The sequence below is a fragment of the Microbispora sp. NPDC049125 genome (assembly GCF_040802045.1).
In the GTDB taxonomy this organism is placed as follows: Bacteria; Actinomycetota; Actinomycetes; order Streptosporangiales; family Streptosporangiaceae; genus Microbispora.
Genome location: NZ_JBEZDW010000024.1, coordinates 1 through 56,212, shown reverse-complemented (window position 1 = coordinate 56,212; position 56,212 = coordinate 1). Strand labels below are relative to the sequence as shown.

Below are 56,212 nucleotides of genomic sequence, written 5' to 3'. Positions count from 1 at the left end.
ACTTCCTCGCGGCGCTGCGGGTCATCCGCGACGTCGTACGGCCTTGTGCGACCGTCGGTGCGGAACATGCCGGGCGGGTCGAGACGCACTGACTATGACGGGACGGCATTCCGTGGCCTGCGGGGTGGCGGAAACGATCGTTTTCTGGTGGGATCCGTATTCCGTAGGAAACAGTCATTCGTCCCACAACGCCCCGTCCCGCCCCCTGATGTCTGGAGCGCCCGTGCGTTTCCCCCCGCGAGCACTCGCCGTGCTCGCCGCCGCCGCCCTGACGGTGCCCGCAGTCGCCTCCTCCCCTGCCGCCGCGTCGGTGAACGGGCAGAAGACCGCGTCCACCACCGGGCAGATGGCCGCCCCCACGAAGGCCCCGCAGCAGGTACGCCCGAAGAGCGTGCCGAAGGACGCGATCGAGGTCACGGTCAAGAAGGTCGTCGACGGTGACGCCGTCGACGTCGTCACCTCGAAGGGCACGACCGTACGCGTCGGACTGCTGGAGGCGGACGCGCCCGAGGCCGGGGCGTGCTGGCACGACACCGCGATGGCGCGCCTGAAGGCGCTCCTCCCGGCCGACAAGCCCTTCTACGTGCAGCCCGGCAAGGAACAGGTCGTCGAGGCCGGCCGCGTCATGGTGTACGGATGGTCCGCCAAGGGCTCCTACGTGAACGGCGACCTGGTGCGCAACGGGTACGCACAGGCGGTCGCGTACTACCCGGAGCACGCGTACACGGCCTGGCAGTTCTCCGAGCAGGCCAAGGCGCAGGCCGAGCGCAGAGGCATGTGGTCGGGCCCGTGCTGGGCGGCCGACACCTACGACAAGCGCGGCAGCCTGGACACCCCGCCTGGGACGACCGGCGCGCTGGAGTCACCCGCCCCCGTCGAGCCGGCGGACCCGTCGGCGGCGCCGTCCGGCACCTCCGAGCCGTACGAGACCGCCCCCGCGGCGACACCGACCCCCACCCCTACACCCACTCCGACACCCACACCCACCGCGACGGGTGACGACCCCAGGTACGACACGTGTGCGGAGGCCAACGACAACGGCTACGGCCCGTACCGTCAGGGCGTCGACCCGGAGTACGACTGGTACACCGACGCGGACAACGACGGCATCGTCTGCGAGACCTGACACTCCCGCCCCGGCTTCGCCGCGGTACGACCGGCGCCGGGCCGCTCAGGGGCTCAAGCTCAGGGGCTCAAGCTCAGGGGGCCCGGCGCGAAGAGGCCGGACGTTGGGGGCACAGGCTAAGGAGCGCAGGAGCCCGGGCTCAGCGCGCGGGCTCCTTGGCGGGCACGACGAGCTCGCCCCGGAGCTTGGCCATCCCCCGGGAGACCGAGCTCTTGACCGTGCCCACGCTGATCCCGAGCGTCCTGGCGATCTCCGGTTCGGTCATGTCCTCGTAGTAGCGCAGCACGATGGCGGTCCGCTGCCGTAGCGGGAGCCGCAGGAGCGCCTGCTCCAGCTCCTCGTGGCGGTACATCGGATCGTGGTGGACGGGCAGGTCCGGAAGCTCCTCGGACGGGTACTCGTCCAGCTTGCGCCGCCGCCACCAGGAGATGTTGATGTTCACCATGGTCCGCCGCACGTAGCTGTCGAGCGACGACCGGTCCTTGATGCGGTCCCACGCCAGGTAGGTCGTGGCCAGGGCCGACTGCAGAAGATCCTCGGCGTCGCTGGGATTGCCGGTCAGCTGGTTCGCGACGCGGAGCAGAGCCGCGCCCCTGGACAGGACGTACGTGCGGAACTCCTCATGGTTCACGAGCATCCGATCACCAATCCGGCCTGAGAGGCATCTCGTGCCAGAATGGCAGCCTCGTTCCGGAATCCGGCCGAACTGTAATCCAGGTTTCGCGCCGTCTACGGCAAAGACCCCGCAAGCCCGCCACCAGGCCATGAGCCGTACAAAATGAGCGTCCAGCAATGGTTTGCACGAACTGGGAGATAACGCCTTACGCCCCGGTGGGGGAATGTTGCTCCCGCGCATCACTCTTACCGGAATTACACCCCTTCGCGCGTAAGCGGCATGTGAGGCTGAGTCTGTGGGAGAGGCGATGCCGTACCGGACTGTGGACCGCAGGCGGATGCTGGCGGCGGCGGCGCTGGGCCGCGAGCTTGAGCCGCCGAAGCTGACCCCGGGTGACGGTGTCACGCTGACCGCCCTCAGCGGCCGGCTGCTGGACATCAGCCCTCATCTGATCATCATCGAGGACGACGCGGGTGTGGAAAGGCGTCTCGTCATCGCGCCATGGGCGACCGCGTGGCGCGGGACGGGCATGCCGCCGGCCGACCTGCCCCTCGGGGCGAGGGTCGTGATCAGGGCCGTGCGGTCGGGCGCGGTGGCCGAGCGGATCTGGGCGGACGCCACCCGGATCACCGGGACCATCCGCGAAGTGGGGGGCAAACGCGATCTGACGGTCGAGGTGGACGGCGGGCCGCATCGCAGGACGCGCACCGTCGTCATCCCCTACCGCTATTCGGGCCGCATCCGGGTGCGGCATCCCCAGCTTGAGCCGGGCTACCTGTTCGACGCGATCGGTTTGCTCGACCACGGGACGCCGCTCGCGCACATCCCGGCGACCTCGCAGCCGCCGTACCGCGCGTCGGCCGTGCCCCCGCCGCCTCCGGCGTACCGGGGGATGCAGTCGAAGATCTCCGGGACCGCCGTTTGGGCGGATCTCGACGAGCCCGGCGTCGCGTATCCGATGCTGGAGACGGCCGACACCGGATGCGGCGACGCGGGTGTGTCCTGCACCGGCCTGCCGTACCTCGCGCTCGGCTCGATGCTGTACGTCCGCAACGTCTGCGACGGCAGGTCGTGCGCGCTGCCCGTCGTCGCCTGCGGATGCGTGGCCGGGCGTTTCTGCGACCGATGTCTGGAATGTGGCACCTCACCTCGCGGGAGAATCGTGGAGCTGGCCCCGACCACCTATGTCGAACTGGGCGGAGACCTGACCAAGGGCTGTTTCAACGCCCGCGTCGGATTGGGGTGACTCAGTGCTTTCGACAATCGCGGTGGCCGTGCTGCCGATCCTCGTGACGATGCTGGCCCTGGGCGCCGGCGCCAAGCTGACAACGGCGGGCTCCGACGCGACACCCGGCGGGCTGGGCCGGCTCGGGCCGGCGGTGCTGGTGCCGGATCGATTCCACAAGCAGGCGATGATCGTCTGCGGGCTGGCCGAGCTGGGGCTGGGTGTCGGGCTGCTGACGATCGACCACCCCGCCGCGCGATGGCTGCCTGCGGCGTTCTTCACGGTCGCGACGTACGTGCTGTGGGACCTGCGCCGGCGGCGGCCCGACGTGGGATGCGGCTGCTTCGGCGACGTCAGCGCCACCCCGGTCGGCAGGCGGTCGATGGCACGGGCGGCGCTGCTGGCCACCATGGCCGCCACCGTCGCGACGGCCGAGGTCACCGGCGCCGATCTGCTGACGGGCCTGTCGTGGAGGACGGCGGCCTGGCTCGGGGGTGGGATCGCCCTGCTGCTCGCCCTGTCACCCGAGATCGAGGAGTCCGTGGCCCGGCTGCGATACCGCGCCCCGTGCGAGCAGCGCACGCTTCCCCCGGAACGGGCTCTGGCACGCCTGCGGTCGAGCACGGCCTGGCGGGCCCACGCCCCCATGCTGGAGTCGGAAGAACCCGCCGACATGTGGCGGGAGCTGTGCTGGCGGTTCTTCGTCTTCCCCGCGCGGGAGGGGGCGGACGCCGTCTTCGCCGTGTATCTCAGCGGCCGGCGGCCGGCCGTCCGGGTCGCGGTGGTGAGCCAGGACGGCCGGCCGCTGACCTCTCTGCCGGAATCTATGCCTGTATCGGCTGGACACTAGACAGGCTTAGATTCCGGCATGGAGGCGACCGGACTTCAACTCTCTACGGCTCTCTAGCTTCCCCTCTAGAAAGCCGTAGAGAGGTCAATGGGGGAGCTTCCTACAGCGGCTGAGCACGCAGGAACCTCCCGAAATGGGGGACGGTGAACCCGATCACACCGCGCTCGGCGCTGTAGATCAGACCCTTCTTGATGAGGCTGTCACGGGCCGGGGACAGGCTGGAGGGCTTGCGGCCGAGCGCGTCGGCGACCTCGGCCGTGGGCACCGGATCATCCCCGAGCTGGGCCATCGCGTGCATGTAGTCGCGCTCGGCCGGGGTGGCCCGCTCATAGCGGCTGCCGAAGAAGCCGACGGCCAGCTCCTCCTCGGCCTCGGGCGCCGACACCTTGATGTCGTCGGCGGTGATCGGGCTGTGAGGTGCGAGATCCCAGGCGACCTTGCCGTACGCCTGGACGAAGTAGGGGTAGCCGTCCGCCGCGTCGTAGAGGGCGTCGAGCGCGTCGGAGGTGAACTCCACGCCCTCCCGCTCGGCGGGGACGATGAGCGCGAGGTCGGCGGCGTCCCGGTCGAGCCGGTCGATCCGGGCGTAACGGAACAGCCGTTCGGAGTAGCTCTTGCTGGCCGACAGGACGCTCGGCAGGTGCGGCAGGCCCGCGCCGACCACGATCAGCGGCCCGCCGCTCTGGGAGAGCTCGTGGCAGGCCGCGCACAGCGCCGAGATATCGGGGGCCTGCACGTCCTGCATCTCGTCGATGAACAGGGCGATGCCGACGCCGAGGTCGGTGGCGACGCCGGCGGCGTCGACGAACAGCTCGGTCAGGTCGATCTCCAGGTCGCCCGAGTCGGCGCGGCCGCGCGCCGCGGGGACGTCGATGCCGGGCGACCAGTGGGAGGTGCCCTTGGCGGCGGCCGGGTCGCGCATCGCGAACGCCTTGAGCACGCCGAGGAACTCCTCGATCCGCTCGGGCGCCCGATGGCGGGGCGCGAGCTCCCTGATGGCCATGTGCAGGGCGGCGGCGACCGGACGGCGGATCGACTGGTCGGGCCGGGCCTCGATCTTGCCGGTCCCCCACAGCCGCTGCATCGCCATCGACTTGAAGGTGTTGAGCAGGACGGTCTTGCCGACGCCGCGCAGGCCGGTCAGGACCATGCTGCGCTCGGGCCGGCCACGGGCCACCCGCTCCAGCACGATCTCGAACTGCTGCAGCTCACGGTCGCGACCGGCGAGCTCGGGGGGGCGCTGGCCCGCACCGGGGGCGTAGGGATTGCGCACGGGGTCCACGCTCTCGGACTTTATGACGGGATATAGCGGCCGTCGTAGATTTCCGTAGAAACCCCTACGGCGTGTCGCTCTCGCGCGGAGCGGGACGCATCGAGCAGGGGCGTCCGTCGCCGGCACAGCCATGGCACACCCCTTACCTCCCACGACGAGACCGAACCCGTGTTCGATCCGATGGCCAAGACTGTAGCGCGACATCGAACAGGTGCGCGAGGCTTTCCGGTGAAAACCTCGACCAACGCCGACTAGTGAGGGAGATATCCCCAGGTCAGGGCGGCTATGGCGACGACTATGAGGACCGAGAGGTAGGCCAGCACGAGCCGGGTGTCGCGGAGCAGGCACTTGCTCTTCGTGAGCCCCGCCCGGCGGGCCCGCCAGTAGCCCGCCAGGCCCAACGCCGCGAATCCGAGCACCGCCCACGCGCCCAGCAGCCAGGTCAGCAACGCCACCGTCGCGTACACGCACAGGCGGAGCGGGTCGTACGGCTGTGCACCCGCGCCCGTGCCGCCCTGAGGATCTTCGCCGTCCTCACGGACACCGCTTTGATGGGCACCGCTTTGCGCGCTTTCAGGGGGGTCGGCCCGTCCTCGCCGGGCGGCGAGGGCCTGCTCGTAGGCGACCCCGGTGGGGCGCTCCGCCGTCATATGAGCACCGCCGTCATCTGAGCTGTGACCACCGCCGTCATGTGAGCTCCACCAGCGGGAGCCGTACGCCGGGATCGGCCGAGGCGACCGCGGACAGGCGCTGCCGCGCCAGCGCCGGCCAGGCCTGGACAGCGCAGAACGGCGCGCACTGGTCCTGCTCGGCGCGTGTGCCGACGTGGACACAGCACTGGATGAGGCGTTCCTCCAGCATCGTCGACATGTCCATGAACGGTTTGACGGTGATGCGGACCACCCGCTCTCCCAGCATCCGGCGCAGCCTCCGCCTGCGTCCGGGCAGCGCCGAGGAGGCGAGGGAGAGCAGCGTGGAGAGGCCGAGGTCGCAGTTCTCACAGATGTCGCGCCACAGCGCGCCGATCTCTGGGTGCGACAGCGACGACTGCTCCGACAGCAGGCCGAGGAGCGACTCCTGTACGGCCGCGCGAAGCTGCCGGGGGATCTCCGAGTCGGCGATCCGGTTGGCCACCAGGCCGAGGTTCTCCTTGAGCCGGTCATGGCCGATCAGGGCCGTCAGCGACCGCCACTGGTCGGCGTCGTCGCGGATCATGTAGCCGACCGAGCAGCAGTGGGGATGCGAGCACGGCAGCGCGGTCAGGTCCCGCCAGGTGACGAGCCCGCCGGTCTGCGGGCCGAGCCGTTTGAGCACGCCGGTGTGGGTGAGCCGGTCCATGGGGTCGATGGCGCCGGACCGGCCCGAACCGAACTGCGGCTGGATGGACACGCCGCCGACGTAGGGAGTGTCCAGCGCCACACGCACGACGTCACCGATCTCGGCGTCGTTCACCCCGAGGGCCGCGGTCATGACGAGCGTGGTGAAGATCTCCCGCTCCGACAGCCGCCGGAGCGCCTCGGCCTTGATCCGCCTCAGGTCGCCGCCTCGGTGGTGGCGGGACGCCTCGGCGGAGACCCCGTCGTACTGGAGGTAGACCTCGACCCGCTCACGGTGCTCGGTCAGCAGGTCGAGCAGCGCGTCGTCCTTCGCGATCAGTACGCCGTTCGTATTGATCAGGATGCGGGTGACGGGTCTGGCCACGAGCTCGGCGAGCAGCTCGGGCAGGGCCGGGTGCAGGGTGGGCTCGCCCCCGCTCAGCATGAGGACGTCCAGCTTGCCGTTCTCGCGGGAGAGCCGCCGGTCGACGTTGGCCAGCACCTCTCCGACGGGCACCACGCCGCGCAGGTCGGGGGACGACTCGGTGAAGCAGGTGGGGCAGCGCAGGTTGCAGGCCTCGACGACGTCTTCGAGCAGGATGCACGTGTGCTGGGTCTGCATCTCCGGCAGCCCTCGCAGGTACGCCGAGGGGATGGGCTCGAAGTTGCCCGCGACGTCGGGCAGGTGGGCCTTCGTGGGGGCCGTCCACTCCTCCAGGTAGGCGAGGATCTCCGGGTCCTCGTCGTAGAGGGTCCTGACCATGCCGTGGGTGCGGCAGCCCCGCTCCAGGTAGACCCGGCCGTCCCGTTCGGCGAGCCAGCCGGACAGGCGCGGGACCTCCGCCAGGGGGCGGCCGGGCAGCTCGTCGTGGCAGCGGGGACAGAACGCGTTGACGTAGCGCAGGATGCGGTCTCCGCGTAGGGGCATGCCAGTGGTCACAGGTTGCCCGCCGCGTACAGCTCCGGATTGATACCGGTGCAGTATCCGATGGAGACGATCGACATGAGCGCCCAGCCGATCATCAGGCCGAGGCCGAGGCCCTTGCTCCACGGCCTGCGCATCATGATGAGCGCGGCTCCTCCGCCGAGCGCCAGGGCGGCCAGGAGAACGGCACCCACGCCGATGACCACCTCCCCGCCGTCCCGGGCGGCGCCGGCGAGCTGGAGGGTGACGACGGCCGCGGCGATGTTGACGGCGATGAAGATCCCGATGCCGGCGAACGTCATCCCGACCACGGTGCCGCCGGAGCTCTGGCGGGGCGGGGGAGGCGGCTGCCAGCCGCCCTGTGAGCTCCACGGCCCCTGGTAAGGAGGCCCGCCCGGTCCACCTGGCGCGCCTGGTCCGCCCGGCCGACCTGGACCGCCTGGTGGGGCCGGATAACCGGGATGGCCCGGCCCGCCCAGCGGATTGACCGGCCCGGTGGGCGGGCCCGGATAGCCGGAATGGGCCGGCCCACTTGGCGGCTGATCAGGGCCGCCGGAACCACCCGGACCGCCGGGCCGCTGCTCCTCGGGACCACCGGGGCCGCCGGTGCCGTTCGGCGGATGGTTGTGAGGACCGCCGGGCTCCTGCTCCTCGGAGCCGCCGGGGGGCTCGGACGGTGTGCTCATGCCATCTCCTCACGGAACGGCGCGGGGCCGTTCTCACACGAAGGACCGCGCCGGGGGGACGCGGCGCAGGTCCGCGATCCAGCGAGTACAGCGACACGGGGCCGCCACGCGCTCAGCAGACCTGCTGAGGCGGACCCGGCGACGCGGGCGGGGCGCGCGCTCACGAGGTCTCCTGAGGCGGGACGAGCGGGGTGGAGACTGCGCCTTCCCGCTGCTCGGGGCGGCTGTGGCCGGCCCGGATACCCGGCAGTCTGTCGTAGAAGCCGTTGCGATAGCCGTACCGCAGCCTGAAGGCGACGAGCACCAGCCCAGGGATGAGGAACCACTGGGGACGGGTCAGGTCGAGCCAGACCGTCTCGTTGGCACGGGCGAACTCCACGAGAAACCGGAACATCGCGTACGCCGCCACGTAGAGCGTGAACAGCTCGCCTGGCCTGCCGACCCGTCCCCGGGCCCACACCAGCGCCGCGAAGGCGGCGAGCTGGAAGACGATCTCGTAGAGGAACGAGGGATGCATCGCCTGCCCGGTCAGGCAGCCGGGGCACTCCGGCACCGTGGCGGGCGCGTGAACGCCCCACGGCAGAGTGGTAGGCCGCCCGGGGGCCTCGGTGAGGAAACAGCCGATCCGGCCGACGGCCATGCCCAGGGCGACGGCCGGGGCGAACAGGTCGCCGGTCCTCTCCTTGTATCCGATGAGCCGCTTGGCGATCAGCACGCCCGCGTACGCACCGGTCAGGCCGCCGAGGATGCTGCGCGAGCCGAACATCCACGCGTCGAGGAGGCTGGGGTTGAGCGTGAGATCGAGATGCTCGGCCCATCCCGACAGGCGCATGCCGATCGCGCCGCCGACAAGCGCGCCGGTGACGGCGACGAGCGACTCCTCCCGCAGCGCGCCCCTGCGCCGTGCCTCCAGGACGAACACCACACTCGCGAGGATCACCCCGAGACCCACGAAAAGACTGTGGGTCGGCACCACCAACGCGCCGAAGCGCATCTCGGGAATCACGAGGGCCACCATAGCGGCGCCCTCCGACGTTTCCGAGCCCCGATCCGTCCGGGCTTCCGCGGCCGTTTCCGGCGTGTGGGCGGACTTTCTCCGCCACCTTCATCACCGATCGATATCCCCAGACCTGATCGAATGGGCGTCGCGCGGTCGGGGCACGGGTACTGTGCGCCTATGGCTTCCTTATGGAACCCCAGGTCAGCGGTGGTCGCCGTCGCTTTCGCCGGGCTGACGGCCTGTGGCGTCGGCACAACCGCCGAGCCCGTGGCGGCAACCTCTCCGGCCCTCCCGGCCCCACCGTCCGCGTCACCGCCTTCGGTGCCGCCTTCGGTGCCGCCTTCGGTGACGGCGTCGCCCGTCCCGGAGTCACCCGCGCCGCCGTCACCGGTCACGCCGCCGGTGAGCGCCACACCCGCTCCGAGCGGGCCTCCGGAATTCACGGCCAAGGTCGCCGAGGTGTCCCGCGACGAGGTACGGCACTCGTGGCGTCCGGGCTGCCCGGTCCCGCTGAGCGATCTACGAAAGATCACCATGACGTACTGGGGGTTCGACGGGAAGGCGCACACCGGCGAGCTGGTCGTCAACCGCTCCGCGGTGAAGGACCTGACGTCCGTCTTCCGCAAGCTGTACGACCAGCGCTATCCCATCCGCCGCATGGAGCCTGTGGACGTCTACAAGGGCAGCGACTTCGACTCCATCGACGCCGACAACACCTCGGCGTTCAACTGCCGCAACGCGACGGGATCCGGAAGCTGGTCGCAGCACGCGTACGGCCTCGCGGTCGACGTCAATCCCCGTGAGAACCCGTACGTCTATCCCAACGGCTCGCACGCCCACAAGAACGCGGGGGCGTTCGTGGACCGGCCGCTGAAGAAGCCGGGCGTGATCAACGAGGGCGACCGGGTGGTACGGACCTTCGCCGGCGTCGGCTGGGGCTGGGGCGGGTCCTGGTCGGGCGAGAAGGACTACCAGCACTTCTCCAGCAACGGCCGCTGAGTCCGTCCGGCTCCCCGGCGCGGCGCCACCCTCGCACGGCCTCAAAGGCCCCCACAGCACGACCCCAAGGCTCCGAATGGCATGGCCCCAAGGCCCCCCGGCGTGGCACGGCCCCAAGGCCCCGAATGGCGCGACCGCATCGCAGGGCGAGACCACCCACGCGGCCCGGCATGACCCGGAGGCCCGGCACAACCCCAGAGCCGCGAGTCCGCGGGCCTGGAGGGAGCCGCGTACGGCGACGTCAGCGGACGCGGGTGTAGGTCAGCTCGAAGTCGAGGCGCCATGACGTCCCGTCCGTCGAGACCTCCCAACGCCCGTCGATGGTGTCACCGTCGGCGCTCACGGTGCCGGTGAAGCGCTGATTCCATCCGGGCGCGTCCCGCCATATGGTCCACACACCGCCGGCGAACGTCATCCGATATACCCGGTGCACGCCGCGGACGTCGGCGTACAGCATGGTGAACTCCTCGGCGGCGTCATCCAATCCGATCAGGGCGATGGTCGGGAACGGCGCGTTGTCCCGCCACGCCTGCGGCGCCGTGGCCGGGATGCCGTCGATGTCGGTGATCTGGCGCAGGAACGCGCCGTCCTCCCGCCAGGCGAACTCGCTCCACGCCGTGCCGAGGCCGTCGACTTTCGGCTGCACCGTCCATCGGCCGACGAGCGCGTCCAGCCGCACGAGCGCGGGGTGCCTGCCGTCCATGTCACATGTCCCTTCTCGCCGGGGTTCTCGGCCCGATGCCGGAGGTGAACGAACATCGCCGACGCGGGAGAAAGAGCAACGCCCGCTCCTCCGGCCGAAGGAAGCGGGCGTCTCCTGAGATATGACATCTCCTGATTCTCCTGTCTAAAGGCGAATCACGAGTGAGGGCTCAAACGTTAACGGGCGTTTGGTCACAGGCCGAAAAGGAACGCTTACCAGTTCATAACGATCGGCCATCGACCCTGTCACACGGTAGCCGTCAGGCGCCGCCCACCGATCAACTGCATGTCCATGACGGCGTGACAGGAGACGCATGCCTGGCTGGCTCCACTCAGATCCACTTCCTCACCTATGGCTTCCGGACAGGTACGAGGTGCGCTCCCTCCGGCCCGGTCCGGACGGTGCCGCGGTCGACCGCTACCACTTCACCGAGGCGGCGTACGAGGCCGCGACGCGCCTGAGGGACGCCGGGCTGGCCACCCAGATCCAGGTGATCCGGCTGGCCGACGGGGTCACCCTGTTCGACCTGCTCGCCGGGGTGGAGGCGCCCGCCGAGGAGTGGTGATCCCCAGGGACTGCCGGGATTCGTACGAACGCGGACGGGGGAACAGGACCCCGGCCGCCACGGAACCGGGACGACCCCCAGGCGTGAGGCAAGATAAGGTCCATGGCTGCTAAGGACGGCGACGGCTGGGCCCTGTGCGCCCAGGGACACCGGCATTGGGGTCTGTACGGCGCCACCGGCCTGCTCGCCGTCCATCACACCCGCGACGGCATGCCGTACATCCTGCTCCAGGAGCGTGCCTCGTGGAGTCACCACGGCGGGACGTGGGGGCTGCCGGGCGGCGCACGCGACAGCCACGAGGACGCGATCACCGGCGCGCTGCGCGAAGCGCGCGAGGAGGCGGACCTGACCGCCGATCTGGTCAGGATCCAGGGGCTGTACGTCGACGACCACGGAGGCTGGTCGTTCCACACGGTGATCGCCGAGGCCGAATGCCTCCTGGAAGCGGCCCCCGCGAACGGCGAGAGCACCGATCTGCGCTGGGTGGCGGCAGACGAGGTGACCGCGAAGAAGCTGCATCCGGGATTCGCCCACACGTGGCCGGCGATCCGGCCGGCGCTCAGCCCGCTCGTCGTCGTCCTCGACATGGCCAACATCATCGGCGCGCGGGCGGAGCACGGCTGGTGGAGGGACCGCGCGGGGGCCGCCGGCCGGTTGCTCGACGAGCTGCTCCCGCTGGCGGGAGCGGGCCTGGGTCATCCACCTGAGGGCGTGCCCGCGCTGGCCCGCTGGTTCCCGCGGATCATCGCGGTGCTGGAGGGGGCGGCGGCGCGGAACTCCGCGCCGGGGCCGAGAGGCGCGGGGATCACGGTCGCGCCGGCCGAGGGCTCCGGCGACGACGCGATCGTGGACGCCGTCCGCGGCACGAGACCCTGGGAGAAGGTGCTCGTGGTCACCGCCGACCGTGAGCTGCGGGAGCGGGTCAAGGCGCTCGGCGCGCTGGTCGCCGGTCCCCGCTGGCTCCTCGGCCAGCTCTGACCCCGGCATGCGGCTTCCAGCCTGCCTCTCGGGCGGCCACGTGGGAGCGACGACGCCGGCATCACGACCGGCGACCGGTCTCCACAGCGGCCGGCGCGGCTCCTGGATAACCACTCGACGCGTGTTCGCGACCCGGGTTATGGTCCGGGCATGACCTGGCGACATTGATGCTCACCTGAATCAGGGCTGGCGGCCCGGCTCTACACCTACGCGTTCTTCGAGGACTTCGTCGTCCTCTACCCGCTGTACGCGGTGCTCTTCGCCGAGACGGGGCTGTCTCCCGGCGAGATCTCGTCGCTGTTCGTGATCTGGTCGGTCACGTCCTTCGTGCTGGAGATCCCTTCGGGCCTGTGGGCCGACGTCTTCTCCCGTCGCCGGCTCCTTGTGATCGCGCCCCTCATGACCGGCGCGGGCTTCGCCCTGTGGACGTTCCTGCCCTCGTATCCGGCGTTCGCGCTGGGCTTCGTGCTGTGGGGGGCGGGCGGCGCGCTGCGCTCGGGCACGCTCCAGGCCCTCGTGTACGAAGAGCTCGGCCGCCTGGGAGCCGCGGACTCCTACGCGCGCCTCATCGGACGCTCGGCGGCCGTCGCGGCGACGGCGATCATGCTCGCGACGGCGCTGGCCGCTCCGGTGCTGTCCGTGGGCGGCCCGGCCGCGGCGGGCCTGGCCAGCGTCCTGGCCACCGTGCTCACAGCCGCCGTCGGCCTGTCGTTCCCCGAGTCGCGCGGCGAGACGGAGCGCGAGGACGAGACCTACCTCGGGGTGCTCCGCGGCGGCCTCGCGGAGGTGCGGCGGGCCGCACCCGTCCGCCGTTCGCTGCTGATGCTGTCGGTGGTATCAGGACTGAGCGCGATGGACGAGTACGTCCCGTTGCTCGCGGGGACGACCGGCGTCTCGGCAGCGGCCGTTCCCCTGCTCGTGCTGATGGTCACGGCGGGCGTCACCGCCGGCGGCTGGCTCGCCGGGAGGGCGCAGGGAGCCATGGCCCCCGGGCTGGCCGTCGCCGCCGTCTGCATGGCGGTCGGAGCGGCCGGGGCGGCCGGACGGCATCCGGCGGCGTTCGTCCTCGTCGCCGTGGCCTTCGGGATCCTCCAGTGGGCGATCGCCGCCATGGAGGCACGGCTGCAGGATCAGATCGACGACCGTTCCCGGGCCACCGTCACCTCCATGGCAGGCCTCGGGACCGAGACGGTGGCGGTGGCCGTCTTCGCCTTGTACGCCTTCGGGTCGATCTGGGCTGACTCGTGGGTGCTGTTCTGCGTGACGGCCGTGCCGTACCTGGCGATCGCCCTCCTCGCACGCCGGCAGCCTCCGGGCGGCGCTTCCACACCGGGAGACACCGGCACCTAGATCGGCACCCCGCTGCCCCCGCCACACCGTCGGCTTGACCCTCACGTTGCGTGAGGCTGGAAGGTGGGGTGCATGAGTGATCACTACGACGCGTTCGAGATCAGTCCCGTGCCCGCTCCCGGCCCGGATGCGGTTCCGCCGGAGCCGTTCCGTGGCATCTATGGGATGCCCGCGTTCGCGACGATCCCGACGAGCGACATGGCGGCGTCGGTGGACTTCTGGACTCGCGGACTCGGGTTCTTCGAGCTGTTCGGCGTCCCCGGCAGGCTGGTGCATCTGCGCCGGTGGGCGTTCCAGGACGTGCTCCTCGTCTCGGCGGCGAGCGTCCCGGAGCAGACACCGGCGATCAGCCTCAGTTTCGCGTGTGTGCTCAGCCAGGTCGACGGCCTTGTCGAGGCCTGTCGTGCGCTGCGCCCGAACTCGGTCGACGGCCCACGGGACACTCCCTGGAACACCCGCGATGTGGCGGTGATCACCCCCGAGAACGCACGGATCGTTTTCACCGCGGCGAAGCCCTTCGATCCGGCCAGTCAGGAGGCGCGCGACCTTGAAGCCATCGGGATCACTCCAGCAGGCGCCGGTCGCGGCGACAATGGGGAGCGTGCCTGATGTCACTGACGCCGACGGACTGACCGTCGGTCAGGTCTCGACTCGTCTGGGCGTGACGGTCCGCACGCTGCACCACTGGCATGACATCGGTCTGGCGCGACCGTCGTTGCGCACAGCTGCCGGATACCGGCTCTACACCACCGGCGATCTGGAACGCCTGCACCGCATCGTCGTCTACCGGGAGATCGGTCTCGGCCTGGACAGCATTCGGGCGATCTTGGACGACTCGACCGCGGACGTGCCCGGCGCGTTGCGCGAGCAGCGCGCCCAGGTCGCCGAACGGATCGACCGCCTCCGGCAGCTCAGCTCCGGACTGGACCGGATGATCGACGCCCACGAGCGCGGCCTGCTGCTGACCATCGAGCAGCAGGCCGCGATCTTCGGCCCCCGATGGAACCCGGACTGGGCCGATCAAGCCCGTCGGCGCTACGGGGACACGACGCAATGGCAGCAGTACGCCGAACGCTCGGCCTCCCGCGGTCCGGAGGAATGGCAGGCCGTCGCCGACGCCGTCGCCGGTCTCGACCGCGCCCTCGGGGACGCGATGGACGCCGGCGTCACACCTGGCAGCCCGGAGGCGAATCAGCTCGTCGAGCGGCATCGCGAGGTTTTCGCCTCGTACTTCCCCCTCACCAGGCAGATGCAGGTCTGTCTCGGCCGCATGTATGAGGGCGATCCGGATTTCGCCGCCCACTACGACGGCATCCACGCCGGCCTCGCCTCGTGGTTTCGCCGGATCGTCGACGCCAGCGCGCGCGCCCACGGCATCGACCCCGACACCGCGACCTGGCAGTAGCCGCAGGACCGGGCATGCCTAGAACGGGCCCGTCGTGGGACGCGGAGGCCGGCTGCCCTCCCGCCGTACGGGGAGGGTGTAGGTCTCACCGCGCATGAGGTAGTGGACGAGGTGGGACAACCCCACTCGCCGTACGTGGTGCTGGAAGTCGGTCAGCGGCGACCTGAACGCCTCGTAGTCGTCGTAGTGCACCGGAAGCGCCGCTTCCGGCCTGATCAGCTTGAGCCATTCGGCCCCCTGCATGCCGTCCATCGTGACCATCACGCCGAGGACGCGCGTGCCGCCGAGGTGGGCGATCCCCACGTCGATGTCCGGGAAGCGCTTCGGGATCTCCCTCAGGCAGGGGTCGAGGATGGTGTCGCCGCTGATGTGGACGCGCAGGTCGACCCGGCCCTCCCTGGCGAAGTCCAGCACGCTGCCCATGACCGGCGGCAGCATCCGCTGCGCGGGACCGGGCGCGTGCCGTCCCGGCGTCGAGGTGATCGTGAGCTCGTTGTCGCCCCGGCCGACGTGGTGGCTCTCCCACGACTCGAGGCCGATGGCGTTCCCGAAGCCCTGACGCCGGAGACGCTGTGCCGCGTGCCGGGTGGTGACGATCGGGAGCTCCTTGTCCAGGCCCCTGCGCGCGATCCGGTCCCAGTGATCGCCGTGCATGTGCGACAGGACGACGAGGTCCACCGGGGGCAGGTCAGAGATCTCCAGGGCCGGCTCCGTACGGCGGCGCGTGCTCAGCCCCCAGCCCAGGTACGCGCGCTGGCCGCGGTGGAGGAAGTTGGGATCGGTCAGCAGCGTGAAGCCGTGACAGCGGATGATCAGGGTCGCGTTGCCGACGAAGAACACGCTCGCGTCGGTTGGATCGGACATTTCAACCACTCCTCTCCCCATGGTCGAACCACATCACCGGACATGTCGGAGGCTCTGGGGGAAACGGAGTCAGAAGTCCGCATCGGGCATCATCGAGAACCCGAGCTGGGAGTAGAGCTCCAGCTGATCGTAGTACTCGCGGTGAACGATGATCTTTCCGCCCCGCACCGCGCAGGTGCCGCATCCTCGCACGGTGATACGGCGGCCGGTCTCGTGGAGCACACCCCCGTCCGGCAGTGGGAACGGCCCGGTATGGGTGCCCGTCGCCGTCCACTCGGTGAAAACGGGGTCGCCGGTGAGGACCCTCTGCCAGACCGTCATGCAGAAATCGGGAAAGCCCTTGAAGTAGCTCTCGTAGTACCCCGCGATCCCCTGGGGCCCCTCGGCGACGCCCATGGGGCTGACGAGGACGGCGTCATCGCTGTAATAGCGCAGGGCCCGGTCCAGGTCGTGCCGGTTGAGCGCGTCCAGCAACTCGTCCGCTCGCTGCCGGCTACCGAACATGTGCGACCACCCCCTAGCACACATGCTCAACGTACCGCGAGCATGGCAAAGGTTTCCTTCAAGGCATTTCGAGGGCCCGTGCAGTGTGAGTCCCCTGTGAGATCGGGCGGGGAGCAGGGGTGCGGGGCGGCCCCGGCGCAGGTGGGAGCCGGCCGGCTCACAGGAGGCTCACAGATCTTCTGCGGGGCCCCGCAGGCGTCCGGGCCACGCTTCCTCCCATGATTGAGTTGCGGCAGCTGACCAAGCGCTACGGCGATGTGACCGCGGTGGACGGCCTGAGCTTCGACGTCAGGCCAGGCGTGGTGACCGGCTTTCTGGGGCCGAACGGCGCGGGCAAGACGACCACGATGCGGGTGATGCTCGGCCTCGACGCGCCGACGAGCGGTACGGCGACGGTGGGCGGGCGCAGGTACGCCGACCTGCCGTTTCCGCTGACGGAGGTCGGGGCGCTGCTCGACCCCCACGCGGTGCATCCCCGCCGCCGCGCCTTCGACCACCTGCTCTTCCTCGCCCAGAGCAACGGCATCGGCCGGGGACGTATCGAGGAGGTGCTCGGGCTGGCCGGCCTCGCGGACGTCGCGGGAAGGCGGCCCGGCGAGTTCTCCCTCGGGATGAAGCAGCGGCTGGGCATCGCCACGGCCCTGCTGGGCGACCCTCCCGTGGTGATCTTCGACGAGCCGGTGAACGGGCTCGACCCGGAGGGCATCGTGTGGATCCGCACGCTGATGCGCGGCCTGGCCGCCGAAGGGCGGACCGTGCTGGTGTCCAGCCATCTGATGAGCGAGATGGCGCTGACCGCCGACCACCTGCTCGTGATCGGCCGCGGCCGGCTGATCGCCGACGTCGGGTTCGAGGCGTTCATGCGGTCGCGCCCCTCCCGTGGCGTGCTGGTCCGCACGCCTGACGCGCCGGAGCTCGCCGTACGGCTGGCCGACGCGGGAGCGGCCGTACGGCAGGACGGCGACGGCGCCCTGGTCGTCACGGGGATGGCGAGCGCCGAGATCGGGAAGGTCGCGATGGTCCACGGCGTGGTCCTGCACGAGCTGACGCCTCACCGCGTCTCGCTGGAGGAGGCGTACCTGGACCTCACCCGCGACAGCGTGGAGTTCGGCCAGGCAGCCCACTTCGCACACGCACGGGAATCCGTACGCACCGGGAGATCCGCGGGCCGGGGCGAACCCGCGCGTACACGGGATGGAGTGGACGCGTGACCGCGGGCGCGGCCGGCGACGGCCGCACCGGCGGCGGGCCCGGGACGGCGACCCCGCCCCGGAGCGCGGCCCGGGACGGGCACCCGAACGGGACCGGGAGCAGCGTGATGGGCGTCGTGCGTTCGGAATGGACGAAGTTCCGCAGCATCCGGGCCACCGTGCTGCTGATCGCCGGCGCACTCGCTGTGAGCGGCTTCTACAGTCTCCTGTTCAGCACGGCGGCCGCACGTGACTACGCGGCGGCCACGGCGGCCGACCGGGCGGCCTTCGACCCCGCGGTGCCGGCCTTTCGCGGCCTGTTCCTCGTGCAACTGCTCGTCAGCGCGGTGGGCGTGCTGACGGTGACCTCCGAGTACGCCTCGGGAACCATGCGGCCCAGCACCACTGCCGTGCCTCGCCGGGGGCGGCTGCTGGCCGGCAAGAGCGTCGTCGCCGCCCTCGTCCTGCTGCCCTCGGGGACGGTGATCGCGCTCGTCTCGTTCCTGGTCAGCCAGGCGGTGCTCGCCGCACAGGACACGCCGAGCATGGCGCTGTCCGACGCGGGCGTGCCCGGGGCGATCGCCGGCGCGGGCCTGTTCCTCACGCTCATCGGCCTGTACGGCGTCGCCCTGGGATTCCTGCTCAGGAGGACGGCCGGGGCCGTCTCCCTCGGGTCGTTCCTCCTGCTCACGCCGGGCATGGCGAGTCTGTTCCCCGAGGGGCTGGCCCGATGGATGGTGAAGTACTGGCCGGACGCCGCCGGAGCCCAGATCTTCGCGATTCACCCGCAGGCCGAGGGGCTCGCGCCGGTCGCCGGCCTTGGCGTCCTCGTCGCGACGGTGACGGCGCTGCTCTGGGCCGCTCTCGCCGTCTTCCGCGGCCGGGACGTCTGATGACACGGGAGGCCGTTCGCGGCGCAGGCGCGGCAGTCCTCGCCGTCGCCGCGATGGCTCTGGTCGCGGCCCTCGGCCTGGCTCTGCTGGGGGTGGCCTCGCCCGGGGCGATCGCGGCCGTCACGGCCGGGGCCGCGTCCGGCGGGCACATCGATCTGGCGGTCACGGGCACACTGCCGTTCGGCCTGAGGGGCGGGCTCACGGCGACGCCGCTGGGAGTGACGGCCACGGGCCTCGCCGTGCTCGTGGCCTGCCTCGCCTGGCCCGCGCGCGTCCCCTTCGCGGCCGGTGGCGGCCTGAAGCTTCCGCCGGCCGCCGTCGCGGTACGCACGGGGGGCTGCGGCGCTCACCTCCTTGGGCCTGCTCGCCGCGGTGGCCGCCGCTGCGCGGGGGACGTTCTCCATGGAGCTCGGAGGCCGGTTGGGGGGCGAGGCGCAGGTGCGTTTCACCACCGATCAGGCGTCCGTCCTGCTCGGCGGGCTCGCCTGGATCCTCGTCCTCCTGCTCCTTCGCGTCCTCGGCGCGGCGGTCGCACGGTGGGTGCCGATACGGCCTGCCGTACGGGCGACGGGAGCGGTGGGCCTGGCGATCGTGGTGGCGGTCCTGGTGCTCGGGGTGGCGGTGTCGGCGGCGCGCGGCCAGTGGTGGATCGCGGGAGCGGCCCTCCTCGGCGCGCCCAACGTGGTGACGACGGCCCTGACGCACGCCATGGGGGTGCCCTGGACGGTGGACACGGGCGGAGGGACGGGGCTCGGCGTGTCTCCCCTGCCGGGATCGTCCCTCCCCGCGTGGCTCACCGGGTTCGAGGCCCCCACGCTCGCCGCTTTGGCGGTCCTGCTGCTCGTGGCGCTGGTCGCCGCCCGCCTGACCCGGCGCCCCGCCGCACGGCGCGAGCCGGGGCCGCGTGTCCCGCCGCCGTCCGGTCTGTCTCTTGGCCTGGCCCTCGGATCGGTCCTCGCCCTCGTGACGCCGTTGCTGACGGTCGCGGCCGGGGCCTCGCTCGACGTGGTCGCCGATGTCTTCGGACGGTCGGTGCCTGCCGTACATCTCGGGCTCTCCGCAGACCCCGTCGGGGCGGCATGGCGGGGGGCCGCCGGAGGCCTCCTCGCCGGGTTCGCCACCGATCTCGTACGGCTCGCGCGCCACGCCGGTGCCTATTCTCAGGGGAGGGGCGGACGGCGCCGGCAGGAGAAAGGGCGGGCATGAGCGGTCAGCGGTTGCTGGTGGTCGACGACGAGCCGGTGGTCCGGGAGCTGCTGTCGGCCACGCTGAGGTTCGCCGGATACACGGTCACCTCCGCCGCGACCGGGGGCGAGGCGGTCGAGGCCGCCCGCGCGGAGCCGCCGGACCTCGTCCTCCTCGACGTCATGCTGCCCGACATGGAGGGGTTCGAGGTGATCCGCCGCCTCAGGGAGCTGCCCCGGCCCCTGGACGGCACCCGGCCCGGCCAGGTACCCGTGTTGTTCCTGACGGCCCGCGACGCGACCCAGGACAAGATCAACGGACTGCGGCTGGGCGGCGACGACTACGTCACCAAGCCGTTCGACCTGGAGGAGCTCCTCGCGCGCATCGAGGCGGTGCTCCGCCGGACGGGCCTGTCGCCCGAGGACCGCACGCTCAGGGTGGGTGACCTTGAGGTGGACTCCGACGGCCATCAGGTGACCAGGGCGGGCAAGCCGGTCCGGCTGTCGCCGACGGAGTTCCGCCTGCTGCGCTATCTCGCGCTGAACGCCGGGAGGGTCGTCTCCAAGGCCCAGATCCTTGAGCATGTCTGGCAGTACGACTTCGCGGGCGACTCCAGCATCGTGGACACGTACGTGAGCTACGTGCGGCGGAAGGTCGACACGGCCGAGCCCAAACTTATCCACACCATGCACGGGGTGGGCTACGTGCTGCGCAAGCCTCGACCAGGATGACGGGCATGGTCGTGTCATCGCGGGCCGGGCGGGCGGCAGGCTCCCGTAAGCCGACGGGGCTGTCGCTCCGCGGGCGTCTCCTGCTGATCACCATGGCCCTGCTCGCGACCGGGCTGGTGGTGAGCAGCGCGGTGGCGGTCGCGACCCTCCGCTCACACCTGATCGGCCGGGTGGACCAGCAGCTGACGCCGATCGCGTCCCTGGCGTCGCGGTTCAGCCCGGCGCTGCTCCGCGTGCCCGTCTCCGACGACGGGGGTCAGGCGATGCGGCTGGCCCCCGGATCGGACCTGCTCGACCAGATGTACGTGGCCTACCTCTCCCCCGGCGGGACGGTCGAGGCCCAGCGCCAGGTGTCGCTGCGCGGCGGGGTCGCGAGCCCCCGGCTGCCCCGTCTGGACGCCGCGGCCGTCGCGAAGCTCGGAGGGAATGCCTTCGACGTGCCCGGCGAGGCCGGCGGCGGTAAGTGGCGCGCGGTCGCCCTGCCGGTGACGACCTCGCTCCCAGTGGCGGGGCAGCCCGGCTCCGCGCTGGGACGGCTGGACACCGCGAAGGGCGGCAGCGTCGTGGTGGCCGCCTCCCTCGAAGGCGTGAGATCGACGGTGGGCCGGTTGACCGTCGTCTGCATGACGACGGCCGCCGTCCTGATGGCGTTGCTCGCCGCGATCGGCTGGTTCGCCGTGCGGGCCGGGCTCCGGCCGCTGCGGGGGATCGAGGAGACCGCCGCCGCGATCGCGAGCGGCGACCTGTCCCGGCGGGTCCCGGAGACCGCCCCCCGGCGCACCGAGGTCGGCCGCCTCGCCACGGCGCTCAACGGCATGCTGGGGCAGATCGAGACCGCCTTCGCCGACCGGGAGCGGTCGCAGGCCCGGATGCGCCGGTTCGTGGCCGACGTCAGCCACGAGCTGCGGACCCCACTGTTCGGGATCAAGGGCTTCACCGAGCTGCACCGGATGGGCGGCCTGCCCGACACCGACCGCACGCTGGCCCGGATCGAGAGCGAGGCGGGCCGCCTGGCACGTCTCGTGGAGGATCTGCTCCTGCTGGCCCGCCTCGACGAGGGCGAGGCCGCCCTGCCGATGGACCTCGCCCCGATGGACCTGCGGACTCTCGCCGCCGACGCCTACCACGACCTGTCCGCCCTCGACCCGGACCGGCCGGTGACCCTCACCGGACCGGACGGCGGCGCACCGGAGGAGGCGACGGTGCGCGGTGACGAGGCCCGGCTGCGGCAGGTGGTCTCGAACCTGGTCGGCAACGCCGTCACCCACACGCCCACGGGGACCGCCGTGCGCATCGCCGTCGGGAAGGTGGGGGGCGAGGGTGTGCTGACGATCGAGGACGAGGGCCCGGGAATGCCGGAGGAGGAGGCCGGCCGGGTGTTCGACCGCTTCTACCGGGTGGACGGCTCGCGCAGCCGTGCGACGGGGGGCGGGGCGGGGCTGGGCCTGGCCATCGTGCAGTCCATCGTCACCGCGCACGGCGGCCGGGTCGAGGTGCGTACGGCGCCGGGAAAGGGGGCGGCCTTCCAGGTGGCCCTCCCCCTGCTGTGACCCCGATCATCTGAGGCCCCTCCGGGCGTCAGCGGTGTGACAACGGTGAAGGGGGCATGCAACGAAACGGGGCGGCGGGGCGTCCTGGGGTCGTGGACGACACCTTCGACGACTTCGTCAGAGCACGGGGCGGCGCGCTGTTCCGCTACGGCTTCGTCCTGACGGGCAACGCCGACGACGCGGCCGACCTCGTGCAGGAGGCACTGCTCCGCCTGGGCGACGCGTGGCAGCGGGTCGCGCGGAAAGACGACCCAGAAGGGTACGTCCGGACGATCATGGCACGTCAGCATGTGAGCTGGTGGCGGCGCAGACGGCGGGAACATCTGGTGGCGCAGACCCCCGATTCTGCGGCCCGTCAGGACACGCGGCTCGACGAGGACGACGGCCTGTGGGCCGAGCTGGGCGAGCTGCCGCCCAAGCAGCGTGCCGTGCTGGTGCTGCGCTACTACGAGGACCTCCCCGACGCCGAGATCGCCCGGATCCTCGGCGTCTCCGCCGGAACCGTGCGCAGCCAGGCGTCACGTGCCCTGGGCAAGCTGCGCGTCCAGCGCACCGCGTCCCTGATGGAGGAAGTATGAGAACCGAGCAGGACCTCGCGGCGGCGCTCCGGCACGCCGCCGACAACGCTTGTGAGCCGGTCGGTCTGACGTACGCGGTGGCCGCCCGCCGCGCCAGGCGCACCCGCCGGCGTCGCCACCGGTCGGCGCTCGCGGTCGCGAGCGTGGCGGTGATCACCATCGGGGGAACGGCGGCCGTCCGGGGCGTGCACAGAGGGGACGGCGTCGTCCCGATGACACATGGCGGGCCGACGGTCTCGGCGCCCCCCGCCCCCGGCGGCGCGGCGCACGACGCCACGCTCCCCCACGTGCGAGACGTGTGGCCGGAGGCGGTGTCGCGGATTCCGAAGAAGGCGCCCGACGGCTTCTCCTACAACCTGCTCGCCGCGTTCAGCCCGACCGAGATCCTGCTGGCGGCCGACTCGTCGTTCGAGAAGGCGGGCCGGTTGGAGGTCTATGACACGAAAGCCGGCACCAGCCGCGTGCTGACCGAGATGGTGCCCGGGAAGAAGGGCTACTACGAACAGGACTTCAAGGTCGGCGAGGACTACGTCGTCTGGTACGGCACCACGCCCAACAACCGTGACGAGTGGGCCGACTTCTGGGTCGCGCCCATCAGGGGCGGCGCCGCCGTCCGCGTCGGAGAGGTCACGGGGGCCCTGTCCGACGTGGAGACGATCGACGTGACGAAGGACCACGTGGTCTGGTCGGTCCGCTCGGGCGGTGTCTACCGCATGCCGATCACCGGCGGCGCCGCGGAGCGGATCCCCGGCACCGACGGGATGTGGCTCACGAGCTGGCCCTGGGCGGCGGACGCGCACGACTGGAGAGACAGGGCCAAAGAAAATGCGAACCAGAGCGTGCTGGCCAATCTCGAAACCGGAGAGCGGCGGCCCGTCACCGCACCGGCGGGCGTGACAGGCATGCGCTGCGTGCCCCAGTGGTGCGTCGGCCGTTTGGGCGACGCCGTCGTGGCCGCGCGTCCGGACGGCTCGGGGCAGGTGCGCCTACCCGGGCAGATGACGCGCATGACCGTCAACGACGGTCGTTTCCTCCTGCTGCGCACACCGGCGTCCATCGTGTACGACCTGTCCACCGGCACGAAAGCGGAGATCGGAGCCCGCAGGAGTGACGGCACCCCCTCCAGCCAGATGTGGGATATGTCGTCATCGATGTCGGTAATCGCCTGGAACGCGGCCGCGGTCAGCACCGAGGAGACCTGCCGGCCGATGACGGCGGAGGAGAAGAGGTCCGTGGCCGGCGTCGAACCCGACCCCCGGTCGTCCACCGTGTGCGAGACGCGAACGATCACGCCGGGCGACGACCTGGAAGTCCTCAACTTCACCGCGGTTCCGGAGGCGGGCTGAAGACCCCACAGCTCCAGCGATATCTCTCAAAATCGCTTGATGACGCCTATAGGGGATTCAGGAGCGGCTGAGGACGGCGGCGCCGACAGCGGCCTCGGTCTGCGCGATCAGTTCCTTGAACGGCGCCGGGAGCGACGCGACCGCGTCGCCCATGTACTCGGGGTCCGGATCCAGCAGGACCAGGGACGCCGCACCGGTCGCGATCACCAGACCCAGCAGGACGCCGCTCGCGGTGACGAACGGCTCGCGGCGCTGGATCGACAGGTTGAGGCGGGCGACGGGCAGGATGGCGGTGTCCGGATCGACGGGGACGTGCCTGCGGGCCCGCATGGTCGGGGGGCGCAGCAACCCCGCGTCGGTCATCCGGCCCGCCACGTCGGCGCGTGCCGTACGGGCGAGGAAATGCAGCCACGTCCGGAAAGGATGCACCGGCTCGGCCACGATGTGGTCCAGTGCGGTCTGGGTGAGCGCGTCGCCGGTGGGCGTGGTGTCGACCAGGCCGAGCCGTACGTCGCCCGCCGCCTTCTCCACGGTGATCCGGCCGGCCAGCATCAGCTCGCTCAGGATGGCGGCGGCCAATCCGAGGCCGATCAGCCGGGGATGCAGTCGTATTCGCCCTGTCCTGTCGTCATGCATGACGAAGAACAGATCATTGGCCAGGAACTGGCCCGTTGAATCAGCTTCGGTCACGAACGGTGAGCGTATATCCGAATTATGGAATCTGTCAGTTCGCCACGCAAATTCAGGTTTCAATTCGGATCGCCCACGTCAACGCCGGGTCCTTGTCCGCCGGCGACCCGCCCGATAGGCGCTCAAAGAAGACGCGGCCGGGCTCTTCCGGTCCGGCGGCATGTATGACCTGCGCCTTGGCGTATTAGCAGCAGACCGTAAATGAAGAGCGCGACGAATCGACACCAATTCCTGCCGCCGCCGCCAATGAGGCGGCGCTCCCCACGTGATCGGCGACGGGCTGGCGGACCGCGGCTCAGCGGGCAAGCAGGACGAGCACCAGGCCGACCACAGCGGGCACGGTCTGCACGAACAGGATCCTCCTGCCGGCCGTGGCCGCCCCGTACAGGCCGGCCACGCCGACGCAGATCAGGAAGAAGACCTTCGCCTGGAACCCCACCGGATCGGCGGCGATCAACCCCCAGATCAGCCCGGCGGCGAGGAATCCGTTGTAGAGGCCCTGGTTGGCGGCCAGGGCCCTGCTCTGCTCGGCGAACCCCCGATCGGTGCCGAACGCCTTGAGCGCGCGCGGGGTCGTCCAGAGAAACATCTCCAGCACCAGGATGTAGACGTGCAGCAGCGCCACCGCCGCCACCACGACATCCGACAGGACCTTCACGCGGATCTCCTCAAGTTCTCGTCAGCGCGAGAATTGAAGCACAGCGCCATCCCGAGGCCGCCGCATGACCGTGCCCGTCTTCACCCGTTGGGGCCGCGCCCCCCTCCCGGGCCGTGTCCCTGACCGCCTCCCGGGCCGCGTCCCTGGCCCGGTCCCCGACCGGGGCCGCCGTTGGCGTGGGGCCCGAAGTCAGTGAAGTGGTCGTCGTCCCGCGCCGGGTCCGGCGGCGGCGCACAGGAACCGCCGCAGCCGCCGAAGCGCGCCTCGTCGATCGGGTGGAAGTGCGTGGGGTCGACGCCCTTCAGCGCGTCGATCATGGTGTACTTCCAGATCCGGCCGGAGATGTCCGCACCGAAGACGGCGCCGTAGTAGTGCCCGCCGATGGTCACGCCGCTCAGCCTGTGGGTGCTCGCCCCGCGGGGGTCGCCGAGACTGACCGCGCCGGCGAGATCCGGGGTGAACCCGGCGAACCACGCGGTGGCGTAGTCGTCGCTGGTGCCGGTCTTGCCGGCGGCGTCGCGGCCGATGCCGCCGACGGCGCTCATGGTGCCCTGGGGCCCGAAGACGCCCTTGAGGATGTGCGCCGCCGCGTCGGCGACCTCCGGGTCGAGGGCCTGCCGGCACTTCGGCTCGTACGTGGTCGTCTTGCCGTCCCGGTCGGTGATCGCGCTGATGGCCTGGGGCGGGCAGTACGTGCCCCGGGCGCCGATGGCGGCGTAGGCGGTCGCGACGGTCACCGGGTCCATCTCGTTGATGCCGAGCGTGAAGGTCTCGAACTCGCCCAGCGGCTTGCCGTCGGCGCGCTTGATGCCCAGCGACTTGGCGGTCTTGACCGTGTCACACAGGCCGACCTTCTGCTCCAGGCCCAGGAAGAAGGTGTTGACCGACTCCCAGGTGCCCGTCTGCAGGGTCTTGAACCCACCCGATCCCTCGTCGTTCCTGACGGTGAAGCCCGGGTCGCCGACGCTCTGTCCCTTGCAGTTCTGGAACGACGAATAGCTCGGCGCGTTGTAACCGGCCGGGGCGGCGAGACCATCGTTGATCTTCATGCCCTCGTTGAGCGCCGTGAGCAGCGTGAAGACCTTGAAGGTCGACCCCGCCTGGAAACCGGTGCCGCCGCCGTGCGCGACGTCGGCGGGCAGGTTGTAGGAGATCTCGTTCTTGCGCTTGTTCGTGCCGTACTTCCTGCTGGCCGCCAGCGCCTTGATCTCACCGGTCCCCGGCTCCACCAGGGCTTCCGACGCGACCGGATTGTCGGTGGTGAAGACCCGCGCCTTGATGGCCTTGTCGGCGGCGGCCTGCATCTTCGGGTCGATGGTGGTCTTGATCGTCAGGCCGCCGCGCTTGAGGAACTGGTCGCGGGCCTGCTTCGTCTTGCCGAACGCGCTGAAGACCGGGTTGGTGAGGATGTCGGCCCGCACGTACATGCAGAAGTACGGATAGGGGCTGGACTCGCAGCCGCCCGGCAGCGGAGTGCCCTTGTACCCCAGCGGCTTGGCCTTGGCCTCGGCGGCCTGCTGCGGCGTGATCTTCTTGAGCTCCGCCATCCGGTCGAGCACGACGTTGCGCCGGGCCACCAGCCGCTGCCGGCTCTTCTTGCCCGCCTCGGGGTCGGTGCTGTTCGGCAGCTGTACGGCTCCCGCCAGGGTCGCCGCCTGGACCAGGTTCAGCTTGGCCGCCGACACGCCGAAGAACCGCTTGGCGGCGGCCTCCACCCCGTTGGCCCCCGCCCCGAAGTAGGCGATGTTCAGGTACTTCTCCAAGATCTCGTTCTTGGAGTACTTCTGCTCCATGCCCATCGCGTACCGCAGCTCGTTGAGCTTGCGCGCGTAGCTCGGCGCCAGCGCCTTGGCCTTCTCGGCCTGGGTCGGAGCCATGTTGTACAGCACCTGCTTGACGTACTGCTGGGTGATGCTGGAACCGCCCTGGCTCACCCCGCCGGTGGTCAGGTTCTTCGCCAGGGCGCGCATCGTGCCCTCGATGTCGATCGGCCCGTGCTCGTAGAACCGGAAGTCCTCGATCGAGATGATCGCGGTCTTCATCACGTCGGCCACCTGGTCGAGCGGGACGCTCTCCCGGTACTGGTCGTAGAACTGCGCGATCTGGTGGCCCTTCGCGTCGAGCACGGTCGTCTTCTCCGCCAGAGGCGGCTCCTTGAGATCCTCCGGCTTGAGGTTCAGGTCGTCCGACGCCGTCACGACTCCCAGCCCTATGCCTCCGACCGCCGGCAGGGCGATCCCCGCCACCAGTACTCCGGCGGCGACCCCCATCGCCGCCAGCCATGCGAGACCTTTGCCGGCCCCCGTCCGAGCCGTCCCCCGTTTTGCCATGTATCTAGGTTATTCGGTCGTTTTAGGTGCCCTGGTGGAGGTCGAGATACCTGACCGAAACCTGAACGCGCAAGGGCCCGGGACACGGCCGAGAGCCCGCCCTGCCTGCCGCCTGAGCTGCCCTGACGCCGGCGCGCGAACCGGTCAGGATTCGAGAAGCGCTGGTCGTGGAGCCGCGGCTAGCGTGACCGCCATGGACCTCACCACTACCTCAGGAGCGAACATGACCGGCTCCCCGACCCAGGGAATCAAGACCGTGCTGCATCCCGTGTCCGACCTGGCGGCGGCCAAGGCGGTGTACACCGCCCTGCTCGGCGTACCGCCGCAGACCGACGGGTCGTACTACGTCGGCTTCGAGACCGCCGGTCAGCACATCGGGCTGGTGCCGGGCGGCGGACCGCAGGGCATGACCTCGCCGGTGGCGTACTGGCACGTGGAGGACATCGAGGCGAAGCTGGCCGAGGTGACCGCCGCGGGCGCCACCGTGAAGGAGGCCGCGCACGACGTCGGCGGCGGCCGCCTGGTGGCCAGCGTCATCGACCCCGACGGCAACGTGCTCGGGCTGCTCCAGGACGGCGAGTCGCCGGCCTGACGCCCGGCCCGGGCGGGCCACGTGACCGGAGCCCGCGGAATCACTTCAGCCCGCGAGCTCTACGGGATGAAGTGAAGGGCGACCAGACATACCCTCAAGGCTGGTCAGATCAAGCCAGGCGACGCCGGCGGGAGCGCGGAGGCGGCCCCGCTCAACAGATGGAGACACGATGAGCATGGCCACGAGGCGGGACACGCAGTCATCCGCGCCGCACATCGCCGACAGCCACGATCTGATCCGCGTGCAGGGCGCGCGCGTGAACAATCTCAAGGACGTCAGCGTCGAGATCCCGAAGCGCAGGCTGACGGTGTTCACCGGTGTCTCCGGCTCGGGCAAGAGCTCGCTGGTGTTCGGCACGATCGCCGCGGAGTCCCAGCGGATGATCAACGAGACGTACAGCGCCTTCGTGCAGGGCTTCATGCCGACGCTGGCGCGGCCCGAGGTCGACGTGCTCGAAGGGCTGACGACCGCGATCATCGTCGACCAGCAGCGGATGGGTGCCGACGTCCGCTCCACGGTCGGCACCGCCACCGACGCCAACGCGATGCTGCGCATCCTCTTCAGCCGGCTCGGGCAGCCGCACATCGGCTCGCCCCAGGCGTTCTCCTTCAACGTCGCGTCGATCAGCGGATCGGGAGCGGTCACGCTCGAGCGCGGCGGGGAGACCGTGAAGGAGCGGCGCACCTTCAGCATCACCGGCGGCATGTGCCCGCGCTGCGAAGGCCGGGGCTCGGTCACCGACTTCGACCTCACCCAGCTGTACGACGACAGCAAGTCACTCAACGAGGGCGCGCTCACGATCCCCGGCTACAGCATGGACGGCTGGTTCGGCCGCATCTTCAACGGCTGCGGGTTCTTCGACCCGGACAAGCCGATCCGCAAGTACACCAAGACGGAGCTCCACGACCTGCTCCACAAGGAGCCGACCAAGATCAAGGTCGACAACATCAACCTGACGTACGAGGGGCTGATCCCGAAGATCCGCAAGTCGTTCCTGTCCAAGGACGTCGACTCGCTGCAGCCGCACATCCGGGCGTTCGTCGAACGGGCCGTCACCTTCACCGCCTGCCCCGACTGCGGCGGCACCCGGCTCAGCGAGGCGGCCCGGTCGTCGCGGATCGGCGGGGTCAACATCGCCGACGCCTGCGCGATGCAGATCAGCGACCTGGCCGGATGGGTCCGCGACCTCGACGAGCCGTCGGTGGCACCGCTGCTCGCGACGCTGCGCAAGACTCTCGACTCGTTCGTGGAGATCGGGCTGGGCTACCTCTCGCTCGACCGGCCGTCGGGCACGCTGTCGGGAGGCGAAGCGCAGCGCGTCAAGATGATCCGCCACCTCGGCTCCTCTCTCACCGACACCACCTACGTCTTCGACGAGCCCACCGTCGGCCTGCACCCCCATGACATCCAGCGGATGAACGACCTGCTGCTGCGGCTGCGGGACAAGGGCAACACGGTGCTCGTCGTGGAGCACAAGCCGGAGACGATCGTGATCGCCGACCACGTCGTCGACCTCGGCCCCGGCGCCGGAACGGCGGGCGGCATGGTCTGCTTCGAGGGCACCGTCGAGGGGCTGCGGGCCAGCGGCACCGTCACCGGCCGCCATTTCGGCGACCGGGCCGCCCTCAAGGAGACGGTGCGCAAGCCCACCGGCGCGCTGGAGATCCGCGGCGCGACGGCGCACAACCTGCGCGACGTCGACGTCGACATCCCGCTCGGGGTGCTCGTCGTCGTCACCGGCGTCGCCGGATCCGGCAAGAGCTCGCTCGTGCACGGGTCGATCCCTCCCGGCGCGGGTGTGGTGTCGGTCGACCAGACCCCGATCCGCGGTTCACGGCGGAGCAACCCCGCGACGTACACCGGTCTGCTCGACCCGATCCGCAAGGCGTTCGCGAAGGCCAACGGGGTGAAGCCGGCGCTGTTCAGCGCCAACTCCGAGGGCGCCTGCCCCACCTGCAACGGCGCCGGCGTCATCTTCACCGACCTGGCGATGATGGCCGGCGTCGCCACCACCTGCGAGGAGTGCGAGGGGAAGCGGTTCGAGGCGTCGGTGCTGGACCACCACCTCGGCGGCCGCGACATCAGCGAGGTGCTCGCGATGTCGGTGACCGAGGCCGAGGAGTTCTTCGGTTCCGGCGAGGCGCGCACACCGGCCGCTCACAAGATCCTCGGCCGGCTCGCCGACGTCGGACTCGGCTACCTCAGCCTCGGCCAGCCGCTCACCACCCTGTCCGGCGGCGAGCGGCAGCGGCTCAAGCTCGCCACCCACATGAGCGCCGACGGCGGCGTCTACGTCCTCGACGAGCCGACCGCCGGCCTCCACCTCGCCGACGTCGAGCAGCTGCTCGGCCTGCTCGACCGGCTGGTCGACTCCGGCAAGTCGGTCATCGTCATCGAGCACCACCAGGCGGTCATGGCCCACGCCGACTGGATCATCGACCTCGGCCCCGGCGCCGGCCACGACGGCGGCCGGATCGTCTTCGAGGGCACACCCGCCGACCTCGTCGCCGCCCGCTCGACCCTCACCGGCGAGCACCTCGCCGCCTACGTCGGCGCCTGACCGGCACTCGCGCGAAATCGGCGCCTGACCGGCGCCGTCTCGACGCCGAGCACCCCGAGCTCCCCCTCACGGAAGACGCGTACGCCGCGACGGGCGAAGGCGCCCTGTCGCGGCACAAGACTGGGGTCATTCGCTCTCTTGTATCGTTCGTGTTTATGACGCTAGATTTGGCGGCGTGATCGCACCACGGACGCCGGCCATCGCCGAGGAACTGCGCGGCGCCGGCCTGCGGGTGACGGCCGCCCGCGTCGCACTGCTCGAGACCGTCCGGGACGGCGACCATCTTGACGTCGAGGCGATCGCCTCCGGGGTGCGTGATCGCGTAGGCCACATCTCCCTTCAAGCCGTGTACGAGGCTCTCCACGCGCTCACCGCGGCAGGGCTCATACGCCGCATCGAACCGGCCGGCAGCCCGGCCCGGTTCGAGGGACGCGTCGGGGACAACCACCACCACGCCGTGTGCCGGTCGTGTGGTGTCGTCGTCGACGTCGACTGCGCGAGCGGCGAGGCGCCCTGCCTGAACGCGTCCGACGACCACGGCTTTTCGATCGACGAGGCCGACGTCATCTACTGGGGCCTGTGCCCCGGCTGTTCCACCGCACGCAGTTCCTGAGCACCGTGATGCCCCTAGTTCAGAAGGATTCCCATGTCTGAGAACCATGATGCGATCGTCACAGACGCGAAGACGGAGGGCGAAGGCGGTGGCTGCCCGGTCGCGCACGGGCGCGCGGCGCACCCGACTCAGGGCGGTGGAAACCGCCAGTGGTGGCCGGAGCGGCTCAATCTGAAGATCCTCGCGAAGAACCCCGCCGTGGCCAACCCCCTCGGCGAGTTCGACTACGCCGAGGCGTTCAAGAGCCTCGACCTCGCGGCCGTGAAGCAGGACATCGCGGAGGTGCTGACGACCTCGCAGCCCTGGTGGCCGGCGGACTTCGGCCACTACGGCCCGTTCATGATCCGGATGGCGTGGCACAGCGCGGGCACCTACCGGATCAGTGACGGCCGCGGCGGCGCCGGGGCCGGCCAGCAGCGCTTCGCCCCTCTCAACAGCTGGCCGGACAACGCGAACCTCGACAAGGCCCGCCGCCTGCTGTGGCCGGTCAAGAAGAAGTACGGCCAGAAGATCTCGTGGGCCGACCTGCTGATCCTCACCGGCAACGTCGCCCTGGAGTCGATGGGCTTCACGACCTTCGGCTACGCCGGCGGCCGTGAGGACGTATGGGAGCCCGACGAGGACGTCTACTGGGGTCCCGAGTCCATCTGGCTGGGCGACGAGCGCTACACCGGCGACCGGGAGCTGGAGAATCCCCTCGCCGCGGTCCAGATGGGTCTCATCTACGTCAACCCCGAGGGCCCGAACGGCAACCCGGACCCGCTCGCCTCGGCGCGCGACATCCGTGAGACGTTCCGCCGGATGGCGATGAACGACGAGGAGACGGTCGCCCTGATCGCGGGTGGTCACACCTTCGGCAAGACCCACGGCGCGGGCCCGTCCGACCACGTCGGCGCCGACCCCGAGGCCGCCCCGATCGAGCAGCAGGGCCTCGGGTGGAACAACACCTACGGCACCGGCAAGGGCGCCGACGCGATCACCAGCGGTCTTGAGGGAATCTGGACGACCACCCCGGCGCGGTGGAGCAACAACTTCTTCGAGAACCTGTTCGGCTACGAGTGGGAGCTGACCAAGAGCCCCGCCGGCGCCAACCAGTGGAAGCCGAAGGACGGCGCCGGCGCGGGCACCGTCCCCGACGCCCACGACCCGTCCAAGACGCACGCCCCGACGATGCTGACGACCGACATCGCGCTCCGCGTCGACCCGATCTACGAGCAGATCTCGCGGCGCTTCCTGGAGAACCCCGACCAGTTCGCGGACGCCTTCGCCCGGGCGTGGTTCAAGCTGACCCACCGCGACATGGGCCCGGTCGTGCGCTACCTCGGCCCGGAGGTCCCGTCCGAGACGCTGCTGTGGCAAGACCCCCTCCCGGCGGTCACGCACGAGCTCATCGACTCTGAGGACGTCGCGACCCTCAAGAGCAGCATCATCGCCTCGGGCCTGTCGGTTTCCGACCTCGTCTCCACCGCGTGGGCGTCGGCCTCGACCTTCCGTGGTGGCGACAAGCGCGGCGGCGCCAACGGTGCCCGCATCCGCCTGGAGCCGCAGAGCGGCTGGGAGGTCAACGACCCCGACCGGCTGGCGACGGTGCTGCGCACCCTGGAGGAGATCCAGAAGGCCTTCAACGCCGCCCAGACCGGCGGCAAGCAGGTCTCGCTCGCCGATCTGATCGTGCTGGCCGGCGGCGCGGCCGTCGAGCAGGCCGCCAAGGACGCCGGCTTCGACGTCGAGGTCCCCTTCACGCCGGGCCGCGTGGACGCGTCGCTGGAGCAGACCGACGTGGAGTCGTTCGCCGCGCTGGAGCCGACCTCCGACGGGTTCCGCAACTACCTCGGGAAGGGGAACCGGCTGCCGGCCGAGTACCTGCTGGTCGACCGGGCCAACCTGCTGACCCTGAGCGCTCCTGAGATGACGGTCCTCGTCGGCGGCCTGCGCGTCCTGGGCGCCAACTACCGGCAGTCGTCGCTCGGCGTCTTCACCACGACCCCTGGGTCGCTGACCAACGACTTCTTCGTCAACCTGCTCGACCTGGGCACGACGTGGAGGAGCACGTCCGAGGACGCGAACACGTTCGAGGGCCTCGACGCCGCCACGGGCGAGGTCAAGTGGACCGGCACCCGGGCCGACCTCGTCTTCGGCTCGAACTCGGAGCTTCGCGCGCTCGCGGAGGTCTACGCGAGCGATGACGCGAAGGGCAAGTTCGTGAACGACTTCGTCGCCGCGTGGACCAAGGTGATGAACCTCGACCGGTTCGACCTCGTCTGATCAATGACGTCCAGGCCGGCCACGCCGGCCGGCCTGGACGTTCTCAGCCCGGCGCGGTCGGCGGACGCTCGACTCGCCGGCCTTTCGGCATGCCCGCGGGACCGGTGAATTCTCGCCCGTTGTTCTTCGAGAGTTCGCGTCCTCTTCGCCAAGGTGCCCCAGGCTTGCGGAGGAGCACTGCCCAGGTCTGCCGCGGGCGACCTGCGATGTAGCCACGTCCTGGGGGATGGTCATGCGCGGGATCGCCGGGAGCATGGGGAAGTGCGGCCTCGTCGTGGCTGTCGCGGTCGCACCGGCCGGAGCGGCCGGAGCGGCGGGAGCGGCCGGAGCGGCGGGAGCGGCCGGAGCGGCGGGAGCGGCCGGAGCGGCGGGAGTGGCCGAGGCTGCCGCGGTGGCCGTGCCCGCCGAGGCCACGGCTGCCAGACCGGCGAAAGCCGGCGACGTCAACGGGGACGGGCGCGTGGACGTCGTCGCCGGGCTTCCCCTCCTGAAGGTGAAGGGGAAGGGCGATGCCGGAGGAGTGGTCGTCTACTCCGGCGGCTCGGCCGAGGTTTCGGGCCGGGCGCGGATCGTCACGCCCGCCGGCCCCATCACCAAGGGGAACCTCGGGCAGGTGCTCGCCTCGGGCGACTTCGACAAGGACGGCTACGCCGACGTCCTGGCGTCCGCCCGCAAGAAGCTCGTGGTCTTCCGCGGTTCGCCGTCCGGGCTGCGCGGCCAGGGCGCCGCAGTGATCCCCTGGCCCGTCACCACACCCGCCATGGCGGCCGCGGACTTCGACGGGGACGGCTACGGGGACGTGGCCGTCACCGGGAGCAGGCAGATCGTGGTGCTGCGCGGAGGCAGGTACGGCCTGCGCGTGGACGGACGCCTCACCGACGGCGCTCCGCAGTTCGGCGCGGCACTCGCCGCCGGAGACGTGAACGGCGATCGGCTGCCCGACCTCGTGGCCACCGAGCACCGCGTGGGCGTGCCCGACGGCGTCGGGCCGCAGCGGATAACCGTCGTGCCCGGCTCCCGTTCGGGCCTCTCGCTGAAGCGGGCCTGGTCGATCACTGCGACCGAACGGGCGGCCCGTGGCCTCGCGGTCGGCGACCTCAACGGGGACCACAGGGCCGACCTCGTCCGTATCACGTCGCCCGACGGCCAGGGCGCGGTATTCCAGGTGCTCGTCCAGTTGAGCCAGGGCAACGGGTTCCGTCCGGCGCAGGCACTGCGGCGATCAGACGGCTATCCCTCCAACGTCGGCCTCGGCGACGTCACCGGCGACGGCCGCGCCGACCTGGCCGTCCACATCGCCGCCGACGGCGACCACGACCGGGCCGTGCTGTACGCCGGAACCGCCACCGGCGTGACCGCACAGCCGATCCGGACGTACGCGCACGACACCTACGAGACCAGGTACGGCACGACCCTGCGGCTTGCGAACGTCCGCGGCGATTCCCGAGCCGACGTCATCGTGGGTCTTCCCGGTGTATACGGCAGGGGCGAGCTGGAGATCCTTCCCGCCGGCGAGCGGAAGGGCTCCCAGAAGCTCGGCCTCAAGACCACCGGCGGCCTCGGCTTGAGCCAGCTCCCCTGACCCGCGTCCCCGGCGCGGTCAGCGCAGCGGGAGGCGGCGTACTCCCGTCATGGTGGGCGTGGGCATGAAGCTCACGGGGTCGTCGGGATCGGTGCGCAGCAGGTCGAACCGGTCGAGCAGGATGTTGAGCGCGACCCGCCCCTCCAGCCGGGCAAGGGGAGCGCCCAGGCAGAAGTGGATTCCGCGTCCGAAGGCGAGATGCGGGTTCGGGTCGCGGCCGGGATCGAAGACGTCAGGGTTCGGGAACTGGCGAGGATCCCTGTTGGCCGCTCCGAGCCAGATCATGACCATGTGGTCGGCCGGGATCGTCGCGCCGCCGAGCTCGACCTCGCGGGTGGTGGAGCGGCCGAGGGCGGCGAACGGGGTGAGGAAGCGGAGCGACTCCTCGATGACGGCGGGGATCGTGGCGCGGTCGGCGCGCGCCTTGTCCTGCTGCTCGGGGAAGGCGTCCAGGCACAGCACGGTGTTGCCGAGGAGCATGGTCGTGGTGATGTGTCCGGCGAGCAGGAGGATCATCGCGAAGTTGACCACCTGGTCGTCGGGCAGGCGCTCGCCGTCCACCTCGGCCTCGACCAGCCTGGTGAGCAGGTCGGCGCGCGGCTGCCGCCTGCGTTCGGCGGCGTGGGCGCCGAGATAGAGGGTCATCTCCCTCCACGGCTTCAGCGTCGCCTGCATGTCCTCCTTCTGCTCCGCCTCGGACTTGGCGAGCGAGACATCGGTGTCGCGCTGGAACAACCCGTCGGCCCACTGCTTGAACAGGCCGCGATCGCTGCTGGGCACACCGAGCAACTCGGCGATGACGATGACGGGAAGCGGATAGGCCAGATCGGTCACGAGCTCCAGGCGGCCGCGGTCGCGGGCCGCGTCGAGCAGCTCGCCGGTGAGCTCGGCGATCCTCGGCTCCAGATCCGCGACGACCTTGCGGGTGAAGGCGCTGCTGACCAGCTTGCGCAACTTGCCGTGCTCCGGCGGGTCGATCTGGGTGATGAAGCCCCTCAGTGAGAATTCCTCGCTGTCCGGAAGCATCTCCTTGGGGACCACCCGCATGGTGTCGGAGGAGAACGTCGCGGGATCGCCGAAGATCTCGTGCATCTCCGGATAGCCGTAGACGTTCCAGAGTCTTGTGCGGGCGTCGTATTCCACCGGCGGACCTGATCGCGATCCGCGCAGCCAGAAGAGCTGTTCGGGGATGTCGTACCGCTCGATGATGCCGGCCATCGCCTCTCCCTTGGTCGTGGGCCGATTTCCGATTGAGCAGGTCCGGTCAGAACGTGAACCGGTAATCAACGGATATGTTCCGCAGTGCCGGTACGGCGTGCAGGAGCCGGTAGAGGACCCGGTAGCGGCGTACCGGGATCAAGCGGCGATGCGTGGTGACGGGCACCTGTTCCGCGCAGGTGAGACGGGGGTTCCAGCGCTCGACGTCCCGGCCGTCGCGCGGCGACCACTGGAAGAGCTTGTTCATCCGGACCACCCAGGGAGCCAGCCCGTCGAAGATCAGCTCACCCGAGGGAAAGCGATCGGTCAGCCGTCCCAGCAGGCGGCGTACGTCGGCCGCGGTCAGGTAGGGCAGCAGCCCCTCGGCGACGACCAGGACGGGACGGTCGGCGGGGATCTCCTCCAGCCAGCCGTCCTCCGTGACGGACGCGCCGATCATCCGGTACCGGCCGCGTTCCGGGTAGATCTGCCGGCGCAGGTCGATGACCTGGGGCATGTCGAGGTCGAACCAGCGCAGCGCGCCCTCCGGGTCGAGGCGCATCATCCGGCTGTCCAGGCCGCAGCCCAGTTGCAGCACGGTGGCGTCCGGATGGCGGGCCAGGAAGGCGGCGCCCCAGTCGTCGAGCTGCCGGGCCCGCAGCCCGACCAGGAACTGGCTGCCGCCGGGCCTGACGCGCCGCTTCAGCTTGGCGAAGTCATAGTCGATGCGCTCGATCGCCTCGGCCGCGTAACGGTCACCGAGAATGGGGTGCGGCAGGCGGTTGTCCCATGCCCGCAGGTACAGGGTGCCGAGGAGCGTCCAGGTGACCCCGTCGTCGGGGACGGCCCGGAAGTCGACCTTTCCCTCGTTCATCTCACGCTCCGATCGTGAGTCGCGCTTTCGCGGAACTTCTCCCAGCGCTGGAGGAACTCGTCGGCGTCCTGCACGGTGAAGGCGAAGAAGTTGCGGGTCTCCTCCAACCTGGCCCGCTGCTCGGGGTGGTCGTCACCGACGACGGACAGCCCGAAGTCCAGAGCTTCGAGGCTCAGCCGGATCGCGGCCAACTGGACCCGCATGACGTAGGTCCATCCGCCGCTGACCACGCGGTAGCGATGCTCGCGGTTCGGCGTGGGCGCGCGCTCGATCATCCCGCCCGCCTCCAGCTGCCGGGCGACCGTGCTGACCGCGGTCTTGCTGACGCCGAGCTCCGCCGCCAGATCGGTGAGTGAACGGTGTGGCGGGTCGCAGATCATGAGCCAGGCGTAGAGACGGCCCATCGTCCGCGTTCCGCCAAGGCGCTCCATGACCAGACCCATCCGGTCGACGAACTCGCTTTCCCGCGGCTCCATGGAGATCACCTTGTCGTGCTCGTAAAGTACGTACTTTACGAAAGGTACGCCTGGCTCACGGCTTCGGGCAACCGTCCTGGAGGCGGCGCGTCCAGGGGGCGATGGTGAGGATGACCAGCAGGACGCAGGAGGCCGCGATCGCCGCCACGACGGCGGCCACTCCCAGCTGCGGCGCCGCGAGCGGCAGGAGCAGGATGACGGTGACGCAGCCCAGAATCACGGCGGGACGCATGACCGGCTTCGCCAGGAGCGACGCGTTCACCATCCAGACCAGCATGAGGAACACCCCGACCGGGATCGCGACGGCGTAGCAGATGGCCAGGGGTGATGCGTCGATGTCGTGCCCGGTCTGCTCGACCGCGACCTCAAGGCCGGCCCCGAGGGCGGCGAGTGCGGCGAAGATGCCGTAATGGCCGTATCCCCACAGGTAGGAGCGATGGCGGCGGTCGCTGAGACCGTCGCCGGCCGGTGCGAGGAAGTAGAGCCACCAGAGGGCGAACAGCAGGACGAGACCGGAGACGGCGATGACGACGAGAGGGCTGCCGGCCCCGGCCGCTCCGAGCACTCCTTCGACTCCCCTGCTCGTGGCGAGGACGCTCTCACCGAGCAGGATGATCGTGAACAGGCCGTAGCGCTCGGCGATGTGATGCGGGTGCCAGTTGGTGGGCCTGGTCCGTTCGGCCCAGCGCGGCACCGCGAGCTCCAGGACGTACAGGGCGGCGAAGAACGGCACCTGGGCCGACGGCGGCAACGCACCCGTCTCCGAGACGACGAGGCGGAGCACCCAGCCGGCCTGCACGAAGGTGATCCCGGCGGCGTAGCGCAGCGCGGTGCGACGGCTCGCCGCGTCGTCGGCACCGGCCCGCAGCCATTGGGCGACGAGCCCGATCCGCATGATGAGGTAGCCGAACGTGACGGCCCGGTAGTCGGAGTGGTCGGCCGCGGCCGGCACGCCGGCGGCCAGGACCAGAACGCCGCCCATCTGCACCATGGTCAGCAGCCGGTAGACGACGTCGTCGGTGTCGTACGCCGAGGCGAACCAGGTGAAGTTCATCCAGGCCCACCAGATCGCGAAGAAGACCTGGAGGAACGGGACGAGCCCGGCCAGGCCGTGACCTTCGGCACTGTCGTGTGCGAACTGGGCGGTGACGGCCGCGATCGCGACGACGAAGGTGAGGTCGAACAGCAGCTCAAGCTGGCTCGCCACGCGGTGCGGCTCGTCGATCGCACGTGCGCTCATCCGGATCCGGATCCGGCGTCCGGTGCTCGCTGCGGGCACGTGCCTGCTCCTGTCGCTCCATGGGATCGGTCCTGCTCCTGAGACAGGACATCCTGCCAGTCTGTGACACCACGTCCGGGAGAGACATTTCGCAGGAGCTGTCACAGGCCCGAGGGCTGCCCGGTCTTAGCTGGCGACCGGACGGCGACCGATGCCCCCGGCGAACAGAAGGGTGTGCCATGAAGATCGCAGTTGTCGGCGGGACCGGCCTGATCGGCTCTCAGGTCGTGGCGAATCTCATCGCGGCCGGGCACGAGGCCGTGCCGTACGCGCTGTCCACAGGTGTGGACATCATCGCCGGCGTGGGCGTGGACGACGCGGTGGCGGGCGCTGACGTCGTCGTCAACCTCACCAACTCCCCGACCTTCGACGACGCCTCGCCCGCCTTCTTCCAGACGTCGATGGACAACCTCATCGCCGCGAGCGCCGAGGCCGGCGTCGGGCACTTCGTCATCTTGTCCATCGTCGGTGTCGACCAGGTGCCCGACCTCGTCTACTACCGGGCGAAGGTGCTTCAGGAGGACCTGTTGCGGGCCGGCGGGATCCCGTTCTCGATCGTGCGCGCCACCCAGTTCATGGAGTTCGTCGACGCGGCCATGTCCTGGACCGCCGACGAGGAGAAGGTGCGCCTGCCGCGCACGCCCATTCAGCCGATCGCCGCCGCGGACGTCGCCGCCGCCGTCTCCGAGGTCGCCGCGGGTGCTCCGCTGAACGGCATCCGCAACATCGCCGGCCCCGACGTCTTCACCTTCGACGAGCTCGGCCGGATCACACTGAAGGCCAAGGGCGACAGCCGACCGGTCGTCGTCGACGACACCGCGGGCATGTTCGCCGCGGTCAAGGGCAACGCCATCATCGCCCCGGCCGACGCCGTCATCGCCCCCACCCGGTACGCCGACTGGCTCGCGACCACCTGAACCAGCCCCATCGAGCTGAGCTTGCCCAACGCGAGGACTCCACGGACGGTCGTCTCTGAGGCACCCGCACCACGCCGACCCGGTGCCCACGTTTGCCTGGTTGAGCGGAGAGCCCGGCGACTGGTCGCTCAGCTCGCCAGGCCCTGCGCGGAGCACGGAACAGACCCGGACGGGGCCACGGCAAATCACACCACCCGGGCGGAGTCCGTTCCTATGCTTTCGAGCTGTCCGCTCGGGCCGGCAGGAGCAGGGCGGTGACGACCACACCGACGGACAGCACCGCGCCGATGACGAAGGCCAGCCGCAGGCCGTCGAGCGTGGCGAGCGTCGCGGTGGCTCCTGCGGATTCGAGGGCATCGGCTCGCGCGCTCATCACGGTGATCACGAGCGCGGTTCCGAAAGCCGCGGCGACCTGCTGGAGTGTGCTCAGGATCGAGCTGCCGTGGGAGTAGAGGTGCGGGGGAACCGCTCCGAGCCCGAGGGTGAACACCGGGGTGAAGGTGGCGGCTAGGCTCACCATCAACAGCGCGTGCAGACCGAGGAGCTGCCAGTACGGCATGGTCATCGTGACCTGCGTGAAGCCGGCGAGCGCGATCATGATCCCGATCGCGCCGGGGATGACCAGGACCCGTCCGCCGAACCGGTCGAACAGGCGGCCGACGGTCGGACCGAGCAACCCCATCGCCAGGCCGCCCGGCATCACGAGGAGCCCGGTCTCCAGGGGAGTGAGCTCGCGGACGTTCTGCAGGTACAGCGGCAGCAAGATCATCGAGCCGAGCATCGCCATGAAGGCGACCGACATCAGGATCAGCGCGACCGTATAGGTGCGGTGGCGCAGGGTGCGCAGGTCCATCAGCGGTACGCCGCGCTTCTGCAACGACAGCTGGCGGGCGACGAAAACGGCGATGGCGAGCAGGCCCACTCCCACGATCGCGGCGGCCACGCGGACGTCACCGCCCTCGAACCGGCTGAGCCCGTAGACCAGGCCGCCGAAGCCGGTGGCGGCGGTCACCACGCTCAACCAGTCGATGGAGCTGACCTGAGGATCTCCGACGTTCTTGAGCTGCTTCAGGCCGCGCCATGTGATCAGGGCGGCGATGGGGAACACCACGGCGAACAGCAGCCGCCACGACCCGAACTGCAGGATCACTCCCGAGACCGCCGGCCCCATAGCGGGCGCGACCGAGATGGCCAGAGTGACGTTGCCCATCACACGGCCCCGGTCCTCCTCCGGCACGACCTGCATCAATGTGGTCATCAGCAGCGGCATCATCACGGCCGTTCCGCATGCCTGAACGATGCGGGCACCCAGAAGCACCTCGAACGACGGCGCGGCGGCGGCCAACGCCGTGCCGAGCAGGAACAAGCCCATCGCGGTGGCGTACGCATGGCGGGTGGACACCCGCTGCAGGAACCATCCGGTGATCGGGATCACAGCGGCCATGGTCAGCATGAAGGCCGTCGAGAGCCACTGCGCGGTCTGCTCGGTGATGTGCAGCGCCCCCATCAGCCGCGGGATCGCATTGATCATGATCGTCTCATTGAGAATGACGACGAACGTGGCGAGCACCAGCAGCCGGACCACGGCCGGGGTTCGCCGTGAAACGGCGGTCGCGGATCTGGCCGGCGAGTCGGACTGTGCGACGGACACGGCGCCTCCATCAGGATTGTCGGGACATGAGGTCGATGGCCGGAGTTCCGGCCTCTGAGTCTCAGGGCGTTCTTGTTACGGCAAGCCTGACGGGTGCCACCGACAAAAACTGATCGGCCATGTCCAGCATCACCGCAAGGGCCGCGAATGTCTCCTGGTTTTCACCCGGCGTCAGCCTGTGCGTAGGAACTGACGCCGGGAACGGTCGGCTTCCTCCCCCTGCCGCCATGACCCGTTCCCGGACGGCTTCATGGACGATCGGCTCACTGCGCGATCATCCGGCGTGGAACCAGGCGAGACCCAGGGGGCTCATGAGGTGGATCCGGCCGGCGCATCCGACGTCTTCACGTCGAACTCGTCACGCAGGACGGAGAAGAGCAGCTGGTCGTGCCAGCGGCCTCCCCGCCACTGGGCGCGCCGGACGACGCCTTCGAGCTGGAATCCGACCTTTTCCAGGCACCGGATCTCGGCCTTGTTCTCCGGGTCGGTGGTCGCCTGGACGCGTTCCACCCGGGTGTGCGTGAACAGGTAGCGGACGAGCTCGCGCTGGGCCCGGGTCCCGATGCCACGCCCCCGCCAGTCCGGTAGCAGGCCGATGGCGATCTCCCAGCACAGCGACGTGTCGCGCCGGCCCCAACGCGCTCCAGCCACTCGACCCGCCCGGCGAGCTCGCCGTCCACCGTGACGGCGAGCATGTTGTCGGGCCCCGCCAGAAGCCCGCGTGTACGCAAGGCCTCCCGCAAACCCATCGTCGGCGTGAATCCGAACCACTGGTACCGGCTCGCGCCGCTCTCGCTTTGGAAGGCCAGGTCGAAGGCGTCCAGGTCGGCTTCCACGATGGGCCGGAGTTCCAGGTGATCATGCATGTCGTAATCCTTCTGAACTGTCGCGTCGGGTGCGGGATGGCGGGACGAGGCGGACGTCTCGATGACGTCGAGACCGTGCGTCGGCCTTTCTCATCCGCTATGAGGATGGGGCACCATCCTGGGGTCGAGCGGACTCCCGTGCTCTCAGAAGCCGAGCCGCGACAGCCCCGCCCTGGCGCCGTCCGGGCCGTGTTGTCACACGGGCACCAGTCACTGGCCGAGACGTCGGTCGGCGTGAATGCCGTACATCTCGTGGGCGAGGCCGAAGCCGAGATCCTGGACGAGGCGCCGCTTCCAGGGCCGCTGTGCGATGGCGTGGGTGAAGCGGCGGGCGGTGCGGGGGGCCTTCATGATGGCCTCGGCCAGCTCCCAGGCACGGGGCAGGAGACGGTCGGCGGACAGCACCTCGTTGACCAGTCCGAGTTCGAGCGCCTGCCGCGCGTCGATGGGCCGGCCGGTGTAGAGGTGATAGGCGGCACGCTTGGTGCCGATCAGCTCCTGGAGGGTGAGCTGCTGCCCGTCACCGGGCGCGACGCCGGCCAGCAGGTGCGGGTCGATGATGGTCGCGGTCTCGGCGGCCAGGGTGACGTCGCACAGCAACGCGAACTCGGTGTGCGCGAGGCTGGGTCCGTTGATCGCCGCGATGGTGGGGATGTCGATGCCGAAGACGAAGTTCTCCAGCAGCTTGGTGGCGTCGTAGTAGGAGTGCTCGTAGGCGAAGTCCTTGGGACGCGGGTCGTTCATCAGCTCCTTCGCCACCTCCGCGGGATCGGCGGCGATGGTCTGGGGGGTGCCCAGCCACTGGTCGCCGGTGCCGGTGAGGATCAGCACTTCGTTTTCCGGGTCGTTGCCGACCTCCTGCCAGGCCTGGGCCCAGGCGTTGTGCACCGCGAAGTCGAACTGGGCCGGACCGCCGTCGGTGTGCATCCGCAGCTCGATGATCCCGTCACGCCGGCGCATGACGAAGTAGCGCGAATACTTCTCGGCGTAGGTCTCGAACGCCGGCCGTGCGACGTAGCCTCCGGCCCGGGCATGCCACTCGTCGAGTTCCTGGGGCATCCGCACATCTCCTCGCTGGCTCATGGACCTGTCCACAGGTAAGCTCCGGCCGTAACCGAAGCGCTGCTCCCATTATCCGTAGCACTGCTTCCCTTAGCAACGCCGCAATCGAAAAAGAGCCTGAGATGAACGACGTGACCCCCTGGCCGGCCGGCCTTCCCGTCCGCGCTGACGGCCGGCGCACCCACGAGCACCTCCTGGCCGCAGCCCGGGCGACGTTCGCGGAGGAGGGGACCGACGCATCCCTCCGCGAGGTGGCGCGCCGGGCGGGGGTCAGCATCGCGACCCTGTACCGGCATTTCCCCACCCGTGAGGCGCTGCTCGAGACGCTGCTGCGGCAGGGGTTCGACATCCTGCGCGCCCGGGCGGCCGACCTCGTCGCCTCCCCCGACCCCGGCGAGGCCCTTGCCACCTGGATACGGGAACTCGCCGTGGCATCGGCCCGTTACGACGGCCTTCCCGCCTCGGTCATGGCCGCGCTGCGCGATCCGGAATCGACCCTGCACGCCTCCTGCGCCGGCCTCCGCGCCGCGGCCGGCGACCTGCTGGCCCACGCCCAGCGCTCCGGTCACATCCGTGCCGACCTAGACGCCGACCAACTACTCGCGGCGGTCAACGCCATGGCCTGGGCGACACGCCAGGCATCCTGGACGGCCGACGCCGGGGACCGGTTCCTGTCGCTCCTCATCGAAGGCCTGGCGGCCCGTCCCGTCCAGCCGACGGCGAAGTCCGAAGAGTGCTGACCTGTCCGCTGTGACCGGGCGTGTGACATGGGCGGCGGGGGCGTGAAAACTTCTTCCGGCCTGATGTAGAGAACGGGTCCGCGGCTCCGACCAACCGATGAAAGCCGACATCACACGGAGGAGACGGACATGCGAAAGATCATTCACTGGGTGCACGCGTCGATCGACGGGTACATCGACGGACCGCAGGGCGAGTTCGACTGGCCGGTGATGGGCGAGGAGCTGTCGGCGTACTCGGAGACGTTGAGCGACAGGTCCGACACCTTCCTGTACGGACGCGGCGTATGGGAGGGCATGGTGAGTTTCTGGCCGAACGCCGAGTCGATGTCGGACCACCCGCACGTCCTTGAGTTCGCCCCTCGGTGGCGCGCCACCCCGAAGATCGTCTTCTCCACCACGCTGAAGGACGACGACTGGGCCGCCCGGATCATCGGCGGTGACCTCGCCGCCGAGGTGGGCGAGCTCAAGCGGCAGCCCGGCAAGGATCTCCTGCTGACCGGCGGCTCGAGCCTCGCCGCCGCCCTCACCGAACTGAACCTGATCGACGAGTACCACATCGCGGTCCACCCGGTCGTGCTCGGCGGCGGCAGGCCGCTCTTCGCACCCGGCCAGGAACGCCGCACCCTGCGGCCGGTCGAGTCTCGCATGATGGACTCGCAGGTGATCGTGACGCGATACGAGCACCCCTCAGCTTGAGGACCTATACGCACAAGGCTCGGCCGCGGCTCTCCGACCGAGCGAGCGGCTGGCATTCGTGCTGCACGACCTGTGCGGGGTCCCGTTGGGTGAGATCGGCCAGATCCTCGGCCAAGGCGGCGTTGTCCTCCAGCCGTGTGCTGCCGAAGACCTCCAGCCGCTCCTCGGCGGTGAGGGTGATGCCGAGCGTGCGGGCGTTCAACTCCCGGTCGATGACCTCGACCATGGCCTGGTGCCGCGCGATCCGCTCGGTCAGCAGGCGGCGCTGCTCACGCAGCCGGTCGGCGTCGGTGAGCGCCCCGCTATCGGAGCAGCAGCCGCATATCCAGGTTGGTACGCGCATACGGGATGACCGGCGGGTGGTCCCCGAACCGCGGGTCCCGCGCGGGCGGGTCGTCGTTCACGGCTCGCCCGTGAACTGGTCGTGGTGGCCGACGACCGATTGAGCCCAAGCAATACACCAGCACCGCCTACACCCGCCTGGCGGAGCGGCTCGGAGTCCGGTTGTCGGTCCCTCGGCTGATCAAACCTGCTTTGCCTGATGGATAGTCAGCCCGCCGCGTTGCGCCCTGCCGGTCTCAAGTAACCGAGTTGAGAACCGGCAGGACCCTTCCATTGAGCACGCCGCGGCCCTGACATCCCAGGGTGCTGTGTTGTCGTACCAGTGAGAGGCCGATGGAAGGGATGACTGGCGATGGCTACGCAACGCGAGGACGACGAAGCCGAGATCAGGCGGCAGGTCGGCAAGATCATCGAAGGAATACGAGCCAAGGATCTCGATGGACTGCAGCAGCTTTACGCGACGGACGTCGTGTCCTTCGACGTCGAGCCGCCGCTGCAGCATGTAGGGGTCGAGGCGAAATTGAAGAACTGGGCGAAGGTGTTCACGTTCTTCCAGGATGTGACTTATGGAGTCCGCGGCCTGACACTCACCGTGGGCGATGACGTGGCATTCGGGCACTGCTTCGGCCGGCTCAGCGGCACGCTGAAGAACGGGACGGCGACGAGCGGTATGTGGGTCCGGGCCACTTTCTGCTTCCGGAAGATCAACGATAATTGGTTGATCGTGCACGATCAGGCTTCCGTGCCGTTCGACATCGCGAGCGGCAAAGGAGTGACCGACCTGGAGCCCTGACGAGCCGCACAAGTTCGGGACATCGCCCGGCGGGCACCGGCGGTCGCCTCAAGCAGGTGCTGATCAGCGTGAGCAGACACGTGTTCCACATTCCCGGACAGAGATTGACATCCCGTAACCATCAGCTGAAGATCAGAATGTTCCGGGACGGGGAGTGCCACAAATGACGCGTAGGCATCGCATGCCCAAAGTGAAGCCCGAGCACAGGCCGCACAGGCTTGATGGCGGGACGATCCGAATCGGTGGTGACACCTACGGCATCGCCGCCGAGATTCATGACCCGGAGGGCTGGGTGTGGGCGGCGCTGCAACTCATGAACGGGACTCACGACCCGGATACCATTGCGACGCTGCTTTCGGAACGCTTCGCCGACCTTCCCTTGACGCGGGCGGCGGCGGTTGTGTCGGCTTTGATGGCCTCGGGTTATATTGAGGATGCCGCCGCCGCCAACCCCTCAGGGCTCAGCGCACGAGAGTTCGATCGGTACAGTAGAAGCCGCGCGTTCTTCCGGCGCGTTGATCTCACCCCACGAGAACACGATTGGGAGCTTCAACTCAAGTTGAAGCGTTCCCGCGCAGTCGTACTTGGTCTGGGGGGCACCGGCTCGCACGTCGCATGGGCACTGGCCGCGGTGGGAGTCGGGGAAATCCACTGCGTTGATCATGACCGGATCGAGTTGTCCAATCTGAACCGTCAAATCCTATACACAGAGGACGACATCGGACAGTTCAAGGCAGATGTCGCCGCGAATCGGATCAGCCGGGTCAACTCCGATGTCACCGTCACCCGCTCACGGAGAAGGATAGAGAACGAGAGTGACCTCGCCCGGCTCGTGGAAGGCTACGACGTTCTGGCGCTCTGCGCGGACGAGCCCCGCGGGCCGGAGAACATCAAGGTCTGGGCCAGCCGGGCCTGCGCTGCCGCGGGAGTGCCCTGGGCCGGCGGCGGTTACTCCGGGCCCGTTGTCACCTGCGGGGTCTTCGCACCGCCGCGGGGCGCGTGTTACGAGTGTGTGAGCGCGCAGGCGGTAGCCAAGCGACGACCGGGAATAGAAGTCGATCTCGGCGGCCCCGGCGTGATCGCCTTCTCGGCCGGAATCAGTGGTCAGATGGTCGCGCAATCCGTTGTCTCTCTTATCACAGGCGTGCCGGATCCGATGCCGGGGACGTTGCGAGCCATGAACCTCGCGGTGCTCGGAGACCACGACGTCTTTCGGGCTCCGCCGCGTGCCGACTGCGCCAATTGTCACCCCTTGACTTCTTCTAGGGATCGATCATGATCCTGTTTTGGGGGCTTCGAGACCTCGTGGCCCGAACAGAACTGAGAGGAAGTTTTCGTGGCGGAGGAACGCGAAACGCATCCTGTACCGGACGAGGCCGAAGAGTTGCAGGTCATCTCGATCCGGAAGCTCGACAAGATCGAGACGACGGGGTTCGACAGTAACAGCCACGGCCAATAAGCCGTGGCCGTCGCGGCTGAGCCGGAGTATTCCGGCTCAGCCGCGCGTCACTGGGGGAACACGATGAGCAGGGAGCGTTCGCTCATGCCGGACGTGCGACAGGAACGACGATCCTCGTGGACGGACATGGCCTCGGCGATTGTTCTCGTCGTATCGAAACAATGACCGGCAGTGTCGTGCTGCATGAGCTCGGCGTACGCGTGGATCGGGGGGAGTGGATCGTCGGGCGCGTCTCTACCGGCGATTTCGTGGCCCTGCCCGAAGTCGGGATGCGCGCTCTGCGCCTGCTGCAGGACGGTCTCCCCATCGGGGAAACGCAGAAGCGGCTTCGGCAGGAGACCGGGTACAAGCTGGACATCGACTCCTTCGTCCGGCAGTTGACGGACGCGGGGTTGGTGGCGGCCATCGACGGCAGGCCCGTCCCCGTGCCTGACCCGCCGCGTCCGACCTTTCCTTGGTTACGTCCGGACAGCGTCCGCTGGGCTCTGAACCCCGCCCTGCACATCTGTGTCGCGGCGCTGATCGCGGTCGGTGTGATCCTGCTGGTCAGGCAGCCCGAGGCGCTGCCGAACTGGCGCGCGATCCTGTGGAGCCCGAGCGGGGCGGCCGTGCTGTTGACGCGGATGGCGATCGGCTGGCTGATGCTTTTCGTCCACGAGATGGCGCATCTGGTGACCGCGCGAGCGGCAGGGGTTCCCGGGCGGGTCACCTTCGGCACGAGACTGCAGTTCCTGGCGGTGCAGACCGATGTCTCGGGTATCTGGCTGGCACCGCGCCGGGTGCGGCTCACCGTCTACCTCTCCGGAATGACAGTGGACATCGCCCTATGCGCGGTGTGCGTGATCCTCAGTGTCCTGACGGGTCCACATCCCGCCTACTCGATCGCGCTGCTCACCGGCATGACCGTGCTGGCCACCCAGGCCTGCGTGTTCATGCGTACAGACCTGTACTTCGTGCTGCAGGATCTGACGGGGTGTCGCAACATGTACGGCGACGTCATCGCCTATGTACGACACGGGGTGACGCGACTGCTGGGGCGGGGTCACCCCGGCCCGATCGCCCAAGTGAGTCGCCGCGAGCGCCGATGGCTGGTCGTCTACGGGGTGGTGCTTGTCGGCGGGACGATCGCCTGTCTCGGCGTCTTCGCGACCATCACTCTTCCCGTGATGGTGACCCTGGTGGTCCGGTCGGCGCAAACCTTGATCTCTCCCAGCGGCACATCAGAGCTGGTGGACGCCGTGGTGGTCCTGACGGTTCTGGCGACTACTCAGCTCCTTTGGCTACGTGCCTGGTGGCGTCGGCACGGTCGCCGTTTCCGCCGCAGAAGCGGCGATGTGAGCACATGACCGGCACCGGCACAGTTCTTGCGCCGACTCTCGCATCGGTATCGGTCAACCACCGCGCCCTGCCTCGGTCCGTGCTCGCCGAACGTGGTCGAGTATCACTTTGACGACCAGCTCCGGCCGGTCCCGGTGGATGTGATGCCCCGCGTGCTCGGCGACGACGTGTGCACCGTTGGAGGACAGCCGTACCAGGTCCGCCTGGAGTAGAGACCAGACGGAGGCGAAACGGCGCTGTTCGGCGATCGCCTTCCTGTCGGTGCCCGGCGGTACGTCAGGGCTGGACGAGATGACGGTGAGCGGAATCGCTCCCAGGCTTGGAGCTCGACGGCGGACCTGTACGGGGTTGACGCTGATCGCAGCCGCCGCCTCACGCAGCTCGGTGCGGCGCTGCCGGTCGCTGAGGTCGAAGGCGATCCTGGTGGACAGGAGCTTCGACGGCAGGCGCCGGGCCTCGGCTTGGCGGCGGGCACGGTCGCTCCATCCGGCGTCGAAGGCCAGGCGCCGAAGCCCCAGCGGCGTCAGGCGCGAGCGCAGCATTTCTCGGGCGATGACGACTCTCGTCCGGGGCAGCAGGCGAATCTGCTCGGGATGACTGGAATCGATAAGGACGACGGCCGCCACAGCGTCAGGGTTTTCCGCGGCGAACAGCCGCACGATGTTTCCTCCGGCCGAGTGCCCCACCAGAACGTAAGGCGGGAGGACTCCCGCCCCGTCCAGCGCGCGCCGCAGGTCCCGTGCCGCTCCCAACGCCGGCCCCGCCCACGGGGATGGGTCACTCCACCCGAGCCCGGCGCGGTCGTACAGGACAACCGACGACTCCACCGCCAATTCAGGTGATAGCGCAGCCCAGTTCAAACCCGGCTCGCCCAATCCGGGCACGATGACGACGGCCGGCGCGCCGGTGCCCGTGGTCCACAGGTGGATCCGGCGAGTGCCGACGTCGACCATCCGGCCGGGTGGAGGAAACCGGCGGCGATCACGTCGGGCCCCGTAGGTCTGGTAGACGGCGCTCATGGCCGCGCCGGCGATCACGCCGGAAACGAGCCCGGCCAGCGCCTTGACGATCATCCCCCTGCTGCGGATCGAGCGGTTCATCACACTCCACATGCGTCGGTTTCTTTGATGATTCCCGTAGGAGGGACGAGAGAGGCGGTCGCACCTTGGATCACCGTAACTCAAGGTCAAGGCATGGAAGCCGCCGAAAGCGCGCGATTTGATTGGTGGGCGCGTGCTGATCAACCCGAAGCGGGCGGGAGCCACTGACGGCAGTCACATACGTCGGCCGCCTCGACCGGGGGCGACATTTTCGGGCCTTGTTCGCATGTCTCCACTTCGCCGCCTTCAGCCCGCGGAAGCCTTCGGTCTCCGTAAGCAGGACTGCCACTTTCCTGAGACCGGCTGGGGGCGCCTCGTCGTGGCCAAGTCAAAGCCGCAGACCCGCGCCGCGGCGGTAAGCCTCTGGCTCAACGCCGAAGTGGCGGCGGCCGACGTGTCCGGGCGGCCAGGGCACGGCGTGGACGTGCTGCTCAAGGTCTACGCCAAGTGGATCGACGGCGGCGCGGCCATCGCTAACCAACGAATCGAAAGCGCTCTGACAGCCTGAGTCGAAGGGTTGCGTGAGGGGGTCTCGGACATCCGCTGCCTTCTTCCTATTGCGACATCATCCCGTCTCGCGTTCACTCGGACGATGTGCTGTCCCACGGGGCTTCCGGCATGAGGGCGAGGGCATCACCGGCGGCCTGGCGGACGTGCTCCCAAAGTGGATACGTAGCGATCGCCTCATCGCTCCACGCGGTCGAGTCATCGCTGAGCTGATCAAGTAGGCCATCGATCGCGTCGAGTCGATCGCTCAACTCCGAGGAGATCCATCCCATCTCCTTCGACTGCCATGAGGCGGGATAGCTGGGATCCCAATCGAAACACTCGTCAATAGAGGGCTCGGTGACCTGGTGTTGCGCGTCCAGGGAAAGGAGAGCAACCGTTTCCCGAAGCATGATCCAATTCCAACGCGCTCGCTGAGCGAGATCAGCTGTCCGCCACTCATCCATTGGCGTCCCCCCTGCCCGGCTACTCGTTGTCGTCTGCAGCGATTGTGATCCGCTGTACGGCGGGATGCATCTGAAAAAGTTCGCCGGCCTTTCGCTGGTTCCCTCCGTCAACCTCGGAGGAGCCTTCGCTGCCCGCTGACCCCCACGTAATCGCACCCTTCGCATGGGCTGCGGGATATGTGCGGGATGATCATCGTCGTGGTATGGCTCGGCGTGGGCACCTGAGCGTCGATTCCACCGCGTGCCGCGCCCATCAGCATGCGGCTGGGGCCCGGAAGCAGGGTGACCTCCAGAGGGAACCACCGGGCGGTGTCTTCACCGAGCTCCTTGATCATGGACTGGGACGTTCGCGCGGCGGGTTCACCACCAAGTTGCACCTGGCCGTCGAGCAAGGACAGAAGCCCATGGCGATCGTGGTAACGGCCGGGCAGCGCGGCGACTCGCCGCAGTTCGAACCCGTGCTGAGGAAGGTCCGCGTGGCCCGTATCAGGGCGGGTCGGCCGCGCGTCCGTCCCGATCGGGTGCGTGCCGACAAGGCGTACGGCTCCCGGAAGAACCGTGCCTACCTGCGCCGACGTGGGATCCGGTGCACGATCCCGGAGAAGAAGGACCAGGTCCGCAACCGTAAGAAGCTCGGCTCCCGCGGGAGTCGGCCGCCGACGTTCGACAAGGCCGACTACCGCGAGAGGCACGCGGTCGAATGCGGGATCAATCGCCTCAAGCGCCACCGGGCCGTGGCCACGAGATACGACAAACTCGCCGTCCGCTACGAAGCAACCGTGCTGGCCGCGGCCATCAATGAGTGGCTGTGACCAAACTGCCGCACCAGCCTTCACTTAACCCTTTGCCGAGGAACCGATAGGCCAGCTAAGTTGTCGCAGCCGTCCATGTTGATCCGGACCGGCGCTGTCGACGAGGAGGTGTGGAGCACATGCGCAGGAGTGCCCAGCAGTTGAGCCCGCGTACTGACCTTTGCCACCTCCTCACGACGGAGACACCTTGTCGCTCCGCATCACCCCACTGACCGACCCCGCTCACGGGGCGCACAGCCGACGCCTTGCATGGCTGGCGTCCGACGCCGATTCCATCCCCGTCGGGACGGCCTTTCTGCGCCTGTTCGATGGCGGACAACAGCACCTGGCCGAACTGACCCTCCACGTCCATCCCGTGGAGCGCCGCAAGGGCGTCGGCTCCCGGCTCCTCGACACCGCCGTGGCCGCCGCCCGGGACAACGCTCGACGCTGCGTCATGGCGCAGGCCCAGGCCGGATCGCCCGGCGACCAATTCCTGCCGGCCCGCGGCTTCCGCAAGGTCCTCACCCTGAGGTACGCCCGCTTGCCACTGGCCGACGTGGACACCATCGCCATCGCCGAGATCATCGAGCGTCCACATCCCGGCTACCGGCTGGCATCATGGCAGGGAACCGTCCCCGACGCCCTCGCCCAGACGTTTGCCGCCTCACGCCGCGCCATGGACGACATGCCCATGGAAGACACCGACTACGGCACCGTGGCCTGGGACGTGGACCGGGTCCGGGCTGCGGCGAAGGCCGTCGAAGAGCGCGGCGACCAGTTGCACACGGTCGTCGCCATCGACACCTGCGACGACTCGATCGCCGGATTCACCGAACTCGTCGTCCCCGGCAATGGCACGGGTGATGGCCAGCACTACGGCACCGGCGTACTGCCCGAGCACCGCGGGCACGGCCTCGGCCGATGGATGAAGGCAGAGTCGATCCGGCAAGCCCACGGGCGTTATCCAGGCCTCGGCGGCCTCCTGACCGACACCGCCGACAGCAACACGCACATGAGACACATCAGCGACAGCCTCGGCTACGTGCCCACGCACACGACCCTGCAGTATCAGCTCGACCTGTAGAGACGAGCGGACGGGCCGGACCTGGGCATCACCTCGTCCGGCCCGTCGGCACTTTCACAACAGGCCCTAACGCCTTAGGGGCACGCTGTGCGCGCGCTCCATGTCGAACGACCACGCAAGATCCATCCCGCATATATCCCGCGAACAGCGGCCGAGGGCTGCTCAGGGTGGCGTACGGTTGCGCATGGCCGGAATGATCAACGGCGCCGGACCGGGGTGAAACACCAGGTCAGGCGCCGTTTTGGCTGGTTGAGCGGAGAGCGTGGGATTCGAACCCACGAGACCGGTCACCCGGCCTAGCGGTTTTCAAGAGCACTACGGTTACTCCGGTAGTACTACCCCTGACCTGGGGCCCAGCCTCAAGCGAAGGCCTAGCACAGCAAGATCATCCCGTGTATATCCCGCGCTCAGGACCGTCCAGCAGAACCCTATGCGTTCGCCTTCCGGTCGGCAGCTGGCTGAGCGATGCATCCCCGCTTTACGGTCTTACTATCTGGCTTGCACGATCCAGCGGACATGGTGCGCCGCTTGGCGTCCTCGGTCCACTCCGTCTTCTTCTACCGGCTCTTCACAGAGTTGGGGGTGTGATAAAGGTCAGCGCGTCGTTGGCCCGGGTGGGAGACCTCCACCACCCCCGACTACTCTCACCTGCGAAGAGCCACCTTAGGAGCCAACGATGGATAGCGAGATTCAGTTGATCAGCGACGGCGACGGCCTGGCGGTCAACGCGGAGTCGACGGCTGTAAAAGAATTCCTCGTCTCGGAGGACCTGTGGTCGTCGTCGAAGGACCTCGGACAGCGGTTCAAGTCCATCCTCGGTACAGGGGCCGTAGTAGCGCAGGCAGGTTCTGAAATTGCCGCCAACTCATGCCGCTGGCTGAAGATGACTGAAGAGTCGGCACACCAAGTCAACAAGTACGGGCTGAGGAAAGCCACGAAGACGGGGCTCCCCACAGGTGTGGTCCTGGGAAGGAAGGGCGGCCAGATCGGCACATTCCTCGAATTCGCGAAGGGGCCCGGATCGCTTCTGAGCCCGGCGATGCTTTCTGGTGTCGCGGGGATCATGGCGCAGGCTGCGATGCAACAGTCCATGGCCGAGATCACCGCCTATCTCGCCAGGATCGACGAGAAGATCGACGACGTGCTCCGCGCCCAGAGGGACCAGGTGTTGTCGCGCATGGACGGAGCAGACTTCGTGATCGAGGATGCCATGACCGTCCGAGACTCGGTGCGCCGGGTAGACGAAATAACGTGGTCGACGGTCCAGGACACGCCGGGGAAGATCGGAGACACCCAGGCGTACGCGTTGCGTCAACTCAACGGCCTCGCGAAGAAGATGGAGCGCAAGAGCAAGATCGGCGATCTCGCCAAGACGGCCAAGGAAGCAGAGTCCGAGGTTCAGATGTGGCTCTTCGTTCTGGCTCGTTGCTTCTATCTGCAGGACGCATTCGACATGCTCCGGCTGGGCCGCGTGCTGGACGCGTCTCCGGACGATCTGGACGGGCACCGCCTTGGACTGAAGGCTGCTCGGCAAAAGCGGCTGGACGCTATCTCACAGGCCACCGAGCATCTGATAGCCCGCATGGATGCGGCTGCCCACAGGGCCAACACGAAGCTGCTGTGGCACCCGACCACGTCCCCGGTTGTGGTGCATTCGAGAAACAACGTCGCGACCGGCGTCCATGATTTCCACGGGCTGCTCGGGATCGAGTCCGGCCGCCAGTCATTGGAGGCGAGACGATGGATGGACGCGGCCGCCGAGGCGAGGGACAAGGCGCTCGAGAATGCGGGGCCCGCGGCGGCCGGCATCGCCGTCGGAGGCGTCGCGCTCGCTCTCAAAGTCTTGCATGATCGGAGGAGGAAAGGCTGAGTGAGGGCTCCGGTCGCCAACCGCGTGGGCTCTTGGTTGTGCCGCCCAGTGAGCCTGTGTAGGCCTTACGCGAGCCGTTCCGCCAGGTCAGCGCATCGTCCGCAGTCCTTCTGGGGCTCGATCTGCAGGACTTTAAGGCCGAACGCCCAGTAGGCCGCGACTGTCGGCCTGCGGGCCGGAGGACGGTGCGCGTAGAAGCTTCCATCCTCAAAGCCTCGACCCCTACCCGGCGATCGCCGCGCGCACCCCGACTACACCCTCAACTGCGAAGAGCCTCTTTATCCATAGCACCTTGTAACGACGGCATGGGCGACCGGCCCTGGCTGGAGGAGCGCAACAATGACCTCATCGAATCGCGTCACCCACTGCGCGAAGTCCTCATGGCCCAGACCGGCGACACGGCGGCCATCCGGCACGGCACCCTCAAACGCGCCTACCAGTGGGCGACCGAACTCCTGCCAGCTGTCTGGACACCACCCGCCGACACCGACACCGTACCCCTGACCATCTGATCCATAGGGAAGGGCAGGCCCCTGGTTGATGGCCCGCCGCCCTGCTCGGGCGGTAGATGCGGGCAAGTGAGGTGTGCTCGTGTGAGGTGCTGTTGCTGTATGCGGCTGCTGTACAGCAGTTGCGGTGAACTGCGGCGGAGCATCTCGATCACGCCGTTGCGTGCAGGATCTCCATCGCTTGGAGCACATCCGCAACGACATGATCCGCCCCGTGCTCCTGATTCGGCCACGTCCCGCGGTCTATCCAGATCGTACGGAGGCCGGCGGCCCGGCCCCCGCCGATGTCCGCAAGCAGACTGTCCCCGATCATCCATCCCCCGTCTGCAATGGTCATGCCGCACCGCTTGGCCGCGATCTCGAACAAGCCAACCTCGGGCTTGCGGATCCCTTCGGCTCCCGATAGGGCGTAGGCGTCCACGGCTTCGGCCAATCCGGTCTGCTGGATCTTCCCGAGCTGGTTGTCCGCCATCCCATTAGTGACGATCGCCACGCGCCACCCGGCCGCCCGTAGCTGGCCCAGGCCGTCCAGCACCTTGGGCTGACAGCGCACGAGGTGCGGCATCCGCTTCCGGTATTGGTCCCACAGCTCCTCGACAGAGTGAGGCAGCGCAAAGTGCGCTCGGACTTCGGTGAAGAACACCTCTCGGTGCGGGTAGCCCTCACGGTCCAAACCGATCAGCCAGTCCACCGACCCGGCTCCCAAGCCGTGCTCGTCGGTGAACTCCTCGACCCATAACCGGAACGCCTCATCCAGGTTTACAAGGGTGTTATCCAGGTCAAAGAGCACGAGTCGCTGCACGGAGACACCATAGCCACTACGCCGTTGAGCACACCGGCCCATGGCCCGCCCAGACATCCGATGGCAAGTGGACCCGGACCGCAGGGCCGCCAAGGCCCGAGGACCGGAAGCCACGCGGCAGCAAAGCACCCGCATTAGTGAGCCCTTTTCATCCTGAGTAGCGGTCCTCTTCGATGGCTTGCAGGACGAGGATGGCCTGCACGATCGGGGTGGCGCGGTGAGGGCAGCAGCGGAGCTTCGACAGCAGCTTCCACGCTTTCAG

The 56,212-nt window shown here is 69.2% G+C and carries 57 protein-coding genes and 1 pseudogene (1 of these 58 cut by a window edge); 34 read left to right on the top strand and 24 right to left on the bottom strand.

Translation table 11 applies throughout. The features are described from left to right. A protein-coding gene (locus AB0B72_RS25470) for a MarR family winged helix-turn-helix transcriptional regulator (protein WP_367741449.1) crosses the window boundary here: on the top strand, positions 1-92 show its end. 397 nt of this gene lie to the left of the window's left edge; 92 of the gene's 489 nt are visible here — the last part of the coding sequence; its start codon lies off the left edge, out of view; it ends in the stop codon at positions 90-92. A 131-nt stretch (positions 93-223) separates the two neighbouring features. Beyond that, positions 224-1,126 carry a thermonuclease family protein gene (locus tag AB0B72_RS25465; RefSeq protein ID WP_367741448.1) on the top strand — a complete coding sequence of 301 codons (903 nt, stop codon included), beginning with the start codon at positions 224-226 and terminating at the stop codon, positions 1,124-1,126. A gap of 139 nt (positions 1,127-1,265) precedes the next feature. On the opposite strand, the gene AB0B72_RS25460 is transcribed toward AB0B72_RS25465, so the two are convergent. Then, positions 1,266-1,763 (bottom strand): SigE family RNA polymerase sigma factor, encoded by a 498-nt coding sequence (locus tag AB0B72_RS25460; RefSeq protein WP_367741447.1) that lies wholly within the window; start codon positions 1,761-1,763, stop codon positions 1,266-1,268. A gap of 286 nt (positions 1,764-2,049) precedes the next feature. On the opposite strand from AB0B72_RS25460, the gene AB0B72_RS25455 reads away from it, so the two are divergent. Both AB0B72_RS25455 and AB0B72_RS25450 read left to right on the top strand, forming a co-directional pair. Continuing rightward, positions 2,050-2,988, top strand: coding sequence for a hypothetical protein (locus AB0B72_RS25455; protein WP_367741446.1), 939 nt, complete (start codon positions 2,050-2,052; stop codon positions 2,986-2,988). Between the two features lie 4 nt (positions 2,989-2,992). Beyond that, positions 2,993-3,817 (top strand): MauE/DoxX family redox-associated membrane protein, encoded by an 825-nt coding sequence (locus AB0B72_RS25450; protein ID WP_367741445.1) that lies wholly within the window; start codon positions 2,993-2,995, stop codon positions 3,815-3,817. Between the two features lie 100 nt (positions 3,818-3,917). On the opposite strand, the gene AB0B72_RS25445 is transcribed toward AB0B72_RS25450, so the two are convergent. The 5 genes from AB0B72_RS25445 to AB0B72_RS25425 form a co-directional block, all read right to left on the bottom strand. Further along, positions 3,918-5,099, bottom strand: coding sequence for an AAA family ATPase (locus AB0B72_RS25445; RefSeq protein ID WP_367741444.1), 1,182 nt, complete (start codon positions 5,097-5,099; stop codon positions 3,918-3,920). A gap of 242 nt (positions 5,100-5,341) precedes the next feature. Next, positions 5,342-5,740, bottom strand: coding sequence for a hypothetical protein (locus AB0B72_RS25440; RefSeq protein WP_367741443.1), 399 nt, complete (start codon positions 5,738-5,740; stop codon positions 5,342-5,344). A gap of 37 nt (positions 5,741-5,777) precedes the next feature. Next, positions 5,778-7,334, bottom strand: coding sequence for a radical SAM protein (locus tag AB0B72_RS25435; RefSeq protein WP_367741442.1), 1,557 nt, complete (start codon positions 7,332-7,334; stop codon positions 5,778-5,780). An 8-nt stretch (positions 7,335-7,342) separates the two neighbouring features. Beyond that, positions 7,343-8,017: a hypothetical protein gene (locus AB0B72_RS25430; protein ID WP_367741441.1), complete on the bottom strand. Its 675-nt coding sequence runs from the start codon at positions 8,015-8,017 to the stop codon at positions 7,343-7,345. Positions 8,018-8,177: 160 nt separating this feature from the next. Beyond that, positions 8,178-9,023 (bottom strand): prolipoprotein diacylglyceryl transferase, encoded by an 846-nt coding sequence (locus tag AB0B72_RS25425; RefSeq protein ID WP_367741440.1) that lies wholly within the window; start codon positions 9,021-9,023, stop codon positions 8,178-8,180. Positions 9,024-9,194: 171 nt separating this feature from the next. On the opposite strand from AB0B72_RS25425, the gene AB0B72_RS25420 reads away from it, so the two are divergent. After that, the gene (locus AB0B72_RS25420; RefSeq protein ID WP_367741439.1) at positions 9,195-10,016 is read left to right on the top strand and encodes a M15 family metallopeptidase; all 822 of its coding nucleotides are present in this window, start codon (positions 9,195-9,197) and stop codon (positions 10,014-10,016) included. 241 nt (positions 10,017-10,257) lie between these two features. On the opposite strand, the gene AB0B72_RS25415 is transcribed toward AB0B72_RS25420, so the two are convergent. Next, a complete protein-coding gene (locus AB0B72_RS25415) occupies positions 10,258-10,719 on the bottom strand; it encodes a hypothetical protein (RefSeq protein WP_367741438.1) in 462 nt (153 codons plus the stop codon). Between the two features lie 313 nt (positions 10,720-11,032). Here AB0B72_RS25415 and AB0B72_RS25410 point away from each other — a divergent pair, with 313 nt between their 5' ends. The 5 genes from AB0B72_RS25410 to AB0B72_RS25390 all read left to right on the top strand — a co-directional run bounded on the left by AB0B72_RS25410 (position 11,033) and on the right by AB0B72_RS25390 (position 15,017). Next, positions 11,033-11,284: a hypothetical protein gene (locus AB0B72_RS25410; RefSeq protein WP_367741437.1), complete on the top strand. Its 252-nt coding sequence runs from the start codon at positions 11,033-11,035 to the stop codon at positions 11,282-11,284. Positions 11,285-11,386: 102 nt separating this feature from the next. After that, entirely contained in the window at positions 11,387-12,262 is an 876-nt protein-coding gene (locus AB0B72_RS25405) for an NUDIX domain-containing protein (protein ID WP_367741436.1), read from the top strand. Positions 12,263-12,448: 186 nt separating this feature from the next. Beyond that, positions 12,449-13,612: an MFS transporter gene (locus tag AB0B72_RS25400; RefSeq protein ID WP_367741543.1), complete on the top strand. Its 1,164-nt coding sequence runs from the start codon at positions 12,449-12,451 to the stop codon at positions 13,610-13,612. Between the two features lie 72 nt (positions 13,613-13,684). After that, complete coding sequence (locus tag AB0B72_RS25395) at positions 13,685-14,221, top strand: VOC family protein (RefSeq protein ID WP_367741435.1); 537 nt, start codon at positions 13,685-13,687, stop codon at positions 14,219-14,221. After that, a complete protein-coding gene (locus AB0B72_RS25390; RefSeq protein WP_367741434.1) occupies positions 14,214-15,017 on the top strand; it encodes a MerR family transcriptional regulator in 804 nt (267 codons plus the stop codon). The genes AB0B72_RS25395 and AB0B72_RS25390 overlap by 8 nt, the downstream gene beginning before the upstream one ends. Positions 15,018-15,035: 18 nt before the next feature. Here the strand turns inward: AB0B72_RS25390 and AB0B72_RS25385 are convergent, their stop codons facing one another. Continuing rightward, positions 15,036-15,881 carry an MBL fold metallo-hydrolase gene (locus tag AB0B72_RS25385; RefSeq protein WP_367741433.1) on the bottom strand — a complete coding sequence of 282 codons (846 nt, stop codon included), beginning with the start codon at positions 15,879-15,881 and terminating at the stop codon, positions 15,036-15,038. Positions 15,882-15,950: 69 nt separating this feature from the next. Then, positions 15,951-16,385 (bottom strand): ester cyclase, encoded by a 435-nt coding sequence (locus tag AB0B72_RS25380; RefSeq protein WP_367741432.1) that lies wholly within the window; start codon positions 16,383-16,385, stop codon positions 15,951-15,953. 218 nt (positions 16,386-16,603) lie between these two features. On the opposite strand from AB0B72_RS25380, the gene AB0B72_RS25375 reads away from it, so the two are divergent. From AB0B72_RS25375 to AB0B72_RS25345, 7 genes are all read left to right on the top strand, one after another. Continuing rightward, complete coding sequence (locus AB0B72_RS25375) at positions 16,604-17,596, top strand: ATP-binding cassette domain-containing protein (protein WP_367741431.1); 993 nt, start codon at positions 16,604-16,606, stop codon at positions 17,594-17,596. Continuing rightward, a complete protein-coding gene (locus AB0B72_RS25370) occupies positions 17,593-18,468 on the top strand; it encodes a hypothetical protein (protein WP_367741430.1) in 876 nt (291 codons plus the stop codon). Before AB0B72_RS25375 ends, AB0B72_RS25370 begins: the two co-directional genes overlap by 4 nt. Before the next feature lie 354 nt (positions 18,469-18,822). Next, positions 18,823-19,674, top strand: a complete 852-nt coding sequence (locus AB0B72_RS25365) for a hypothetical protein (RefSeq protein ID WP_367741429.1) — start codon at positions 18,823-18,825, stop codon at positions 19,672-19,674. Next, entirely contained in the window at positions 19,671-20,384 is a 714-nt protein-coding gene (locus AB0B72_RS25360) for a response regulator transcription factor (protein ID WP_367741428.1), read from the top strand. The genes AB0B72_RS25365 and AB0B72_RS25360 overlap by 4 nt, the downstream gene beginning before the upstream one ends. Before the next feature lie 5 nt (positions 20,385-20,389). Next, positions 20,390-21,934: an ATP-binding protein gene (locus tag AB0B72_RS25355; protein WP_367741427.1), complete on the top strand. Its 1,545-nt coding sequence runs from the start codon at positions 20,390-20,392 to the stop codon at positions 21,932-21,934. A 56-nt stretch (positions 21,935-21,990) separates the two neighbouring features. After that, positions 21,991-22,512: a SigE family RNA polymerase sigma factor gene (locus tag AB0B72_RS25350; RefSeq protein WP_367741426.1), complete on the top strand. Its 522-nt coding sequence runs from the start codon at positions 21,991-21,993 to the stop codon at positions 22,510-22,512. Then, complete coding sequence (locus AB0B72_RS25345; RefSeq protein ID WP_367741425.1) at positions 22,509-23,858, top strand: hypothetical protein; 1,350 nt, start codon at positions 22,509-22,511, stop codon at positions 23,856-23,858. Before AB0B72_RS25350 ends, AB0B72_RS25345 begins: the two co-directional genes overlap by 4 nt. Positions 23,859-23,915: 57 nt before the next feature. Here the strand turns inward: AB0B72_RS25345 and AB0B72_RS25340 are convergent, their stop codons facing one another. The 3 genes from AB0B72_RS25340 to AB0B72_RS25330 form a co-directional block, all read right to left on the bottom strand. Next, positions 23,916-24,548, bottom strand: a complete 633-nt coding sequence (locus tag AB0B72_RS25340) for a GPP34 family phosphoprotein (protein WP_367741424.1) — start codon at positions 24,546-24,548, stop codon at positions 23,916-23,918. A 295-nt stretch (positions 24,549-24,843) separates the two neighbouring features. Further along, complete coding sequence (locus AB0B72_RS25335) at positions 24,844-25,206, bottom strand: DUF1304 domain-containing protein (protein ID WP_367741423.1); 363 nt, start codon at positions 25,204-25,206, stop codon at positions 24,844-24,846. Between the two features lie 80 nt (positions 25,207-25,286). After that, positions 25,287-27,536 carry a transglycosylase domain-containing protein gene (locus AB0B72_RS25330; protein ID WP_367741422.1) on the bottom strand — a complete coding sequence of 750 codons (2,250 nt, stop codon included), beginning with the start codon at positions 27,534-27,536 and terminating at the stop codon, positions 25,287-25,289. Positions 27,537-27,729: 193 nt separating this feature from the next. Here AB0B72_RS25330 and AB0B72_RS25325 point away from each other — a divergent pair, with 193 nt between their 5' ends. The 5 genes from AB0B72_RS25325 to AB0B72_RS25305 all read left to right on the top strand — a co-directional run bounded on the left by AB0B72_RS25325 (position 27,730) and on the right by AB0B72_RS25305 (position 35,148). After that, positions 27,730-28,128 carry a VOC family protein gene (locus AB0B72_RS25325; RefSeq protein ID WP_367741421.1) on the top strand — a complete coding sequence of 133 codons (399 nt, stop codon included), beginning with the start codon at positions 27,730-27,732 and terminating at the stop codon, positions 28,126-28,128. Positions 28,129-28,303: 175 nt separating this feature from the next. Then, entirely contained in the window at positions 28,304-30,688 is a 2,385-nt protein-coding gene (locus AB0B72_RS25320; RefSeq protein WP_367741542.1) for an ATP-binding cassette domain-containing protein, read from the top strand. A 175-nt stretch (positions 30,689-30,863) separates the two neighbouring features. Then, positions 30,864-31,301, top strand: coding sequence for a Fur family transcriptional regulator (locus AB0B72_RS25315; RefSeq protein WP_367741420.1), 438 nt, complete (start codon positions 30,864-30,866; stop codon positions 31,299-31,301). A 33-nt stretch (positions 31,302-31,334) separates the two neighbouring features. Beyond that, complete coding sequence (katG, locus tag AB0B72_RS25310; RefSeq protein WP_367741419.1) at positions 31,335-33,566, top strand: catalase/peroxidase HPI; 2,232 nt, start codon at positions 31,335-31,337, stop codon at positions 33,564-33,566. Between the two features lie 232 nt (positions 33,567-33,798). Further along, entirely contained in the window at positions 33,799-35,148 is a 1,350-nt protein-coding gene (locus AB0B72_RS25305; protein ID WP_367741418.1) for an FG-GAP repeat domain-containing protein, read from the top strand. Between the two features lie 18 nt (positions 35,149-35,166). On the opposite strand, the gene AB0B72_RS25300 is transcribed toward AB0B72_RS25305, so the two are convergent. The 4 genes from AB0B72_RS25300 to AB0B72_RS25285 are packed head-to-tail and all read right to left on the bottom strand — an operon-like array spanning position 35,167 to position 38,974. Continuing rightward, positions 35,167-36,366: a cytochrome P450 gene (locus tag AB0B72_RS25300; RefSeq protein ID WP_367741416.1), complete on the bottom strand. Its 1,200-nt coding sequence runs from the start codon at positions 36,364-36,366 to the stop codon at positions 35,167-35,169. Between the two features lie 46 nt (positions 36,367-36,412). After that, positions 36,413-37,219 carry a class I SAM-dependent methyltransferase gene (locus tag AB0B72_RS25295; RefSeq protein WP_367741415.1) on the bottom strand — a complete coding sequence of 269 codons (807 nt, stop codon included), beginning with the start codon at positions 37,217-37,219 and terminating at the stop codon, positions 36,413-36,415. Further along, positions 37,216-37,695 carry a GbsR/MarR family transcriptional regulator gene (locus AB0B72_RS25290; protein ID WP_367741414.1) on the bottom strand — a complete coding sequence of 160 codons (480 nt, stop codon included), beginning with the start codon at positions 37,693-37,695 and terminating at the stop codon, positions 37,216-37,218. The genes AB0B72_RS25295 and AB0B72_RS25290 overlap by 4 nt, the downstream gene beginning before the upstream one ends. Before the next feature lie 55 nt (positions 37,696-37,750). Then, positions 37,751-38,974 carry a low temperature requirement protein A gene (locus tag AB0B72_RS25285; protein ID WP_367741413.1) on the bottom strand — a complete coding sequence of 408 codons (1,224 nt, stop codon included), beginning with the start codon at positions 38,972-38,974 and terminating at the stop codon, positions 37,751-37,753. 179 nt (positions 38,975-39,153) lie between these two features. Here AB0B72_RS25285 and AB0B72_RS25280 point away from each other — a divergent pair, with 179 nt between their 5' ends. Beyond that, positions 39,154-39,891, top strand: coding sequence for an SDR family oxidoreductase (locus tag AB0B72_RS25280; RefSeq protein WP_367741412.1), 738 nt, complete (start codon positions 39,154-39,156; stop codon positions 39,889-39,891). A gap of 211 nt (positions 39,892-40,102) precedes the next feature. Here the strand turns inward: AB0B72_RS25280 and AB0B72_RS25275 are convergent, their stop codons facing one another. The 3 genes from AB0B72_RS25275 to AB0B72_RS25265 all read right to left on the bottom strand — a co-directional run bounded on the left by AB0B72_RS25275 (position 40,103) and on the right by AB0B72_RS25265 (position 43,467). Further along, positions 40,103-41,542: an MDR family MFS transporter gene (locus tag AB0B72_RS25275; protein ID WP_367741411.1), complete on the bottom strand. Its 1,440-nt coding sequence runs from the start codon at positions 41,540-41,542 to the stop codon at positions 40,103-40,105. Positions 41,543-41,851: 309 nt separating this feature from the next. Further along, on the bottom strand, positions 41,852-42,193 hold the full coding sequence (locus tag AB0B72_RS25270; protein ID WP_367741410.1) for a GNAT family N-acetyltransferase: 342 nt from the start codon (positions 42,191-42,193) through the stop codon (positions 41,852-41,854). A 425-nt stretch (positions 42,194-42,618) separates the two neighbouring features. Continuing rightward, positions 42,619-43,467, bottom strand: coding sequence for an enoyl-CoA hydratase/isomerase family protein (locus AB0B72_RS25265; protein ID WP_367741409.1), 849 nt, complete (start codon positions 43,465-43,467; stop codon positions 42,619-42,621). 125 nt (positions 43,468-43,592) lie between these two features. On the opposite strand from AB0B72_RS25265, the gene AB0B72_RS25260 reads away from it, so the two are divergent. Beyond that, entirely contained in the window at positions 43,593-44,210 is a 618-nt protein-coding gene (locus AB0B72_RS25260; RefSeq protein ID WP_367741408.1) for a TetR/AcrR family transcriptional regulator, read from the top strand. Between the two features lie 129 nt (positions 44,211-44,339). Then, complete coding sequence (locus AB0B72_RS25255) at positions 44,340-44,906, top strand: dihydrofolate reductase family protein (RefSeq protein WP_367741407.1); 567 nt, start codon at positions 44,340-44,342, stop codon at positions 44,904-44,906. 4 nt (positions 44,907-44,910) lie between these two features. On the opposite strand, the gene AB0B72_RS25250 is transcribed toward AB0B72_RS25255, so the two are convergent. Beyond that, positions 44,911-45,249 (bottom strand): hypothetical protein, encoded by a 339-nt coding sequence (locus AB0B72_RS25250; protein ID WP_367741406.1) that lies wholly within the window; start codon positions 45,247-45,249, stop codon positions 44,911-44,913. Positions 45,250-45,600: 351 nt separating this feature from the next. Here AB0B72_RS25250 and AB0B72_RS25245 point away from each other — a divergent pair, with 351 nt between their 5' ends. The 4 genes from AB0B72_RS25245 to AB0B72_RS25230 all read left to right on the top strand — a co-directional run bounded on the left by AB0B72_RS25245 (position 45,601) and on the right by AB0B72_RS25230 (position 48,846). Then, entirely contained in the window at positions 45,601-46,041 is a 441-nt protein-coding gene (locus AB0B72_RS25245) for a nuclear transport factor 2 family protein (protein ID WP_367741405.1), read from the top strand. Between the two features lie 190 nt (positions 46,042-46,231). Then, a complete protein-coding gene (locus tag AB0B72_RS25240) occupies positions 46,232-47,320 on the top strand; it encodes a ThiF family adenylyltransferase (protein WP_367741404.1) in 1,089 nt (362 codons plus the stop codon). Positions 47,321-47,377: 57 nt separating this feature from the next. Further along, on the top strand, positions 47,378-47,500 hold the full coding sequence (locus AB0B72_RS25235; protein ID WP_367741403.1) for a hypothetical protein: 123 nt from the start codon (positions 47,378-47,380) through the stop codon (positions 47,498-47,500). A gap of 161 nt (positions 47,501-47,661) precedes the next feature. Beyond that, a complete protein-coding gene (locus AB0B72_RS25230; RefSeq protein ID WP_367741402.1) occupies positions 47,662-48,846 on the top strand; it encodes a hypothetical protein in 1,185 nt (394 codons plus the stop codon). Positions 48,847-48,891: 45 nt separating this feature from the next. On the opposite strand, the gene AB0B72_RS25225 is transcribed toward AB0B72_RS25230, so the two are convergent. Further along, positions 48,892-49,938, bottom strand: coding sequence for an alpha/beta fold hydrolase (locus AB0B72_RS25225; RefSeq protein ID WP_367741401.1), 1,047 nt, complete (start codon positions 49,936-49,938; stop codon positions 48,892-48,894). A gap of 319 nt (positions 49,939-50,257) precedes the next feature. On the opposite strand from AB0B72_RS25225, the gene AB0B72_RS25220 reads away from it, so the two are divergent. Next, complete coding sequence (locus AB0B72_RS25220) at positions 50,258-50,446, top strand: hypothetical protein (RefSeq protein WP_367741400.1); 189 nt, start codon at positions 50,258-50,260, stop codon at positions 50,444-50,446. Between the two features lie 73 nt (positions 50,447-50,519). Here the strand turns inward: AB0B72_RS25220 and AB0B72_RS25215 are convergent, their stop codons facing one another. Further along, positions 50,520-50,837: a hypothetical protein gene (locus AB0B72_RS25215; RefSeq protein WP_367741399.1), complete on the bottom strand. Its 318-nt coding sequence runs from the start codon at positions 50,835-50,837 to the stop codon at positions 50,520-50,522. Between the two features lie 257 nt (positions 50,838-51,094). On the opposite strand from AB0B72_RS25215, the gene AB0B72_RS25210 reads away from it, so the two are divergent. The 4 genes from AB0B72_RS25210 to AB0B72_RS25195 all read left to right on the top strand — a co-directional run bounded on the left by AB0B72_RS25210 (position 51,095) and on the right by AB0B72_RS25195 (position 55,151). Next, positions 51,095-51,703 (top strand): IS5 family transposase, encoded by a 609-nt coding sequence (locus AB0B72_RS25210; RefSeq protein ID WP_367741398.1) that lies wholly within the window; start codon positions 51,095-51,097, stop codon positions 51,701-51,703. Between the two features lie 187 nt (positions 51,704-51,890). After that, positions 51,891-52,769: an N-acetyltransferase family protein gene (locus AB0B72_RS25205; protein WP_367741397.1), complete on the top strand. Its 879-nt coding sequence runs from the start codon at positions 51,891-51,893 to the stop codon at positions 52,767-52,769. Positions 52,770-53,445: 676 nt separating this feature from the next. Then, a complete protein-coding gene (locus AB0B72_RS25200) occupies positions 53,446-54,639 on the top strand; it encodes a hypothetical protein (protein ID WP_367741396.1) in 1,194 nt (397 codons plus the stop codon). 305 nt (positions 54,640-54,944) lie between these two features. Beyond that, complete coding sequence (locus AB0B72_RS25195) at positions 54,945-55,151, top strand: hypothetical protein (protein ID WP_367741395.1); 207 nt, start codon at positions 54,945-54,947, stop codon at positions 55,149-55,151. A gap of 148 nt (positions 55,152-55,299) precedes the next feature. Here AB0B72_RS25195 and AB0B72_RS25190 read toward each other — a convergent pair whose 3' ends face one another. Together AB0B72_RS25190 and AB0B72_RS25185 are read right to left on the bottom strand one after the other, a co-directional pair. After that, positions 55,300-55,950: an HAD family hydrolase gene (locus AB0B72_RS25190; protein ID WP_367741394.1), complete on the bottom strand. Its 651-nt coding sequence runs from the start codon at positions 55,948-55,950 to the stop codon at positions 55,300-55,302. A 148-nt stretch (positions 55,951-56,098) separates the two neighbouring features. Further along, positions 56,099-56,212: pseudogene (locus AB0B72_RS25185) on the bottom strand (IS5/IS1182 family transposase); the annotation flags it as partial.

Bases quoted from the DNA above. Each gene is read 5' to 3' on its own strand.
- AB0B72_RS25460 (WP_367741447.1), bottom strand. From the start codon at position 1,763: ATGCTCGTGAACCATGAGGAGTTCCGCACGTACGTCCTGTCCAGGGGC.
- AB0B72_RS25455 (WP_367741446.1), top strand. From the start codon at position 2,050: ATGCCGTACCGGACTGTGGACCGCAGGCGGATGCTGGCGGCGGCGGCG.
- AB0B72_RS25440 (WP_367741443.1), bottom strand. From the start codon at position 5,740: ATGACGGCGGAGCGCCCCACCGGGGTCGCCTACGAGCAGGCCCTCGCC.
- AB0B72_RS25435 (WP_367741442.1), bottom strand. From the start codon at position 7,334: ATGCCCCTACGCGGAGACCGCATCCTGCGCTACGTCAACGCGTTCTGT.
- AB0B72_RS25430 (WP_367741441.1), bottom strand. From the start codon at position 8,017: ATGAGCACACCGTCCGAGCCCCCCGGCGGCTCCGAGGAGCAGGAGCCC.
- AB0B72_RS25420 (WP_367741439.1), top strand. From the start codon at position 9,195: ATGGCTTCCTTATGGAACCCCAGGTCAGCGGTGGTCGCCGTCGCTTTC.
- AB0B72_RS25415 (WP_367741438.1), bottom strand. From the start codon at position 10,719: ATGGACGGCAGGCACCCCGCGCTCGTGCGGCTGGACGCGCTCGTCGGC.
- AB0B72_RS25410 (WP_367741437.1), top strand. From the start codon at position 11,033: ATGCCTGGCTGGCTCCACTCAGATCCACTTCCTCACCTATGGCTTCCG.
- AB0B72_RS25405 (WP_367741436.1), top strand. From the start codon at position 11,387: ATGGCTGCTAAGGACGGCGACGGCTGGGCCCTGTGCGCCCAGGGACAC.
- AB0B72_RS25395 (WP_367741435.1), top strand. From the start codon at position 13,685: ATGAGTGATCACTACGACGCGTTCGAGATCAGTCCCGTGCCCGCTCCC.
- AB0B72_RS25385 (WP_367741433.1), bottom strand. From the start codon at position 15,881: ATGTCCGATCCAACCGACGCGAGCGTGTTCTTCGTCGGCAACGCGACC.
- AB0B72_RS25380 (WP_367741432.1), bottom strand. From the start codon at position 16,385: ATGTTCGGTAGCCGGCAGCGAGCGGACGAGTTGCTGGACGCGCTCAAC.
- AB0B72_RS25375 (WP_367741431.1), top strand. From the start codon at position 16,604: ATGATTGAGTTGCGGCAGCTGACCAAGCGCTACGGCGATGTGACCGCG.
- AB0B72_RS25360 (WP_367741428.1), top strand. From the start codon at position 19,671: ATGAGCGGTCAGCGGTTGCTGGTGGTCGACGACGAGCCGGTGGTCCGG.
- AB0B72_RS25355 (WP_367741427.1), top strand. From the start codon at position 20,390: ATGGTCGTGTCATCGCGGGCCGGGCGGGCGGCAGGCTCCCGTAAGCCG.
- AB0B72_RS25350 (WP_367741426.1), top strand. From the start codon at position 21,991: ATGCAACGAAACGGGGCGGCGGGGCGTCCTGGGGTCGTGGACGACACC.
- AB0B72_RS25345 (WP_367741425.1), top strand. From the start codon at position 22,509: ATGAGAACCGAGCAGGACCTCGCGGCGGCGCTCCGGCACGCCGCCGAC.
- AB0B72_RS25330 (WP_367741422.1), bottom strand. From the start codon at position 27,536: ATGGCAAAACGGGGGACGGCTCGGACGGGGGCCGGCAAAGGTCTCGCA.
- AB0B72_RS25325 (WP_367741421.1), top strand. From the start codon at position 27,730: ATGGACCTCACCACTACCTCAGGAGCGAACATGACCGGCTCCCCGACC.
- AB0B72_RS25320 (WP_367741542.1), top strand. From the start codon at position 28,304: ATGGCCACGAGGCGGGACACGCAGTCATCCGCGCCGCACATCGCCGAC.
- katG (WP_367741419.1), top strand. From the start codon at position 31,335: ATGTCTGAGAACCATGATGCGATCGTCACAGACGCGAAGACGGAGGGC.
- AB0B72_RS25305 (WP_367741418.1), top strand. From the start codon at position 33,799: ATGCGCGGGATCGCCGGGAGCATGGGGAAGTGCGGCCTCGTCGTGGCT.
- AB0B72_RS25300 (WP_367741416.1), bottom strand. From the start codon at position 36,366: ATGGCCGGCATCATCGAGCGGTACGACATCCCCGAACAGCTCTTCTGG.
- AB0B72_RS25295 (WP_367741415.1), bottom strand. From the start codon at position 37,219: ATGAACGAGGGAAAGGTCGACTTCCGGGCCGTCCCCGACGACGGGGTC.
- AB0B72_RS25290 (WP_367741414.1), bottom strand. From the start codon at position 37,695: ATGGAGCCGCGGGAAAGCGAGTTCGTCGACCGGATGGGTCTGGTCATG.
- AB0B72_RS25280 (WP_367741412.1), top strand. From the start codon at position 39,154: ATGAAGATCGCAGTTGTCGGCGGGACCGGCCTGATCGGCTCTCAGGTC.
- AB0B72_RS25265 (WP_367741409.1), bottom strand. From the start codon at position 43,467: ATGCCCCAGGAACTCGACGAGTGGCATGCCCGGGCCGGAGGCTACGTC.
- AB0B72_RS25260 (WP_367741408.1), top strand. From the start codon at position 43,593: ATGAACGACGTGACCCCCTGGCCGGCCGGCCTTCCCGTCCGCGCTGAC.
- AB0B72_RS25255 (WP_367741407.1), top strand. From the start codon at position 44,340: ATGCGAAAGATCATTCACTGGGTGCACGCGTCGATCGACGGGTACATC.
- AB0B72_RS25250 (WP_367741406.1), bottom strand. From the start codon at position 45,249: ATGCGCGTACCAACCTGGATATGCGGCTGCTGCTCCGATAGCGGGGCG.
- AB0B72_RS25245 (WP_367741405.1), top strand. From the start codon at position 45,601: ATGGCTACGCAACGCGAGGACGACGAAGCCGAGATCAGGCGGCAGGTC.
- AB0B72_RS25230 (WP_367741402.1), top strand. From the start codon at position 47,662: ATGACCGGCAGTGTCGTGCTGCATGAGCTCGGCGTACGCGTGGATCGG.
- AB0B72_RS25225 (WP_367741401.1), bottom strand. From the start codon at position 49,938: ATGAACCGCTCGATCCGCAGCAGGGGGATGATCGTCAAGGCGCTGGCC.
- AB0B72_RS25215 (WP_367741399.1), bottom strand. From the start codon at position 50,837: ATGCTTCGGGAAACGGTTGCTCTCCTTTCCCTGGACGCGCAACACCAG.
- AB0B72_RS25210 (WP_367741398.1), top strand. From the start codon at position 51,095: ATGGCTCGGCGTGGGCACCTGAGCGTCGATTCCACCGCGTGCCGCGCC.
- AB0B72_RS25200 (WP_367741396.1), top strand. From the start codon at position 53,446: ATGGATAGCGAGATTCAGTTGATCAGCGACGGCGACGGCCTGGCGGTC.
- AB0B72_RS25195 (WP_367741395.1), top strand. From the start codon at position 54,945: ATGGGCGACCGGCCCTGGCTGGAGGAGCGCAACAATGACCTCATCGAA.